The sequence below is a fragment of the Roseovarius aestuariivivens genome, assembly GCF_004761875.1.
Lineage (GTDB): Bacteria > Pseudomonadota > Alphaproteobacteria > Rhodobacterales > Rhodobacteraceae > Roseovarius > Roseovarius aestuariivivens.
The window spans coordinates 276,590-331,696 of the sequence record NZ_SJEY01000004.1; the positions used below are offsets into that span (position 1 = coordinate 276,590).

The 55,107-nt window shown below is 63.9% G+C and carries 58 protein-coding genes (2 of these 58 only partly in view); 30 read left to right on the forward strand and 28 right to left on the reverse strand.

The genetic code is table 11. The features are described from left to right. The 5 genes from EZV60_RS08875 to EZV60_RS08895 form a co-directional block, all read right to left on the reverse strand. Positions 1–82 carry the start of an efflux RND transporter permease subunit gene (locus EZV60_RS08875; protein ID WP_135504496.1) on the reverse strand. 3,323 nt of this gene lie to the left of the window's left edge, so only the first 82 of its 3,405 coding nucleotides appear in the window; the start codon lies at positions 80–82; its stop codon lies off the left edge, out of view. Positions 83–85: 3 nt separating this feature from the next. Next, positions 86–1,537 carry an efflux RND transporter periplasmic adaptor subunit gene (locus EZV60_RS08880; RefSeq protein ID WP_135504499.1) on the reverse strand — a complete coding sequence of 484 codons (1,452 nt, stop codon included), beginning with the start codon at positions 1,535–1,537 and terminating at the stop codon, positions 86–88. 96 nt (positions 1,538–1,633) lie between these two features. Beyond that, entirely contained in the window at positions 1,634–2,176 is a 543-nt protein-coding gene (moaB, locus tag EZV60_RS08885) for a molybdenum cofactor biosynthesis protein B (protein WP_135504501.1), read from the reverse strand. Positions 2,177–2,195: 19 nt separating this feature from the next. Then, positions 2,196–2,798, reverse strand: coding sequence for a metallophosphoesterase family protein (locus tag EZV60_RS08890; RefSeq protein ID WP_135504503.1), 603 nt, complete (start codon positions 2,796–2,798; stop codon positions 2,196–2,198). After that, on the reverse strand, positions 2,795–3,577 hold the full coding sequence (locus EZV60_RS08895) for a uracil-DNA glycosylase (RefSeq protein WP_135504506.1): 783 nt from the start codon (positions 3,575–3,577) through the stop codon (positions 2,795–2,797). The genes EZV60_RS08890 and EZV60_RS08895 overlap by 4 nt, the downstream gene beginning before the upstream one ends. Before the next feature lie 333 nt (positions 3,578–3,910). Between EZV60_RS08895 and EZV60_RS08900 the strand changes: the two genes are divergently transcribed. Genes EZV60_RS08900 through plsY form a run of 5 tightly spaced genes read left to right on the forward strand, consistent with a single transcriptional unit; the run spans position 3,911 to position 7,721 of the window. Next, positions 3,911–4,861: an aspartate carbamoyltransferase catalytic subunit gene (locus EZV60_RS08900; RefSeq protein ID WP_135504508.1), complete on the forward strand. Its 951-nt coding sequence runs from the start codon at positions 3,911–3,913 to the stop codon at positions 4,859–4,861. Continuing rightward, complete coding sequence (locus EZV60_RS08905; RefSeq protein ID WP_135504510.1) at positions 4,858–5,397, forward strand: hypothetical protein; 540 nt, start codon at positions 4,858–4,860, stop codon at positions 5,395–5,397. Before EZV60_RS08900 ends, EZV60_RS08905 begins: the two co-directional genes overlap by 4 nt. Continuing rightward, a complete protein-coding gene (locus tag EZV60_RS08910; protein WP_135504513.1) occupies positions 5,394–5,840 on the forward strand; it encodes a hypothetical protein in 447 nt (148 codons plus the stop codon). The genes EZV60_RS08905 and EZV60_RS08910 overlap by 4 nt, the downstream gene beginning before the upstream one ends. Further along, entirely contained in the window at positions 5,837–7,123 is a 1,287-nt protein-coding gene (gene pyrC, locus EZV60_RS08915; RefSeq protein ID WP_135504515.1) for a dihydroorotase, read from the forward strand. The genes EZV60_RS08910 and pyrC overlap by 4 nt, the downstream gene beginning before the upstream one ends. Then, positions 7,116–7,721: a glycerol-3-phosphate 1-O-acyltransferase PlsY gene (gene plsY, locus EZV60_RS08920; protein ID WP_135504517.1), complete on the forward strand. Its 606-nt coding sequence runs from the start codon at positions 7,116–7,118 to the stop codon at positions 7,719–7,721. Before pyrC ends, plsY begins: the two co-directional genes overlap by 8 nt. Before the next feature lie 16 nt (positions 7,722–7,737). On the opposite strand, the gene EZV60_RS08925 is transcribed toward plsY, so the two are convergent. The 4 genes from EZV60_RS08925 to EZV60_RS08940 all read right to left on the reverse strand — a co-directional run bounded on the left by EZV60_RS08925 (position 7,738) and on the right by EZV60_RS08940 (position 11,950). Next, positions 7,738–9,141: a hypothetical protein gene (locus tag EZV60_RS08925; RefSeq protein ID WP_135504519.1), complete on the reverse strand. Its 1,404-nt coding sequence runs from the start codon at positions 9,139–9,141 to the stop codon at positions 7,738–7,740. 133 nt (positions 9,142–9,274) lie between these two features. After that, entirely contained in the window at positions 9,275–10,645 is a 1,371-nt protein-coding gene (locus tag EZV60_RS08930) for a glutamate--cysteine ligase (protein ID WP_135504522.1), read from the reverse strand. Positions 10,646–10,709: 64 nt separating this feature from the next. Continuing rightward, positions 10,710–11,222, reverse strand: coding sequence for a hypothetical protein (locus EZV60_RS08935; protein WP_135504524.1), 513 nt, complete (start codon positions 11,220–11,222; stop codon positions 10,710–10,712). Further along, the gene (locus EZV60_RS08940; protein WP_135504527.1) at positions 11,219–11,950 is read right to left on the reverse strand and encodes a 16S rRNA (uracil(1498)-N(3))-methyltransferase; all 732 of its coding nucleotides are present in this window, start codon (positions 11,948–11,950) and stop codon (positions 11,219–11,221) included. The genes EZV60_RS08935 and EZV60_RS08940 overlap by 4 nt, the downstream gene beginning before the upstream one ends. 11 nt (positions 11,951–11,961) lie before the next feature. On the opposite strand from EZV60_RS08940, the gene ubiA reads away from it, so the two are divergent. The 3 genes from ubiA to EZV60_RS08955 are packed head-to-tail and all read left to right on the forward strand — an operon-like array spanning position 11,962 to position 15,227. Next, positions 11,962–12,927: a 4-hydroxybenzoate octaprenyltransferase gene (gene ubiA / locus EZV60_RS08945; RefSeq protein WP_135504529.1), complete on the forward strand. Its 966-nt coding sequence runs from the start codon at positions 11,962–11,964 to the stop codon at positions 12,925–12,927. 58 nt (positions 12,928–12,985) lie between these two features. Then, positions 12,986–14,917, forward strand: a complete 1,932-nt coding sequence (locus EZV60_RS08950; protein ID WP_135504532.1) for an OmpA family protein — start codon at positions 12,986–12,988, stop codon at positions 14,915–14,917. Next, positions 14,904–15,227: a hypothetical protein gene (locus EZV60_RS08955; RefSeq protein ID WP_135504535.1), complete on the forward strand. Its 324-nt coding sequence runs from the start codon at positions 14,904–14,906 to the stop codon at positions 15,225–15,227. Before EZV60_RS08950 ends, EZV60_RS08955 begins: the two co-directional genes overlap by 14 nt. 21 nt (positions 15,228–15,248) lie before the next feature. Here the strand turns inward: EZV60_RS08955 and cuyB are convergent, their stop codons facing one another. From cuyB to EZV60_RS08970, 3 genes are all read right to left on the reverse strand, one after another. Further along, positions 15,249–15,929 carry a cysteate racemase gene (gene cuyB / locus EZV60_RS08960; RefSeq protein ID WP_135504539.1) on the reverse strand — a complete coding sequence of 227 codons (681 nt, stop codon included), beginning with the start codon at positions 15,927–15,929 and terminating at the stop codon, positions 15,249–15,251. Further along, the gene (gene cuyA / locus EZV60_RS08965) at positions 15,926–16,930 is read right to left on the reverse strand and encodes a D-cysteate sulfo-lyase (protein ID WP_135504542.1); all 1,005 of its coding nucleotides are present in this window, start codon (positions 16,928–16,930) and stop codon (positions 15,926–15,928) included. Before cuyA ends, cuyB begins: the two co-directional genes overlap by 4 nt. 159 nt (positions 16,931–17,089) lie before the next feature. Continuing rightward, complete coding sequence (locus tag EZV60_RS08970; protein WP_135504544.1) at positions 17,090–17,521, reverse strand: low molecular weight protein-tyrosine-phosphatase; 432 nt, start codon at positions 17,519–17,521, stop codon at positions 17,090–17,092. A gap of 186 nt (positions 17,522–17,707) precedes the next feature. On the opposite strand from EZV60_RS08970, the gene EZV60_RS08975 reads away from it, so the two are divergent. The 4 genes from EZV60_RS08975 (at position 17,708) to gndA (ending at position 22,296) form a co-directional block, all read left to right on the forward strand. Then, the gene (locus EZV60_RS08975) at positions 17,708–18,400 is read left to right on the forward strand and encodes an NAD-dependent deacylase (protein ID WP_135504545.1); all 693 of its coding nucleotides are present in this window, start codon (positions 17,708–17,710) and stop codon (positions 18,398–18,400) included. Positions 18,401–18,625: 225 nt separating this feature from the next. Beyond that, a complete protein-coding gene (locus tag EZV60_RS08980) occupies positions 18,626–19,819 on the forward strand; it encodes an aspartate aminotransferase family protein (protein ID WP_135504548.1) in 1,194 nt (397 codons plus the stop codon). Positions 19,820–19,893: 74 nt separating this feature from the next. Then, positions 19,894–20,820 (forward strand): ornithine carbamoyltransferase, encoded by a 927-nt coding sequence (gene argF, locus EZV60_RS08985; RefSeq protein ID WP_135504553.1) that lies wholly within the window; start codon positions 19,894–19,896, stop codon positions 20,818–20,820. 75 nt (positions 20,821–20,895) lie between these two features. Continuing rightward, entirely contained in the window at positions 20,896–22,296 is a 1,401-nt protein-coding gene (gene gndA, locus EZV60_RS08990) for an NADP-dependent phosphogluconate dehydrogenase (RefSeq protein WP_135504557.1), read from the forward strand. 88 nt (positions 22,297–22,384) lie between these two features. Here the strand turns inward: gndA and hrpB are convergent, their stop codons facing one another. Beyond that, entirely contained in the window at positions 22,385–24,835 is a 2,451-nt protein-coding gene (hrpB, locus tag EZV60_RS08995) for an ATP-dependent helicase HrpB (protein WP_135504561.1), read from the reverse strand. 121 nt (positions 24,836–24,956) lie between these two features. On the opposite strand from hrpB, the gene meaB reads away from it, so the two are divergent. Then, entirely contained in the window at positions 24,957–25,937 is a 981-nt protein-coding gene (gene meaB, locus EZV60_RS09000) for a methylmalonyl Co-A mutase-associated GTPase MeaB (protein ID WP_135504565.1), read from the forward strand. Between the two features lie 141 nt (positions 25,938–26,078). Here meaB and EZV60_RS09005 read toward each other — a convergent pair whose 3' ends face one another. Further along, positions 26,079–27,014, reverse strand: coding sequence for a LysR substrate-binding domain-containing protein (locus EZV60_RS09005; RefSeq protein ID WP_135504568.1), 936 nt, complete (start codon positions 27,012–27,014; stop codon positions 26,079–26,081). A 99-nt stretch (positions 27,015–27,113) separates the two neighbouring features. On the opposite strand from EZV60_RS09005, the gene EZV60_RS09010 reads away from it, so the two are divergent. Continuing rightward, on the forward strand, positions 27,114–28,091 hold the full coding sequence (locus EZV60_RS09010) for a sterol desaturase family protein (protein ID WP_135504572.1): 978 nt from the start codon (positions 27,114–27,116) through the stop codon (positions 28,089–28,091). 407 nt (positions 28,092–28,498) lie between these two features. Here the strand turns inward: EZV60_RS09010 and EZV60_RS09015 are convergent, their stop codons facing one another. Then, complete coding sequence (locus EZV60_RS09015) at positions 28,499–29,419, reverse strand: manganese-dependent inorganic pyrophosphatase (protein ID WP_135504576.1); 921 nt, start codon at positions 29,417–29,419, stop codon at positions 28,499–28,501. Positions 29,420–29,514: 95 nt separating this feature from the next. On the opposite strand from EZV60_RS09015, the gene EZV60_RS09020 reads away from it, so the two are divergent. Then, positions 29,515–30,177: a DUF2161 domain-containing phosphodiesterase gene (locus EZV60_RS09020; protein WP_135504581.1), complete on the forward strand. Its 663-nt coding sequence runs from the start codon at positions 29,515–29,517 to the stop codon at positions 30,175–30,177. Positions 30,178–30,208: 31 nt separating this feature from the next. Here EZV60_RS09020 and EZV60_RS09025 read toward each other — a convergent pair whose 3' ends face one another. Beyond that, positions 30,209–31,210 (reverse strand): TraB/GumN family protein, encoded by a 1,002-nt coding sequence (locus tag EZV60_RS09025; RefSeq protein ID WP_135504584.1) that lies wholly within the window; start codon positions 31,208–31,210, stop codon positions 30,209–30,211. 224 nt (positions 31,211–31,434) lie between these two features. Here EZV60_RS09025 and groES point away from each other — a divergent pair, with 224 nt between their 5' ends. Together groES and groL are read left to right on the forward strand one after the other, a co-directional pair. After that, positions 31,435–31,746 carry a co-chaperone GroES gene (groES, locus tag EZV60_RS09030; protein WP_135504586.1) on the forward strand — a complete coding sequence of 104 codons (312 nt, stop codon included), beginning with the start codon at positions 31,435–31,437 and terminating at the stop codon, positions 31,744–31,746. Positions 31,747–31,804: 58 nt separating this feature from the next. Next, positions 31,805–33,448 (forward strand): chaperonin GroEL, encoded by a 1,644-nt coding sequence (groL, locus tag EZV60_RS09035; RefSeq protein ID WP_135504588.1) that lies wholly within the window; start codon positions 31,805–31,807, stop codon positions 33,446–33,448. A 133-nt stretch (positions 33,449–33,581) separates the two neighbouring features. Here the strand turns inward: groL and EZV60_RS09040 are convergent, their stop codons facing one another. Next, positions 33,582–34,205 carry a hypothetical protein gene (locus tag EZV60_RS09040; protein WP_135504590.1) on the reverse strand — a complete coding sequence of 208 codons (624 nt, stop codon included), beginning with the start codon at positions 34,203–34,205 and terminating at the stop codon, positions 33,582–33,584. A 112-nt stretch (positions 34,206–34,317) separates the two neighbouring features. Continuing rightward, on the reverse strand, positions 34,318–34,809 hold the full coding sequence (locus tag EZV60_RS09045) for a flavin reductase family protein (RefSeq protein ID WP_135504592.1): 492 nt from the start codon (positions 34,807–34,809) through the stop codon (positions 34,318–34,320). 238 nt (positions 34,810–35,047) lie between these two features. Between EZV60_RS09045 and EZV60_RS09050 the strand changes: the two genes are divergently transcribed. Continuing rightward, the gene (locus tag EZV60_RS09050; RefSeq protein WP_135504594.1) at positions 35,048–35,950 is read left to right on the forward strand and encodes a glycosyltransferase family 10 domain-containing protein; all 903 of its coding nucleotides are present in this window, start codon (positions 35,048–35,050) and stop codon (positions 35,948–35,950) included. On the opposite strand, the gene EZV60_RS09055 is transcribed toward EZV60_RS09050, so the two are convergent. The 4 genes from EZV60_RS09055 to trxB form a co-directional block, all read right to left on the reverse strand. Further along, complete coding sequence (locus EZV60_RS09055; RefSeq protein ID WP_135504596.1) at positions 35,923–36,591, reverse strand: hypothetical protein; 669 nt, start codon at positions 36,589–36,591, stop codon at positions 35,923–35,925. The genes EZV60_RS09050 and EZV60_RS09055 overlap by 28 nt on opposite strands. 139 nt (positions 36,592–36,730) lie before the next feature. Further along, positions 36,731–37,117, reverse strand: coding sequence for a lysozyme inhibitor LprI family protein (locus tag EZV60_RS09060; RefSeq protein ID WP_245306254.1), 387 nt, complete (start codon positions 37,115–37,117; stop codon positions 36,731–36,733). A gap of 217 nt (positions 37,118–37,334) precedes the next feature. Continuing rightward, entirely contained in the window at positions 37,335–39,410 is a 2,076-nt protein-coding gene (locus tag EZV60_RS09065; RefSeq protein ID WP_135504598.1) for a bifunctional sulfate adenylyltransferase/adenylylsulfate kinase, read from the reverse strand. Positions 39,411–39,635: 225 nt separating this feature from the next. Next, positions 39,636–40,631, reverse strand: coding sequence for a thioredoxin-disulfide reductase (gene trxB, locus EZV60_RS09070; protein WP_135504600.1), 996 nt, complete (start codon positions 40,629–40,631; stop codon positions 39,636–39,638). A 155-nt stretch (positions 40,632–40,786) separates the two neighbouring features. Between trxB and EZV60_RS09075 the strand changes: the two genes are divergently transcribed. Beyond that, entirely contained in the window at positions 40,787–41,140 is a 354-nt protein-coding gene (locus EZV60_RS09075) for a hypothetical protein (protein ID WP_135504602.1), read from the forward strand. Positions 41,141–41,211: 71 nt separating this feature from the next. Here EZV60_RS09075 and EZV60_RS09080 read toward each other — a convergent pair whose 3' ends face one another. Then, positions 41,212–42,009, reverse strand: a complete 798-nt coding sequence (locus EZV60_RS09080; RefSeq protein ID WP_135504605.1) for a VWA domain-containing protein — start codon at positions 42,007–42,009, stop codon at positions 41,212–41,214. A gap of 321 nt (positions 42,010–42,330) precedes the next feature. Between EZV60_RS09080 and EZV60_RS09085 the strand changes: the two genes are divergently transcribed. After that, positions 42,331–42,831: an Lrp/AsnC family transcriptional regulator gene (locus tag EZV60_RS09085; protein WP_135504609.1), complete on the forward strand. Its 501-nt coding sequence runs from the start codon at positions 42,331–42,333 to the stop codon at positions 42,829–42,831. A gap of 15 nt (positions 42,832–42,846) precedes the next feature. Here the strand turns inward: EZV60_RS09085 and EZV60_RS09090 are convergent, their stop codons facing one another. The 5 genes from EZV60_RS09090 to lgt form a co-directional block, all read right to left on the reverse strand. Then, positions 42,847–43,623, reverse strand: coding sequence for a Hint domain-containing protein (locus tag EZV60_RS09090; protein WP_135504613.1), 777 nt, complete (start codon positions 43,621–43,623; stop codon positions 42,847–42,849). A gap of 296 nt (positions 43,624–43,919) precedes the next feature. Continuing rightward, a complete protein-coding gene (locus EZV60_RS19450; RefSeq protein ID WP_280952575.1) occupies positions 43,920–44,048 on the reverse strand; it encodes a hypothetical protein in 129 nt (42 codons plus the stop codon). A gap of 288 nt (positions 44,049–44,336) precedes the next feature. Further along, a complete protein-coding gene (gene pgeF, locus EZV60_RS09095) occupies positions 44,337–45,092 on the reverse strand; it encodes a peptidoglycan editing factor PgeF (protein WP_135504616.1) in 756 nt (251 codons plus the stop codon). Next, complete coding sequence (locus EZV60_RS09100; protein ID WP_135504620.1) at positions 45,089–46,156, reverse strand: class I SAM-dependent methyltransferase; 1,068 nt, start codon at positions 46,154–46,156, stop codon at positions 45,089–45,091. Before EZV60_RS09100 ends, pgeF begins: the two co-directional genes overlap by 4 nt. Next, complete coding sequence (gene lgt / locus EZV60_RS09105) at positions 46,153–47,043, reverse strand: prolipoprotein diacylglyceryl transferase (RefSeq protein WP_135504622.1); 891 nt, start codon at positions 47,041–47,043, stop codon at positions 46,153–46,155. Before lgt ends, EZV60_RS09100 begins: the two co-directional genes overlap by 4 nt. A 97-nt stretch (positions 47,044–47,140) precedes the next feature. Here lgt and EZV60_RS09110 point away from each other — a divergent pair, with 97 nt between their 5' ends. The 10 genes from EZV60_RS09110 to aroA all read left to right on the forward strand — a co-directional run. After that, positions 47,141–47,386 (forward strand): accessory factor UbiK family protein, encoded by a 246-nt coding sequence (locus EZV60_RS09110; protein ID WP_135504624.1) that lies wholly within the window; start codon positions 47,141–47,143, stop codon positions 47,384–47,386. A 210-nt stretch (positions 47,387–47,596) separates the two neighbouring features. Beyond that, positions 47,597–48,118, forward strand: coding sequence for a hypothetical protein (locus EZV60_RS09115; protein ID WP_135504628.1), 522 nt, complete (start codon positions 47,597–47,599; stop codon positions 48,116–48,118). 130 nt (positions 48,119–48,248) lie between these two features. Next, entirely contained in the window at positions 48,249–49,271 is a 1,023-nt protein-coding gene (locus EZV60_RS09120; RefSeq protein WP_135504632.1) for an alpha/beta fold hydrolase, read from the forward strand. Between the two features lie 215 nt (positions 49,272–49,486). Further along, positions 49,487–49,987, forward strand: a complete 501-nt coding sequence (locus EZV60_RS09125) for a type III secretion system chaperone family protein (protein WP_135504636.1) — start codon at positions 49,487–49,489, stop codon at positions 49,985–49,987. Between the two features lie 100 nt (positions 49,988–50,087). Further along, positions 50,088–50,903 (forward strand): pyrroline-5-carboxylate reductase, encoded by an 816-nt coding sequence (proC, locus tag EZV60_RS09130; RefSeq protein WP_135504640.1) that lies wholly within the window; start codon positions 50,088–50,090, stop codon positions 50,901–50,903. After that, positions 50,896–51,237: a tRNA-binding protein gene (locus EZV60_RS09135; protein ID WP_135504645.1), complete on the forward strand. Its 342-nt coding sequence runs from the start codon at positions 50,896–50,898 to the stop codon at positions 51,235–51,237. The genes proC and EZV60_RS09135 overlap by 8 nt, the downstream gene beginning before the upstream one ends. Then, positions 51,237–52,187 carry a 2-hydroxyacid dehydrogenase gene (locus tag EZV60_RS09140; protein ID WP_135504650.1) on the forward strand — a complete coding sequence of 317 codons (951 nt, stop codon included), beginning with the start codon at positions 51,237–51,239 and terminating at the stop codon, positions 52,185–52,187. The genes EZV60_RS09135 and EZV60_RS09140 overlap by 1 nt, the downstream gene beginning before the upstream one ends. Before the next feature lie 78 nt (positions 52,188–52,265). Next, on the forward strand, positions 52,266–53,387 hold the full coding sequence (locus EZV60_RS09145) for a beta-ketoacyl-ACP synthase III (protein WP_135504654.1): 1,122 nt from the start codon (positions 52,266–52,268) through the stop codon (positions 53,385–53,387). Positions 53,388–53,464: 77 nt separating this feature from the next. After that, positions 53,465–53,923, forward strand: coding sequence for a hypothetical protein (locus EZV60_RS09150; RefSeq protein ID WP_135504656.1), 459 nt, complete (start codon positions 53,465–53,467; stop codon positions 53,921–53,923). 90 nt (positions 53,924–54,013) lie between these two features. Further along, positions 54,014–55,107 carry the 5' portion of a 3-phosphoshikimate 1-carboxyvinyltransferase gene (aroA, locus tag EZV60_RS09155; RefSeq protein ID WP_135504658.1) on the forward strand. 253 nt of this gene lie beyond the right edge of the window, so 1,094 of the gene's 1,347 nt are visible here — the first part of the coding sequence; its start codon is at positions 54,014–54,016; the stop codon falls past the right edge of the window.

The following is a 55,107-nucleotide window of genomic DNA, read 5'->3' on the forward strand; positions in this document are numbered from 1 at the left end:
CCATCAACAGGTTCGCCGCTGTGGGGTGACGGGTGAAGTACGAGATCACGCCACTGGCGCGCCCGGGCAGGTCGCGCACCATGGCCTAGCCGCCCATCCGGCGTTCCAGCCGCTCGACGGTCTGGACCGGCACACGCGGCGCGTCCAGTTCACCCAGCAGGCGCGCGCGCATCGCTTCGGGCATGTCGCTGGTCTCGACGAACCGGCGCAGGCGGTCGCGGCGCTCTGCGCTTAGCTCGATCAGGTCGGCCGCCGCCTCCTGCGTGCTGCTGCCGCGCAGGGGGCGTACCTTGATGCCAGGCCCCAGAAGCGGGCTGCGTTCGGCCACGATTTCGGCGCCCGACAGGTCCGCGCCACGCACGAGAATATCGTTGCCCTGCCGCCGGACCAGCGTGACAGGCAGCGAACGAAGCCGATCCTCGCCGGTCAGCGCCAGAACGCTACCATCGGCGCCAAGCGCCGTCGCGGGCAGCCGCACGACATCGTCGACCGCCGGTTCGGTGACCTCGACGGTCACGAAGTCGCCGGGTTTGAAACCTTGGGCGTCGTCCAATTGCGCAAAGAGCAAACGCCCGGTTTCGCCGTCCCCGACCGACGCGCTGTCGCGGGTAATGCGCCCCGTGGTCTCGATCTTTTCGCCATAGACGTCGAGGCTGACGCGAACCGGCGCGCGGGTGATTTCTCCCTCGGCGTCGAGAAGCCGGGCGTATTGTGCGGTGGAGATGCGGAAGGCCACGTCAAGCGCGCCCGGGTCCACCAGATCGGCAAGTTTTTCGTTGGCTGAAACAAAGCGGCCTTCGACCACGGTCACGTCGCGCAGCGTGCCGGTGAATTCGGCGGTGATCTGGGTATCTTCCAGCCGTTTGCGGGCCTCCGCGAAGGCCGTGCGCGCCCGTGCCAGCCGGGTAGCCGCCTGCGCGACACGGGCCTCGGCCGTGGCCTCGGCCTGCCTGCGTGACACGACCGCCTGATTGGCCTGCGCCGCGGCCAGTTCGGCGGCCTCCACGGCGGCGGCGGTCCCGACGCCGCGCTCTTCGAGGTCCAGCTGCCGGGTAAAAGCACGTTGGCGCAGGTCTGCCTGCACTTCGGCGGCTCCAAGATCCTCGCCCGCAAGATCTAGCGCGCGCCGCGCCTCGCGTTCCTCGTCACGCGCGTCTGTCAGATCGCTTTCCGCGCGGTCCAGCGCAAAACGCGCTTCCGCCGGGTCGATCCGCGCCAGAAGCTGTCCGCGCCGCACCCGCCCGCCATTTTCGAAATCCGGCGCCAGTTCGACAATGGTGCCGCCGGTGCGCGCGCGAACCTCCAAAGTTCGGCGGCTCTCGACGCTGCCATAGGCGGTCAGGATCGGGATCTCGGTACCCGGTCGCGCTTCGACGAGATTGACGGCGAAGACACGTTCTCGGCGTTCCGGTATGGACGGCGCGTCGTTCATCCGCGCCTGCACCGCCGAATAGACAAGCTGACCGGCATAAGCCAGAAGGCCCAGTGTCAGCGACACCAGGAACAGACCGGTCAGACTGAGACGCAGAAAACGCATGCGCACACCATTTCGACACAAGGGGCCGCGCGCGGCCTTTCTTGCGGAAAGATAAGCGATTTCGCGGGCTTTGCGAGGATTGAACGCGAGCGGCGTCTATTTCCGTCGCTGGTGTTCATCAAGACGCGGCAGGATCTCGACGAAATTGCAGGGCCGGTGGCGGTAATCAAGCTGCCATTTCAGGATCTCGTCCCAGGCATCCTTGCAGGCGCCGGGGCTGCCGGGCAGCGCGAACAGATAGGTGCCGCCCGCCACGCCGCCGGTGGCGCGCGACTGCACGGCAGACGTGCCTATTTTTTGCATCGACACCATGGTGAAGACCGTCCCGAAGGCGTCGATCTCTTTTTCATAGACGTCGCGATGGGCCTCGACGGTCACATCGCGGCCCGTAAGGCCCGTCCCGCCGGTGGAAATCACCACGTCGACCTCTGGGTTTTCGATCCATTCGCGCAACTGTTCCGCGATTTGGTCGCGCTCGTCGCGCACGATCATGCGATCGGCCAGCGTGTGGCCGGCGTCCTCGATGCGCTGGGCAAGCGTGTCGCCGGAACGGTCCTCGCTGGCGTCGCGCGAGTCCGACACTGTCAGAAGTGCGATACGCACCGGGATGAAGTCCTTGCTTTCGTCGATACGGGACATGGCGTGCCTTGTCTTTCGTTCAGTCCGGGCTGATGTCGAACCAGTTGGGGGTCGGCCCGAGATTTACAACATGCGTCCGGCCGATCCGGCCCGACCGCCCCCAGCTATCGTGGATGTGACCGCAGAGCGCCAGTTTGGGCTGCACGCGGGCGATGGCGTCTCGGATTGCGGTGGACCCTACGGAAAGCCCGTCCGAGGTCTCGTCCGCGATCCCTTTGGGCGGTGAATGAAGCACCATGATCCGGGCCGTCTCGCACGGGGCAAGAAGCGCCTCGGCCTGTTCTTCGGTCAGATCACAGGACCAGTCGCCGAAGGGCGTGGTCGGCACGCCATAGCCCAGTCCGAAGATACGAACGCCTGCCACCGTCGCAGCTTCGCCGTGCAGAACCGTCATGTTCGGATTGGCTGCCGCACGCAGCTCGTACGCGCTTTCCGCATTTCCGGGCACCACGACCATCGGCGCGGTGATCTCGGCCAGCATCTCCATCGCTTGTGCCAGCCCCTTGCGATGGTTGCAGAAATCGCCCGCGCCGATCACAAGATCGGCGTCGGCGGAGGCCGCCACCAGATCGGCGGCAAGGGCCCGCGCCATATGCAGATCGGAAAAGGCCAGGATCTTCACGCCGTGCCCTCTAGCCGCGCCTGAAGCTCCAGCAGATCGGCCCAGGTTTCACGCTTGGCCGCCGGAGTGCGCAATAGATGGGCCGGGTGCAGCATCGGCAAGCAGGGCTTGCCATAGGCTTCGGTCCATTGTCCGCGCAGCCGGGTAATGCCCTGCTTGCCCAGCCCAGCGTCGCAGCTGATATTGCCCATCAGCACGACGATCTCCGGCTCGGCAAGGTCCACGTGGCGCTGCACGAAGGGCCGCATCATCGCGATTTCCTGCGCGTTCGGATTGCGGTTCTGCGGCGGGCGCCAGGGCACCACATTGGTGATATAGACCGCCTGCGCGATCTCTTCCGCCGCACGGTTGAGACCGATGGCGGCCAGCATCCGGTCAAGAAGCTGTCCCGCCGGACCGACGAAGGGCTTGGCTTGCAGATCTTCCTCGCGCCCCGGGGCCTCGCCGATGATCATCACGCGTGCGCCGGGCCGGCCATCGGCGAAGACAAGATTGCGCGCGCCGCGCTTGAGCGGGCAGTGGTCATAGGCCGCAAGGGCGGGCTTCAGATCATCGAGAGTACCGGCCGCAGAGGCCGCAGCACGCGCCTCGCCCACCGGATCGGCCCGTGGTTCCGCAACGGGGGTCGCAGGCGCCGCGGCGGGGCGGGCAGGTTCCGCCAGCTTTTTCGGGGCTTCGAACCGGTTGACCGGCACGTCACCGATCGCCTCGGTCGCGCCAAGCTCGATCTGCCAGTCCAGCAGGGCTTTGTAGGTCTGATAATCTTCAGCCGATTCCATGCGGCGCAGCCTATCGCGCGGACGGGGCAGGGGAAACATCCTGATTGACGCGGCGCGATGCGGCCTGGCTCCGCAACGCGGCGAGCAAGCTCGAGGATCTGGCCCACACGTTGCAGATGCCGAAGGCCGCCTGACCTGTCGACCCTGACGCCACGCCAAAACGACGCAGAAGCCGGTTGGCCTCTGCGTTTTTCTCTTTTCTGCGCAAGATCTGACATCCGCCGGTACGACCGGTCGGGCGTCGGGGGTTTCCCGCGCGGCGACAAGGCCTTTGCTTGCTCCCATGCGCCCCCCTTTCTATAAGCAGGCAGGTGTCAGGTATGGAGCGCCAGCATGAGCTTTTCACAATCCCATCTGCTGGGGATAGAGCCCCTCGCGCCGGCTGACATCACCACCATCCTCGACCTTGCCGATCAGTATGTGGCGCTCAACCGGCGCGACGTGAAACATGCCGACGCGCTGGCGGGTCTCACGCAGATCAACATGTTCTTCGAAAACTCCACCCGCACGCAGGCCAGTTTCGAACTGGCAGGCAAGCGTCTGGGCGCGGACGTGATGAACATGTCGATGCAGGCCAGCTCGGTGAAGAAGGGCGAGACGCTGATCGACACGGCGCTGACGCTCAACGCGATGCATCCCGATCTTCTGGTGGTGCGCCATCCGCATTCGGGCGCGGTGGACCTGCTGGCGCAAAAGGTGAACTGCGCCGTGCTGAACGCCGGCGACGGGCGTCATGAACACCCCACTCAGGCGCTTCTGGATGCCCTCACGATCCGGCGCGCCAAGGGCCGGCTTCACCGTCTCAGCATCGCGATCTGCGGGGATATCGCGCATTCCCGTGTGGCGCGCTCCAATATCATCCTTCTGGGCAAGATGGAAAACCGCGTGCGGCTAGTCGGCCCGCCGACGCTGATGCCGGCGGGCATCGCCGATTTCGGCGTCGAGGTTTTCGAAGACATGGAAGAGGGGCTGCGCGACGTCGACGTGGTTATGATGCTACGGCTGCAGCGTGAGCGCATGGATGGCGGGTTCATTCCATCCGAGCGGGAATACTATTTCCGCTACGGGCTTGACGCGGACAAGCTGAGCTACGCCAGTCCCGACGCGATCGTGATGCATCCCGGCCCGATGAACCGCGGCGTCGAGATCGACGGCGAGATCGCCGACGACATCAACCGGTCGGTTATCCAGGAGCAGGTGGAAATGGGCGTCGCCGTGCGCATGGCGGCGATGGATCTTCTGGCGCGCAACTTGCGGGCCAGGTCAAAGGAGGTCATGGCATGAGCGACCGGATCGAGATCAGCGCGACAGAGGCCGGCGTGGTACGCGTCTTCGATGTGGATCTTAGCCCGCAGGACCTGACGGACTTCAACCGGCGCAACGGAAGCTGGCCCCTGCGCGAGGCGCTGGACGCCGAGATGCTCGACGCCGATCATGTCGACCTGATCCGGATCGACGATCTCGAAGGGGTCGGTCTCGCCGGTTATCTCGAAGACGGGATGGGCGTCTCCGCCGAGGATATCGCCGAAAGCCGCGCCGCGCTCGACCGGTTGACCGGCACGGTTCTGGTGGTGGGTTCGCGCGCTTTTGGCGGCACAGCGCAAGTGCTGCGCCCGCGCGCGCCGCTGCACCTCGTGGCGACCTTCACCGAGGAAAGGGCGCCGGTGAGCTTCGATGCCCTGCCCGATGAAAGTGCGCAGCGCCCTCCGGACGCAAAGAAAAAGCCCCCCTCGGACGCGGCCATGTCGGGCCGCGTGGCGATGATCGCGCTCTTGGTGCTCTTCGCGCTGACGGCGGTCGTCGTCTGGGTGGCCTCATGACCGAGCTGTCGATGACGCCCACGACTCCGCTGGCCGACGGCGAACGCGTGGTCGCCTCCTTCGGGTCCGATCGCGCGACCTATTGGCGGGACCATGCGTGGCTGGCGGTTGCGGCCATGGCGCTTGGCATGGCCATCCTCTGGGCTCTTGGAAACCCGCATGTCTGGACGGGGGCCGTGGGCGGGTTGGCCGCTGTCGCCGTGCGGGCGGGCTACCTTGCCTCGGACGAGGCGGCGGCGCGCTGGGACATGACCGATCGCAGGCTGCTGGGGCCCGGCGTCCGCGCCGTGCCCCTGTCCGAGATCGCGACCGTCCGCACGCTGGGATCCGCCGTGCAGGTCGTGACGCATAGCGGCGACAAGCATCTGCTGAAGTACCAACCCGACAAGGAGGCCACAGCGGCACGGATCCGGGCGGCCAGTGGCATGGGACAGACGGCATGACCAGAACACTCTTCACCGATGCCCGTCTGATCGACCCGGATGCGGATACCGAGACGCGCGGCTGGCTTCTCGTCGAAAACGGCCGGATCGCGGCTATCGGGGGCGGGGCCGACATGCCCCAGACGGACGCGCGCATTGACTGCGCGGGCAAATGCCTGGCGCCTGGCCTTGTCGATCTGGGCGTCAAGGTTTGCGAGCCTGGCGAACGGCACAAGGAAAGCTACCGCTCTGCCGGGCGGGCCGCGGCGGCAGGCGGAGTCACGACGATGATCACCCGCCCCGACACGCTTCCGGCCATCGACAGCCCCGAGGCGTTGGAATTCGTGTCGCGCCGCGCCAACGCAGCGGCCGAGGTGAACGTCCTGCCGATGGCGGCCCTCACCAAGGGCCGTGACGGGCGCGAGATGACCGAGATCGGCTTTTTGATGGACGCGGGCGCTGTGGCCTTCACCGATTGCGACCACGTGGTCCGCGACACCAAGGTGCTGGCCCGGGCGCTCAGCTACGCTCGTGGACTCGGTGCGCTGGTCATCGGCCATATTCAGGAACCGGTGCTGAGCGCGGGGGCCGCCGCCACCTCGGGCAAGTTCGCCTCGCTTTACGGGCTGCCCGCGGTGTCGCCCATGGCCGAGCGGATGGGCCTCGACCGCGATATCGCGCTGATCGAGATGACGGGCGTGCGCTATCACGTCGACCAGGTGACGACCGCGCGCGCCCTGCCTGCCTTGCGCCGGGCGCGCGACAACGGGCTGGACCTCAGCGCCGGCACGTCTATCCATCACCTGACCCTGAATGAATTCGACGTGGGCGGCTATCGCACCTTCTTCAAGGTCAAGCCGCCCCTTCGCGCCGAGGATGACCGCATGGCGGTGGTCGAGGCCGTGCGCAACGGGCTGATCGATACGATCAGTTCGATGCACACGCCACAGGACGAGGAATCCAAACGCCTGCCCTTCGAGGAGGCCGCCAGCGGCGCGGTGGGGCTGGAAACGCTGCTGCCCGCCGCCCTGCGGCTCTACCATTCGGGCGATCTCAGCCTGCCGGTGCTCTTCCGGGCGTTGTCGCGCAATCCCGCGCGCCGGCTTGGCCTACCATGCGGGCGGCTCTCGGCGGGCGCGCCCGCGGATCTGGTGCTCTTCGATCCGGACACGCCCTTTGTCCTCGACCGTTGGACCTTGCAGTCGAAATCGAAGAATACACCGTTTGACGGACAGCGGATGCAGGGTAAGGTCTTGGCAACCTATGTCGCCGGACAAGCGGTCTTCGAGAGTATAAATGCCTGATATTCAATCGTCTTTTGCGCTGCTCGCGTTCTGGGGGATCGTCGGATACCTGTTGGGCTCGATCCCGTTCGGCATGATTGTTGCGCGCCTTCTCGGCCTTGGCAATCTGCGCAACATCGGCTCCGGCAATATCGGTGCGACCAATGTGTTGCGCACGGGCAACAAGCTCGCGGCGCTGGCGACCCTGCTTCTGGACGGCGCCAAGGGCACCGTGGCGGTGATCCTTGCCCGCGCGGCCACCGGCGACGACGCAGCACAGCTTGCCGGGCTCATGGCCTTCGTCGGGCATTGCTTCCCGATCTGGCTGAGCTTTCGGGGCGGCAAGGGCGTGGCAACCTTCCTCGGCGTGATGCTTGGTCTTGCATGGCCCGTGGGCGTGGCCTGCTGCCTGACCTGGCTCGCTTCTGCCGCGGTCACTCGGATCTCGTCGATGGCGGCGATCTATGCGGCCGCGCTGTCGACCATCTGGGTTATCTTTCTCGGTTACTCGGAACTCTTCGTCATGGGTGTCGTCCTGACCCTGCTGGTCTTCTTCCGCCATGCCGCGAATATCCGCCGCCTGCGGACTGGCACCGAGCCTAAGATCGGCCAAAGCTGACTGCCCGCCACCGGGCTCAGGTCATGCGGGTTTCGGGCAAACGATCCTCGGTTTCGGCCTCGGCCTCGCGCTTGATCAGCGGCAAAAGCCCGAACACCCCCTTGAGCGCGCCCATCACGGCGGGCCCGTAAGGCACAAGTTTGGCTGCCGCGTCGGCCAGCTTCGACGCCCCATCGATCACCGCAGCGACCTTCTCGATTTTCTTGGCGATGTCTTTTTCCTCTTTCGCCTTCTCGGCCTCCTGCTTGAGCTTTTGGGCCTCATCGCTCTGCGGCATCTGGCCTAGCAGCTGGATCACCTGATCCATGCCGCTGTTCTGCATGGTCACACTGGCCTCGTTGTTGATCTGGATCTCGGCGGCAATCTCATTGACGTTCTGAATCGACACGTTCATGTGCTGACGGGCGAAGGCCTTGATGATCTCGTCGCGTTTCCGGTCCATCTCCTTGAGCTGTTCCTCAAGGTCCGCACGGGTCTTCATCGCCATCTCCAGGCGCGAGCTCAGCGATTGCAGCGCCTGGAAATGCCGGATGCTCTGGCTGATCGCGGCGCCTGTATTCACCACCGACTCGCGCAGCATGTCGTTGCCCGGCATATCCGCGGGGATGATCGGGGCGATGTGTTCGAAGGCCAGCATCGATTGCGTCAGGTTCGTGATCGCGCCGTCATAATCGTCCTCGGCGGCGGCGATTTCCGCCTGCACCCGCAGCCGCGCCGCGCCGGCATAGGCGTGCATCACGGAAATGATCGCCTGCTGCGAGCTGTCCATGCCGTCGACTGCGCTGAACTCGTCCAGCAGCGTGTCCATGCGTTCGAAAAACAGCCGGGCCTGCAAAAGCTTGTTGCCCAACGTCGCGTTCTGGACATGCGACATCGCACCGATCATGAAATATCCGCTGACCAGCGCAAAGGCGGTCTGGCGCATGTAATGCTCGGTCTCGGGCGCGGTCTTCGACAGAATCGACCGGATCTCCGGCAGGTAGGTCTCGACCGCGAGGACCTTGAGACTGGATTCACCGAAAGACCCGCGCATGACGGCCTCGACCGCTTCCATCACGAGTTTCTGGATGCGCGCGATCAGGTCGAGCTTTCGGTATTCGCGAAAGATCGGGTTCTCGTCCAGACCTTCGCGCCAGTTCACAACATTGACCACCTCGGCCATCTGCTGGAACGTGGCCGCCGCATCGGAATACCGCCGCTGCATCGCCAGATGGCCGGCTTCGGCGGATTTCTCGAACGCTTTGGCGAAAAACATCCCCAGCGCCTCGGCCTCGCTGTATTCGTCGAGATTGTCGAAACTTCGCTGCGACAGGATCCGGATGGCGGCCTCGTAACAGGTCTCATAGTCGTGCCGCGCATGGCTTTCAAACAGCGTCACGATCAAATCTTCGGCGGGTGTGACTGCGCCTTCGGACGTCATGGCAGGCTCCGCAATACATCAAATGAAATGCGGTTATGTTACGCGAGGACGGGGATCAAATCAACTTTCGCGCAGGTCGACGGGCGCGTTTGCCCGCAATGGCTGCGCTGCCTGATCCAGGACGCAGGCGGCGTCAGTAACTGTATTCCGCATAGATCCGGGACAGATCGCCCTGCCAGTCGCCGTGATAGCGCTCCAGCAACTCGTCGGCGGGCGTCTTGCCGCTGTCGATGCTTTCGCGCAGCGCGTTCAGGAAATGCGTCTCGTCCGGCACCATGCCGCCCGCGCCGGGGCGCGCCCGGGCCTTCAGCCCCGCCTCAGAGAGGTCAAGAACCTGCTGCGCCAACTCCTGCATGTGGATCCCGTCGACCCGCGCCTGCAGCGCGTCCTCGCTGGCCGCGACGCGCAACGCCTCGCGAGTGGCAGCATCCCAGTCCTTGACCAGATCCCACGCCGCGTCGAGCGAGCTCTGGTCATAAAGCAGCCCGACCCAGAAGGCGGGCAACGCGCAAAGCCGCCGCCACGGGCCGCCATCGGCACCGCGCATCTCCATGAATTTCTTGATCCGCGCCTCGGGGAAGATCGTGGTCAGGTGATCGGCCCAGTCCGACAGCGTCGGGGTTTCACCGGGCAGGGCAGGCAGTTTGCCGTCCAGGAAATCGCGGAAAGACTGGCCAAGCGCGTCCACGTATTTGCCGTCGCGATAGACGAAATACATCGGCACATCGAGCGCGTAGTCCACCCATGCCTCGAAACCAAAGCCGTCCTCGAAGACGAAGGGCAGCATGCCGGTGCGGTCTGAATCCAGATCGCGCCAGACCCGGCTACGCCAGGATTTATGGCCGTTGGGCTTGCCCTCGAAGAACGGAGAGTTGGCGAAAAGCGCCGTCGCCACCGGCTGCAGCGCCAGCGCGACGCGCAGCTTCTGGACCATGTCGGCCTCGGACCCGAAATCGAGGTTCACCTGCACGGTGCAGGTGCGGTACATCATCGTCTTGCCCATGGTGCCGACGCGATCCATGTAGTCGGTCATCAGCTTGTAGCGTCCCTTGGGCATCACCGGCATGTCCTCGTGCCGCCATTCGGGCGCGGCGCCCAGGCCGATGAACCCGACGCCGATCTTGTCGGCCACGTCCTTCACCTCGCGCAGATGTTCGTTCACCTCGTCGCAGGTCGCGTGGATCGTCTCAAGCGGCGCGCCCGACAGTTCGAGCTGCCCGCCCGGCTCCAGGCTGACATTGGCCCCGTCCTTGATCAGCCCGATCAGCTTTCCGGCCTCTTCCACCGGCGCCCATCCGTGCCGGTCACGCAGCCCTTCCAGCATCGCCAGCACGCTGCGCTCGCCCTCATAGGGGATCGGGCGATGGGTGTCCTTGCAATAGCCGAACTTCTCGTGCTCGGTTCCGATGCGCCATGCGTCCTTCGGCTTGCAGCCCGCTTCCAGGTATTCGGCCAGCTGGGCCCGGTTCTCGATCGGGCCGCCGCCTGATTGTGGGATGGACATGGCGCCTCTCCTGCTGTGCCGCGTAAACAATGGTCGCCAGAAGTGGCGTCAATCGGCAGGGCTGTCAATGCAGCCTGTTTGGTACGTGTTCCCAAACCGTCACGGGCTGACCGCCATGTGTCTGCATCGCCGACAAAAGCCGTCCCGTGCGCAGCCCCGGCAGCGTGGCGAACGTATCGAAAAGCTGGTCCGCCCCCTCGGCGGTCAGCGGGATCAGCAGCGGCGGCTGTCCGGGCTGGTAAAGCGCCCAGTGCGCCGGCTGGCCCGACGGGTCAAGATGCAGGGCGGTCAGCTCGCTCAGATCGACCGATCCGCCGGTCAAGGGGCCAAAATAGGTGACGCGGCCCTCGTCGACCTGCACGACACCGGGTCCGCCGCTGCCGGAACGAAAGCGCGCCCGCTGCACGCCGATCGCAACAAGAGCGGCCCCCGCAAGCCCCAGCGCGCCACCGACCCAGGCAAGGATGCCGCCGGGGCCAAGCATCCACCAAAGCGCCACGCCAAGACAGCAAGCGCCGGCAATCACCTCGCGGTACTGGCGCAGGGCCTGCATGGCCTCGGGCCGCACGAAACTCATGTCCAATCCCCCAGCGCCTGCTGCCAGAGCGTCATTGCGGCCACGGTAGCAGTGTCGGCGCGCAGGATGCGCGGGCCAAGACTGACGGCATGGGCGAAGGGCAGGGCGCGCAACCGCGCGCGTTCCTGGTCAGAAAACCCGCCTTCGGGTCCGATGAGAATGGCCCAGGGCTTGCCCCGGCCTGTGCTGTCCGCAAGGGCAGACGCGGGACCGGCCAGCGCCTCGTCGCAGAACATCAGCTGCCGGTCCTGCGGCCAGTCGGACAGCACATGGTCGAGCTTTTGAAGCTCCGCGACCCCGGGCACATAGGTGCCGCCGCATTGCTCTGCGGCCTCGACGGCATGGGCCTGCAGCCGGTCCTGCCGGATGCGCTCGGCATTGGTGAAATCGGTCTGCACCGGCAAGATGCGCGCGGCCCCCATCTCGGCGGCTTTCTCGACGATGAAATCCGTGCGCGCCTTCTTGATCGGCGCGAACATCAGCCAAAGGTCCGGCGGGTCGCGCTGCGGCGCGGTCTGCCCGTCGACTTCAAGAAGACCGCCACGCTTCGACGCCTCCGCGACGCGCGCGCGCCATTCCCCGTCGCGCCCGTTGAAAAGCAGCACCGCATCGCCCACGCCCTGCCGCATCACCCCGAAAAGGTAATGCGCCTGATCCCGGCTCAGGGGAACCGTTTGCCCTTGGCCGAGAGGGTGCTCTACATAGAGCCTGATCTTCGCAGCTTTCATGAGGGCACCATATGACCGGCGAAAACCAGACGCCAGAGGCCACCGGAGAGGTGATCGACGCGGTCACGGGCAACTGGGTCGACCGCTATGCCCCCGCGCCGTGGCGGCCCTATCTGCGCCTGAGTCGCGCCGACCGGCCAATTGGGACATGGCTTTTGCTGCTACCCTGCTGGTGGGGTCTGCTGCTGTCGATGCTACATGACGGGCGGGCCGGCTGGCACGATCTGTGGATCTTCACGGGCTGCGCAATCGGCGCATTCCTGATGCGCGGCGCGGGCTGCACATGGAACGACATCACCGACCGGCATATCGACGGCTCGGTCTGGCGCACAGCGTCGCGGCCCATTCCCTCGGGACAGGTCACCGCGAAACAGGCCTTTGCGTGGCTTGTCGCACAGGCGCTCGTGGCATTCTGCATCCTGCTGACCTTCAACATCGCCGCCATCGGCCTTGGTATCCTGTCGCTTCTGCCGGTCGCGATCTATCCTTTTGCCAAGCGCTTCACTTGGTGGCCGCAGGTTTTTCTCGGCCTGGCGTTCAACTGGGGCGCGCTTCTGGCCTGGACCGCGCATAGCGGGCGGCTCGAATGGCCGGCGGTGGCGCTTTACGTCACCGGCATCTTCTGGACGCTCTTTTATGACACGATCTATGCCCATCAGGATGCCGAGGACGATGCGCTGATCGGGGTGAAATCCACCGCACGTCTCTTCGGTGATCGCTCGCCCGCCTGGCTTCAGGGATTCCTCGTCGTCGCGGTGACACTGATGGCCGTGGCGGTGATCCTGGCCGCGGGCGATGCCGCCACGCCCTCGCTGCTGGTGGCGCTGGCGGGGCCTTGGGCCTTCGGCTGGCACCTGCAGTCACAGCTGCGCCGGCTCGACATGGACGACAACAACCGCCTGCTGCGGCTCTTCCGGTCGAACCGCGATGCGGGGCTTTTGCCCCTGCCGTTTTTCGCCATAGCGCTATTGCTTTGATTGCACTCTCGCGGGGCTGGGCCTAAAGAGGTCGGACGAAACAACGGTCTGCCGATCCATGCGCCTCTCTTCCATTTTCGCGATTGCCGGCACCTTTCTGGTCGCCTTTATCCTGTGCCTCTTTGCGGCGGGCTTCGCGGTCGGGGTGATCGAGGAAAGCTCGCGAAACGCCGTGCGCGACACGCTCGACGAGGCCGGCATGACCTGGACAGAGGTGGACGCCGACGGGCTGCAGGTCTTTCTTGCCGGTACCGCGCCGTCCGAGGCGACGCGGTTCAAAGCCCTCTCTATCGCCGGCACCGTGGTCGAATCGGCGCGGGTGATCGACCAGATGCTGATCGAAGACAGTGCCGATATCGCGCCGCCGCGCTTCTCGGTCGAGATCCTGCGTAACGACAGCGGTCTGTCCCTGATCGGGCTCATCCCCGCCTCGACCGACCGCGAGGCGCTGCTTGACGATGTCAGAAAGGTCGCCGGCGACGAGACGGTGACCGACCTGCTGGAAACCGCCGACTATCCCGAACCGGAAACCTGGGAAGACGCGCTCGACTATGCGGTGGACACGCTCGATCTCTTGCCGCGCGCCAAGATCTCGGTCGACGCCATGCGGGTCGAGATCGTCGCGATGGCCGACAGCGATCAAGACAAGTCCAACCTCGAAACTCAGCTTGCCCGCAGGCTGCCCGACGACGTGCGCCTCGCACTCGACATCTCCGCGCCGCGCCCGGTGCGCACCCCCTTCACCCTGCGCTATCTGCTGGAGGATGGCGCGGGCCGCTTTGACGCATGCTCGGCCGACACCGAAGAGGCGCGCGACCGGATCCTGAGCGCAGCGGGCCGCGCTGGGCTCGCCGACAAGGCGAAATGCACGCTCGCGCTCGGCGTGCCGTCGCCTGAATGGGCCACGGCGGCTGAAATGGCCATTGACGCGCTGGCGCGGCTCGGCGGCGGCGCGGTCACCTTCTCGGATGCCGACATTACGCTCATTGCAGCGCAGGGAACCGCACAGGACCGGTTCGATGACGTGGTCGGGGGGCTCGAAACCAACCTGCCAGAGGTCTTCGCGCTTAACGCCGTGCTGCCCCGGCCCGCCACGGACGAACCCGCCACCGTGCCGGAATTCGTTGCCACCCTCTCGCCCGAGGGGCTGGTGCTTTTGCGCGGTCGCCTCGACAGCGCGCGCACCCGCGTGACCGTCGACAGTTTCGCGCGGGCCCGGTTTTCGTCGGATGCGGTCAACATGACCGCGCGCGTGGCCGAGGATCTGCCCAAGGGCTGGACCACCCGCGTGCTCGCCGGGATAGAGGCGCTGGCCTTCCTGTCGAACGGGGCCGTCACCGTGACCCCGGACGAAATCGCCGTGACAGGCAATACCGGCAAGCCCGAGGCGTCGGCCGACATTGCCGCGCTTTTCGCCCGCAAGATCGGGGAAACCGCGCAATTCGATATCGACGTGACCTATCGCGAGGCGCTCGATCCGGTGGCGAGCCTGCCCACGCCCGAGGAATGCGAACAGAAAATCGCCGAGGTCCAGAGCACCCGCAAGATCACCTTCGAGCCGGGCGAGACCACGATCGACGCAAGCGGCGCCGAGATCATGGACGACATCGCCGAGATCCTGAAGCAATGCGGCGAGATCCGGATGGAGATCGGCGGCCACACCGACAGCCAGGGCCGCGAGGTCATGAACCAGCAACTAAGCCAGGCGCGGGCGCAATCCATCCTTAACGAATTGCGCGCCCGCCGCGTGCTGACCTCGGCAATCACCGCCAAGGGCTATGGCGAAAGCCGGCCCATCGCCGACAACGGCACCGAGGACGGCCGCGAGGCCAACCGGCGCATCGAATTCAAGGTGATCCGCCCCGAACCCATCGCCGAAGAGCAAACAACGCTTGAAGCCCTCGAGGCAGAGGCGCAAAAAGAAGACCCGGCAGGCGACAACGCCGAAGCCGGGACAGAGGAAGAAGACACCGGCGATGAACAGAACTGAATTTATTATCGCGACGGCCATCGTCCTGTTCGTGGCGTTCTGCATGGGCTGGTTCGCCAATTGGCTGGTGCATCGCTTTACCCGCGTGTCGCAATCCGACGTGGGCGAACTTGAACGCATGGCGCAGGAACTGCACGAGGCCGAAGAAACCCGCGACCAGGCGATCACCTATCTGCAGCAGCGCGAGGCGGAGCTGACCAATCAGCTCAGCCAGACCGAGGCCGAGCTTTCCGCCACGATGGACGGCCTGCGCGAAGCGCGCCAGGAGGCCGAGCATCTGCGCAATGAGCTGGAGCAGGCGCGGGGCTAAGCCGCGCAAAGCTCACCCGGGTCAGCCGGTCGAAAAGGCCACGATCTTTCTCACGAGGCAATCCAGGCTGTCGGTGACCGGCGCGGCGTCCGGCAGGTTCTCGGTCATCAGCGAGAGCTCGGTGCAGGCCACAAGCAGATGATCCGCGCCTTGGGAGAGAAGCGCGTCGGCTTCGTCGCGCAGAGCGCCGTGCAAACCGTCCAGAGGCTTGCCCGCCTTCACCGCGCGGATCACCGACAACAGCCCGGCTTCTTTCGTGGCCCAGACAGGTGTGAGCCCGTGCCGCTCGAAGGCGGCGTCGAACACGCCCACCTTGCGTGTGGCCGGCGAGGCAAGCATGCCGATTGTCCTGGCCCCCGACTCGGCCAGATGCGCCGCCGTCAGGTCGATCATGTTGAAGAAGGGCAGCGTCGTCGCATGCGCCACCGCCATCGCGTAGTGATGCGCGGTGTTGCAGGGCATGGCCAGCGCCTGTGCGCCCGCGCGCTCCAGATCCTGCGCCATGGACATCAGCACCGGCATCGGGTCGGTGCCCGTCCCGTCGATCAGCGCCGCAATGCGCGAGGGCACCTGGGGGTTCTGGTGCACGATCAGCGGCACGTGATCCGCGTCGTCTTTGGCCGGCACCGCCGACAAAACCTTTTGCATCAGCAGGATGGTGGCCTCTGGCCCCATCCCGCCCAAGACGCCGACTGATTTCATTTAGGCACGTCGAAGCAATGGCTGTAGCCGGTCAGGCCGATGGCGCCGCCCGTATGCAGGAAGACGACCTTGTCGTTTTTCTTGAAATGTCCTTTGCGGATCAGGTCGATCAGACCCGCCGCGCCTTTCGCGGAATAGACCGGATCAAGCAGGATCGCCTCGTAACGCGCGAAAATGTCGATCGCCTCCAGCGTGTCATCGGCGGGCATGCCATAGCCGGGGCCGACATAGTCGGTGTTCGCGACCACGTCCTCGCGCGCGACCACGCCGGGGCAGCCCAGCTTCTCGGCGGTCTTGACGGCAAGGTTGTAGACGTTCTCCTCCTGCTTGGGCTTGGGTGCGCGCACCCCGATCCCCAGAAGCGGGATCTGCGCGTTCATCGTTTTCAGGCCGGTGATCAGGCCCGCCTGCGTGCCCGCGCTGCCTGTGGCATGCACGATGTGATCCACATCGAGGCCCATGGTGACGAACTGGCTCAGCATCTCCAGAGCGCAGTTGACATATCCCAGCGCGCCCGTCGCGTTCGAGCCGCCGCCGGGAATGGTGTAGACGTTCTTGCCCTCGGCCCGGAATTTGTCGGCCACCGCCTCCATCTCGGCATTCATGTCGAGATCCGGTCCGCGATGCTCCATCGTGGCACCGTGCAGGTGGTCGAGCAGAACGTTACCGTTGTACTTGTAGTTGTCATAGTTATAGCCGGTGCGGTCCTCCAGAAGGATGTGACACGCCATGCCCAGCCTGGCCGCGGCGGCGGCCGTCTGGCGGGCATGGTTCGACTGGGTCGCGCCCTGCGTCATGACCATCTCGGCGCCCTGCGCCTGGGCCTCGGCCATCAGGAATTCAAGCTTGCGGGTCTTGTTGCCCCCCGTCGACAACCCCGTGCAATCATCCCGCTTGATCCAGATCTCCGGGCCGCCGAGATAATCCGACAAGCGCGGCAGCGGTTCCAGCGGGGTGGGCAGATGAGCGAGGCGCACGCGGGGAAATTTTGCGAGGTTCATGTTCTTGTCCTTTGAAATCCGACGTCAGTTTCACCCTCTGCGACGGTTTGTCCAGCCGAATATCGGGTCTACTGCCGCTCCGTCCGAATACCCGAACAACCGTTTCGCTTAGCCTGCAAGGCCCGCGACGGCCCGGCGGCTTCTAGGCGGGCCGGGCCGTCAGAGGGTGCGGCGCAGACCCTCGGCGGCAGCCTCGATCAGGTCAAGCGCACCGTCGAAATCGCGGGTGTAATAGGGGTCCGGCACGTGGTCCATGCCGCGCTCCGGCGCGTAGTCGGTGAAAAGCCGGACAGGTGTGGCGTTGCCCGCAGGGCGCTGCGCCTCGATATCCGCCCGGTTGCTGTCGTCCATGGCGAGGATTAGATCGAAACGCGCGAAATCCGCCGCCCCGAATTGCCGCGCGCGCAGGTCGTCCATCTCGTAGCCCCGGGCGCGGGCCGCGGCCTGCATCGCGCCATAGGGCGGCTCGCCCACGTACCAGCCGCCGGTGCCCGCGCTGTCGGTTTCAACGCCCGGCGCGATCCGCCGGAACACCGCCTCGGCCGCCGGCGAGCGGCAGATATTTCCCAGACAAACGAACAGGATCTTCATACGCGCCACCGCTCCTTTCTTGACCCGCCCCCGTGATAGGCCAGCCCGCCCGCGAAGGAAAGCGTGCCACAGTGCACTTGCCCCACAGGCCCGCGCCCGCTTGCGCGTGCCGCGACTTTCCCGGTCGTCACGCCGCCCTGCACGGGGTAGACTGACCGCAACACGCAGCTTGCCCGAAAGGACAGCATGACCAGTATCGTGATCCTCACCGGCGCAGGCATTTCCGCCGAAAGCGGGCTCGGCACGTTTCGCGACGAAGGCGGGCTCTGGGCCCAGCACCGGATCGAGGATGTCGCCACGCCCGACGCCTTCGATCGCGATCCCGCGCGCGTGCATGCTTTCTACAACGCCCGCCGTGCGCAGGCCGCCGAGGCGCGCCCCAACCCCGCGCACCTCGCGCTGGCGCGGCTCGAGGCCAAGTGGCCCGGCGACGTGCTCGTGATCACGCAGAATGTCGACGGCCTGCACGAAGCCGCCGGAAGCAACAATGTCCTGCACATGCACGGCGAACTGAGCGGCGCGCTGTGCCACGCCTGCGATCACCGCTGGCCCGCGCCCCTTGTCATGGATGCGCAAGACGCCTGCCCGGCCTGCGGCGCCCGCGCCACGCGGCCCGACGTGGTTTGGTTCGGCGAAATCCCCTATCACATGGACCGTATCGATCCCGCGCTCAGCAGCGCCGATATCTTCGTGGCAATCGGCACCTCGGGCAATGTCTTCCCGGCGGCGGCCTACGGTCAGCATGCCAGGCGGATGGGCGCCCACACGATCGAGTTCAATACCGAAATCTCGTCGGCCAGCCGCGATTTCGCGGATCACCGCCGCGGCCGGGCCAGCGAGACCGTTCCGGCCTGGGTCGACGAACTTCTCGCGACCTGACCTTTGGTACGCGGGCGTGAAGTTTTGCCTTCACAAGCGCGTCCGGCGCTTGTAAAGGACACGTCCATGACAAACCGCCCTGCATATTCCTTGGCCCGACGCCGTCGCACCCACGTCTGACGCCCCCCGTTTGTCCGGCGCAGACCGCGCCACTTAACCCCTTCTTTGATTGACGAACGCCCGCCCATACGGCACTCAAAGGGCTTACCTGCATAGGAAACCGCCATGATCGCTTCCGTTCTGCCCACCTACGCGCGCGCGCCGCTGTCTTTCGTCAAGGGCGAAGGCAGCTGGCTGATCGAGGCCGACGGGCGCCGATTTCTCGATCTCGGCGCGGGCATCGCGGTGAACGCTTTGGGTCACGCGCATCCGGCGCTGGTGGCGGCGCTGACCGAGCAGGCGGGCCTGCTCTGGCACACGTCCAACCTTTACCACATCCCCAAACAGGAAGAACTCGCCGACAAGCTGGTTGCAGCCACCTTTGCCGATACGGTCTTTTTCACCAATTCCGGTACGGAATCCTGCGAACTGGCGGTGAAGATGGCGCGCAAGCATTTCTACGATGCGGGCCAGCCCGAGCGCACAGAGATCATCGCCTTTGAGGGGTCGTTCCACGGCCGGTCTTCGGCGGGGATCGCGGCGGCGGGCTCCGAGAAGATGACCAAGGGGTTCGGGCCACTCCTGCCCGGGTTCGCCCATGTGCCGTTCGGCGATCACGACGCGCTTCACGCCGCGATCAACGACAGGACGGCGGCCATACTGATCGAACCCGTGCAGGGCGAGGGCGGTATCCGCCCCGTACCCGACCAGTGCCTGCGGGGCCTTCGCGCACTTTGCGACGAAAAGGGCATCCTGCTTATCTACGACGAGGTGCAGTGCGGCATGGGTCGCACCGGCAGACTTTTCGCTTACGAGTGGGCGGGCGCGGCTCCCGATATCATGATGGTGGCCAAGGGCATCGGCGGGGGCTTTCCGCTGGGCGCGGTTCTGGCCACCGAACGCGCAGCCTCGGGCATGACCGCCGGCACGCATGGTTCGACCTATGGCGGCAACCCGCTGGGCTGTGCCGTGGGCTCTGCGGTGATGGATATGATGACCGCGCCCGATTTTCTGCCCGAGGTTTCCCGCAAGGCCGGTCTCTTGCGCCAGAAGCTCGAGGGCCTCGTCGCCGCGCATCCCGATATCTTCGAGGACGTGCGCGGTTCCGGCCTCATGCTCGGGCTGAGGTGCCGCACGGCCAACACCGATGTGGTCGCCGCCAATTACGACGCGCTGCTGTGCACCGTGCCGGCAGGCGACAACGTGGTGCGTCTCTTGCCCCCGCTGACCATCACGGATGAGGAGATCGACATGGCCGCAGCCCGGCTCGACGCCGCCGCAAGCGCCCTTGAAAACAGGCCCGAGGCCGTTCGCGCCTGATCCTTCTTCTTGGCGGAATTACTCCGGGCGGGGGCAGCGCCCCACGCCCGACAGACACCAGAAAGCCCGAACAGATGAACCATTTTCTCGACATTCACAAAACCGACCAGTCCGCCTTGCGGGGTATCATCGATCAGGCGCGCGCCATGAAGGACGCGCGCAAAGGGTGTCCGCGCGGCACGCCCGACGCCGACCAGCCGCTGGCGGGCCACATGGTCGCGCTCATCTTTGAAAAGCCCTCGACCCGGACGCGCGTCAGCTTCGATGTGGGCGTGCGGCAGATGGGCGGGCAAACGATGGTCCTGTCGGGCACCGACATGCAGCTCGGTCACGGCGAAACCATCGCCGACACCGCCCGCGTGCTGTCGCGCTATGTCGACCTGATCATGATCCGCACCTTCGATGAGGCGGTGCTGACCGAAATGGCGGAGTATGCCGACGTGCCGGTCATCAACGGGCTCACCGACCGCACCCACCCCTGCCAGATCATGGCCGATGTGCTAACCTTCGAGGAACATCGCGGGCCCATCAAGGGCAAGAAGGTCGTCTGGTCCGGCGACGGCAACAACGTTTGCTCGTCCTTCCTGCATGCCGCTGGGCAATTCGGCTTCGATCTCACCTTCACAGGCCCGGCGCAGCTCGATCCCGAGGCGGAATTCGTGGGCTTCGCCCGCAACAAAGGGTCCCGCGTCACCATCGAACGCGATCCGGTCAATGCGGTCGAGGGCGCCGACCTCGTGGTGACCGACACCTGGGTGTCGATGCATGACAGCCAGTCCAGCAAGGAACGACGGCACAATCTGCTGCGCGGCTATCAGGTCAACGAAGAACTGATGTCTCATGCGAAGCCCGACGCGCTCTTCATGCATTGCCTGCCCGCGCATCGCGAGGACGAGGCGACGAGCGCCGTGATGGATGGCCCGCACTCGGTCATTTTCGACGAAGCCGAGAACCGCCTGCACGCGCAAAAGGCGATCATGCGCTGGTGCCTGGACAAATAGCACAGCAGCGGCGCTTGCACCGGGCCGCGTTTGCCGTACGCTCTTTCCGGTAAGGACACCGGGAAAGGCGGCGCCATGGCACAGGCACGGATCGGCCTTTATGGGCTTGGCACCATGGGCAGCGCGCTGGCGCTCAATCTGGCCGAACAGGGCATCCCGGTCGCGATCGGTAATCGTGAGACCGACGGGATCGGCGCCGTCCTCGACAAGGCCGGGCCGCTGGCCGCGCATCTGCACCCGCACGAGACGCTGGACGGGCTGGTGGCGGGGCTGAAAGTGCCGCGGCTGCTCTTGCTGATGATCCCGTCCGACGCGCCCGTCGACGAGATGATCGCGGCGCTCCTGCCCCGGCTTGCGCCGGAAGATACGCTGATCGACGGCGGCAATGCCGATTTCCACGACACGCGCCGCCGCGCCGCCCTGCTCTCGGGGCATGGCCTGCACTATGTCGGGCTGGGCATTTCGGGTGGCGAGGCGGGCGCCCGGCACGGGCCGTCGATGATGTTCGGCGGCTCTATCGAAAGCTGGGATCGCCTCCGCGACATCCTGATGACCATCGCCGCTCGGTACGAAGGCGATCCCTGCGTCGACCGCATGGGCCCCGACGGTACGGGGCATTTCGTCAAGACGGTGCATAATGGTATCGAATATGCCGAGATGCAGGTGCTGGCCGAGATCTACGGGCTTTTGCATTACGGCGCGGTCTGGCCTGCCGCCGAGATCGGCAAGCTGTTCGAGACATGGGCCAACGGCCCGTTGCGCTCCTACCTGCTGGAGATCACGGCGCGGCTTCTGCAGCATCACGATCCCGAAACCGGGCACCCGATGGTCGATGTGATCACCGACAGCGCGGGCCAGAAAGGCACCGGGCGCTGGAGCGTGATCGAGGCGCTGCGGCTGGGTCAGTCGCTCAGCACGGTCGAGGCCGCGGTAGCCGCGCGCAACTGGTCGGCGGAAAAGGACACCCGTCAGGCCGTGCAGGCGGCCCTTGGCGGGGCGCGGGATCTTCTGGAGATTGACGCGCCCACGTTGTCCGAGGCGATGCTGGCCGCGCGGATCCTGGGCCACGCGCAGGGCTTTCGCCTTCTGCGCACAGCCTCCGAAGCATATGACTGGGGTCTCGATCTTGCGCGCATCGCCGAGATCTGGCGGGCGGGCTGCATCATCCGCTCGGACCTGCTGAGCGAGATCGCGACCGCGTTCCGCGCGGAGCCTCCGGGCGGCGAGCTTATTCTCGCCCCCCAGATCGTGCCGGTCCTGCAGCGTAGCGTGCCGGCGCTGCGCCAGGTGGTCAGCGCGGCGGTGGCGGCGGGTCACGCAGTGCCGGTCCTAAGTGCGGCGCTGCAATGGCACGACACGATGCGGCAGGGTTTCGGCACCGCCAATATCCTGCAGGCGCAGCGCGACATGTTCGGCCGCCACGGCTTTGCCCGGCTGGGCCGCGAGGGTGTGTTTCACGGACCCTGGTGGGACTGAGCGCGCGTCGCCTACGTCCGGCGGCGCAGCAGGGGTGCGTACGGCGAGAGGAATTCAGCCAGGACGAGGCCGGGCGCGACCTGCGGCCTTAGCCGCGATCCGTGCGCCTTTTGGCGCGCAGGGTCGGGTCCGCCACTGTCGGGTCCTCGGGCCAGGGATGTTTCGGGTAACGCCCGCGCATGTCCTTGCGCACATCCGCATAAGAGCTTTGCCAGAAGCCGGGCAGATCCATCGTGGTCTGCACCGGGCGACCCGCGGGCGACAGAAGGGTCACGCGCAACGGCTGGCCCGCGACGGTGGGATGGGTGGTCTGGCCGAACATTTCCTGCAGCCGCAGCGCGATCTCGGGGGTCTCTCCGCCGTAATCGATGGCAATCTCGCGCCCAAGCGGCGTGGTGAAGCGCCCCGGAACCGCGCGATCGAGTCGCTGCATCCGGTCCCAGTCCAGCATTGCGCGCAGCGCAGGCAGCAGGTCGAACCGCTTCCAGTCCTGCGCGGTCTTCACGCCTGCAAGGAACGGCAGAAGCCAGTCCTCCAACGTGTCCAGAAGTGCCGCCTCCGATAGGTCGGGAAAGCTGTCGTCCTGCTCTCGCATAAGCGCCACGCGCGCGGCAAAGCGGCGGGCGGGCGGGCTCCAGTTCAGACCGATTTCGCGGATCCCGTCCAGCATCGCGCGCGCGACGGCCTCTTCCGGGGTGTCCTTCCAGTGCCGGTCATCGAGAACGAGCGCGCCAAACATCTCTTGTTGGCGCGCGGCGACCTGCTTTTGCCGCTTGTCCCAGCGGCAGCTTTCGCACCAGTGGATCTGACTTGCGAAAAGGCCGCGCAATTCGGCCTCCGAGATCTCGATGGCCTGGCGGATCCGTGCCTCGCGCGGGTCCCCGTCAAGATCGGTGGCCACGATCAGACGCGCCCCGGCCAGCGGGTCATCGTCGGGTAGGCGTGCGCCCTTGCCGCCCGACATCACATAGCGCGGCGCGTCGCCCTTGCGGCGCAGCCCGATGCGGTCGGGATAGGCGAGCGCGGCCATTTCCGCGTCGCTCATCGCCTCGGCGCGGCCGGGTCCGGCTTGTGCGGCAAGGCGCTTGGCCTCGGTCCGGATCCGGGCAAGCACACCGTCTTTCGCCCCGTGCAGTGACCGCTCCCCGGTCCGGCGCAGCGCACTCAGGCGCAGCGACAGGTCCACGGGCGCGGCCCGCGGCAGCGGATCCCGGTCGGCCAATAGCGCGGCCAGAAGCGCGGCGTCGGAGCCCGCGACGCCCAGCATATGCGCCAGTCTCGGATGCAATGGCAGCGCCGCCAGCGTGCGGCCATGTTCCGTGATGTGCCCCGCGTCGTCGAGCGCGCCCAGCAATCGCAACAGCGCCTGCGCCTCGGCAAAGCTTCTGGGATTGGGCTGGGTCAGGAACGGCATGTCGCCGGGCGCCGCCCCCCAAAGCGCCAGGTCAAGTGCCAGTCCTGCCAGATCCGCCGCTTCGATTTCCGCTGGCGGATAGGCGGGCAGGGCGCCCTCTTCGCCCTTGCTCCAGAGGCGGTAACAGACCCCTTCGGCGACACGCCCGGCGCGCCCGGCGCGCTGGGCGGCCTCGGCGCGGGTCACGGGCTCTGTCACCAGCCGGGACATGCCGCTGCCGGGATCGAACCGCGCCCGCCGTGCGCGCCCGCCATCCACCACCACGCGAATATCTTCGATGGTGAGAGAGGTTTCTGCGATCGACGTGGCCAGCACGATCTTGCGGCCCGAAGCGACAGGGGCGATGGCGGCGCGTTGGGCCTTGATGTCCATCGCGCCGAAGAGCGGTCGCAGCACACAGTCCGGCGGCACGCGATCCTTCAGAAGGGCTTCGACGCGGCGGATCTCGCCTTCGCCGGGCAGGAAGACCAGAATGCTGCCGTCCTGCGCCTGCGCGCCCTTGATGACCAGATCCGCAAGCGCCGCGTCCCAACGGGCGGATTTCGGCACGGGGTGGTCGAGATGCCGGATCTCGACCGGAAAGGCGCGGCCTTCGGAGGTCACGACCGGCGCGCCCATCAGCTCGGCCACCGGCCCGGCATCAAGCGTTGCGGACATCGCCAGAAGCTGCAGGTCTTCGCGCAGCGCCCCCGCGATCTCAAGGCAAAGCGCCAAGCCCAGATCGGCGTTCAGCGACCGTTCGTGGAATTCGTCGAAAATGACCGCGCCGATGCCCCTCAACTCCGGGTCGCGCTGGATCCGCCGGGTCAGGATGCCTTCGGTCACCACCTCGATCCGGGTGGCGTCACTGGTTTTGGCCTCGCCGCGCACGGCATAACCGACGGTGCGGCCCACCGGCTCTCCCAACGTGTCGGCCATGCGCTCGGCGGCGGCGCGCGCGGCAAGGCGGCGCGGCTCGAGCATCACGATACGCCCCTCGGTAAGTTCCGCCTGCAAAAGGGCCAGCGGCACGACCGTGGTCTTGCCGGCGCCCGGCGGGGCCTGCACCACCGCGCGCCCCGTCTCGCGCAGCGCGCTCAGAAGGTCGGGCAGGATATCCCGGATAGGCAGGTCGGTGTCGGACATGGCGCGAATATCGGCCAAAGCGCGCCGGGTTTCCAGCGCCGCGCGATGCTGGACATTGCCCGCCCGACTGGGGCAAAACCCGCAAGGTAAACGCATGCCCGCCGCGAGAGAGGCCCGCCCCATGACCGATACGCAAGAGCTGGCCCGCAAGGTGCGCGACGGCGACCGCCGCGCGCTGGCGCGCGCGATCACGCTGGTGGAAAGCGGGCGCGCCGACCATCGCGCCGCCGCGCTCGACGTGCTCGAACAGCTCAACACGACCGATCGGCAAGCCATACGCATCGGGCTTTCGGGCACGCCCGGCGTTGGCAAGTCGACCTTTATCGAGGCCTTCGGCATGATGCTGACCCGGCAGGGGCTGCGTGTGGCGGTGCTGGCGGTCGATCCCAGTTCGACGCGCTCGGGCGGGTCGATCCTCGGTGACAAAACGCGGATGGAGATGCTGAGCCGCGAGCCCAACGCCTTCATCCGGCCCTCGCCCAGCCAAAGCCACCTGGGCGGCGTGGCCCGGCGCACCCGAGAGGCCGTGCGCCTTTGCGAAGCGGCGGGATTCGACGTGGTGCTGATCGAAACTGTGGGCGTCGGGCAGTCCGAAACCGTGGTGGCGGAAATGTCGGATCTGTTCATTCTGCTGCTGGCCCCGGCGGGCGGGGACGAATTGCAGGGGGTCAAGCGCGGCATCATGGAAATGGCCGACATGATCCTCATCAACAAGGCCGACGGCGATCTCAAGGCGGCGGCGACGCGCACCTGTTCGGATTATTCCGGCGCGCTCAGGCTTTTGCGTAAACGCCCGCAGGATCCCGAGGGTTTTCCCAAGGCGATGATGGTCTCCGCCCTGCAGGAAGAGGGCCTGCAGGCCGCGTGGGACGAGATGACCGCGCTGACCGAGTGGCGCCGGGCCGAGGGGCATTTCGATGCCCGCCGCGCGGCGCAGGCGCGCTACTGGTTCAACGAAGAGGTCAAGCGCGGCCTGCTGGCCAAGCTCGAAACGCCCTCGGCCAAAGAGGCGATGGCCCGCGCCGCCGAGGCGGTGGCCGCCGGCGAGGTCACGCCGACCGTGGCCGCGCGCGATGTGCTGGATTCTCTGACCGGCGACTGATCCGTAGACGGCGCGTCTCATGCCCTGTGCGTTTGAAGAATTATCGGGACAGTCCAAGACGCCGCGCAGTCCAAGACGCCGGTCCCGGTGCATGCCTTTTGGGCTGAAATGCAGGTCAGACCGGTTCGCCGCTATGACCTTTTAAAACATATGTTCGGAAAGGGTCACGCAGTGGTCTTTGCCCTCTTTCGCAAAGTATGCTGAACAGGATCGAACGAATTCCTGCACGATCCGCCTTGGTCTGGCACGGTCATACCCGACAGCAAGGGTCAGCGGTTGCAACACATCTTGGATCGGAAGACACACCAGTTCGAAGCCGCTGTAAGAAACCTCCGTATCAGGGCGCATGTTCAGAACAGCACAGCCCTTTCCCTTACTCACCAGACTTCTGACCATCTCGGTTGAGTTGGCATAGGCCGCGATGCTGATGTCAGATGCAAAATCCTTGAACAGCTTTTGATAGTAAGACGCCACGACAGGTCTTTCGAGGACCACAAGGCGTTCTCGTGCAATCTCGGCCAGACTGACGCTTTGGCGACGCGCCAATGGATGCAGTTTCGGAACCAGACAGTAGGGTGGGGCTTCGATTAGCACATCAAACTCGATGGATGCTTTGGCCCCCTCGCTGACGAACAAGATCACGTCGAAGTCTCCGTTCAACAGCCCGTCCTGCGCCGCATCGTTGTCGCATTCCTGAAGATGAAGCACGGCCTCGCTGTTCTCGGGCAGGAAATCCGAGAAGATCTTCGGAAGAAACGCAGGCGCGACAGGCGCATAGTAGCCAAGACGTAAAACCCCATCGAGAGACTGTTTGAGCTCCGTCCCTTCCGCGAGAATGGAGCGGTAATCTTCCAGCAAAAGCTCGAATTTCTGCGCGATCAAGCGCCCGTTTGCGTTCGCCGTGATCCCGCGAGAGCGTTGCCGATTGACCAGCGTCAGTTCAAAGGCCGCCTCAACTTGATCAATCGCTGCAGACACTGCCGAGGCGGCGATATTCAGACGTTCCGCCGCGTTCGCGATACTCCCAAGCGATACAGCCGTATTGAAATAATACATGGATTTCAAAGATATGGTCATTTTACATCTGAAATTCCGACTTAGATCATCACTTTATTCTGTTTGTGACAGGAAGCCTTGGGTGTCAATCTGCAACCGTCACACTCGGGGAGCCGCGCGATGTCCGAAGAACAACTGAAAGGGTGGAACCATCTGCCGGATGTTCCTTTGAAGACGTCACCATTTTTCACTTGGCCGCCTAACCCGGTCGAGATGGTAAAATGGTTCTGGAATTCGTGGTTTCTTATCACCGAAAAGCTGATCATCGTCGGCATTGCTTTTGCCTGCTACATCTGGTTCCAGCCCCCGTTGGACGCCACGCAAACATTCGAATTCGGCTGGATTGCGCAGATGTACGCCCGCAACATCGTGCTGACATTGCTGGTCGCAGGCTCTCTGCACTTGTGGTTCTACACGTACTCGGCCCAGGGCAAGAAACTAAAGTTCGATCCCCGGCCTCTTATGGTTCAGGGCCGGCAATTCACGTTGGGGGGACAGGTTCGGGACAACATGTTCTGGACGTTGGGCACCGGCGTTCTGATCTGGACAGCGTTCGAGGTGAGCCTGTTCTGGGCGCTGGCCAACGGCCATATGCGCCTGATAACTTTTGAGGCAAACCCGTTCTGGTTCGTGGCGATCTTCTTTCTGATACCGATCTGGGAAAGCTTTTATTTCTACGTCATTCACCGGGCTCTTCACATCCCGTTTCTCTACAAACACGTGCACTCATTGCATCACCGGAACATCAACGTCGGACCTTGGTCGGGTATGTCGATGCACCCGGTCGAGCAGTTGATCTTCCTCAGCTCGGTTTTCGTACATCTGATCATCGGGGCGCACCCCGTGCATATTCTCTTTCATCTCCAGTATTATTTCCTGACCGCAATCACGACGCATACCGGGTTCCAAGGGATTTTGGTCGGTGACAAAAACCGTCTCGCTCTGGGGACATTCCACCACCAGATGCACCACCGCTACTTCGAGTGTAACTACGGCAGTCTCGAGATCCCTTGGGACAAATGGTTTGGCTCATTCCACGACGGGACTGTCTCCGCGAACGAGAAAATGCAGGAACGGCGTAAGAAGATCATGGGCTGATGCGCAATTCTCTCGCCGTGATGCGCCAACGTGCCCCAAACCCACCCGGACCGGCGAGGATCGAACGGTTGGCAAGACCCAGGATCAAGCAAAGGCGGTTTAGCAAAGGGCGCAGGACGTCCAGCAGGCAGGTACACTCGCAGTCGAGAGTCGAGGTATCACAGCCAATCTCGCTGCCGGGATCAACAAGCGCACGAAACGGATCTGCGCTTGCGAAATCGGACCAGCCGCTTCTTCAGCCCACCCGGCACTCGAAAAGACAACGCCCTCGCAGGTTACTGCAAGGGCGTTGGCATATTGGTGCGAAACCGAAACTATGCCTCCACGCTGGGCGGTCGACTGATCCGGTTCAAGCCATAAGAGTTGGACCGCCCCCGCGATGTTTCCACCGATGCGTGGCGCGGGTCTCAGACCGCCAGATTCGGGATGATCTGCTTCTTGCGGCTCATCACCCCGGGCAGCACCACCGTGTCGCCCTCGGGCGCCGCGCCAAAGCTCTTTTCGGCTACCGTCTTCACAAGGTCGTTCGGCACCAGAAGCGTGGCTTCTTCCTTCAGGATGTCGACCACGAAAAGCAGCACCTGATCGACCCCGTCCTCCTCTGCGACGGTCGTCATGCTCTCCATCAGGCTGTCCTTTCGGTTCAGCACCATCTCCGGCGCGGTCGTTTCCAGCACCGAGACACGGAACTTGGTGTCGCCGACGCCGTATTCCTTGCTGTCCATGCGCAGCAGTTCGGCGTCGGAATAGGCGCTCACATCCGACTTCGCGGCGAACATCTCGGCGGCGTAATCCGACACGTCAAGGCCAAGCTGGTCGGCCAGTTGCTCGGCCACGGCGCGGTCATGCGGGGTTGTGGTCGGCGACCGGAATTCAAGCGTATCGCTGAGAATGCAGGTCAGCGCGGCACCCTTCATCGCCTCGGGCAGCTTGGCGGTATCCTCGCCCATCAGGTCCAGGATGATCGTCGCCGTACAGGCCAGCGGTCGCACGGTGATGTCGATCGGGCCTTTGGTTTCCAGCCCGCCCACCAGCTTGTGATGGTCGATGATTGCCTGCACATCGGCACCGTTGATATTGGCCGGCAGTTCGGCGGGGTTGTTCGTGTCGACCACGACACAGGCCTGGCCGTCCTCGACATCCGAGATGATCCGAGGTTTCGGCAGGTTCCAGCGTTCCAGCATGAACGCCGCCTCGGTGTTGGGCTCGCCCAGCAGAACCGCCTCGGCGGCGCTGCCTTTCACCTCGTTCAGGTACCAGGCCCACAGGATGGGCGAACCGGTGGAGTCGGTGTCGGGGGCTTTATGGCCGAAAACAAGCGTTGTCATATCCGTGTGATCCTCTGATCGGCGTGAATTTTGCGCGCCTTATAGGCGGCTCCGACGGGCTTGTCACCCACCGCGCCTGCGGCCAATCTGCCTTCATGGGAAAAGACGCCGAAACCCTGCTCTACGCGCCCGTCAAATCCTGGCTGGAAAGCTGCGGCTACGCGGTCAAGGCCGAAATCGGCCCGGCCGACGTGGTCGGTCTGCGCCCCGGCGCCGTGCCCGTGGTGGTGGAGCTGAAATCGGGCTTCTCCCTCACGCTGCTACAACAGGCCGTGGCGCGCCAGGCCCTGAGTGATCAGGTCTACGTCGCCGTGCCGCGCTGGAAGGGCCGGCCGGGCTGGCGGGCCTTCAAGGGCAATATCGGGCTCTGCCGGCGTCTCGGTCTGGGCGTGCTCAGCGTGCGGTTGGACGATGGCTTTGTACAATGCCACTGCGATCCGGCGCCTTTCCGTCCGCGTAAGGCGCCCAAGAAACGAGACCGGCTGCTCGCGGAATTCGCCGCGCGGCGGGGCGACCCGAATACGGGCGGCACGCGCGGCCCGATCGAAACGGCGTATAAGCAGGACGCCATGACCTGCGCGCGCTTTCTGCTGTCGGGTCCGGCCAAAGGGGCCGACGTGGCGCGCGCCACGGGGGTCGCGCGGGCCACCCGGATCATGGCCGATAATCACTCGGGCTGGTTCTTCCGGGTCGCGCGGGGGCTTTATGACCTGAGCGAACTGGGCCGGGAGACCTTTTCGCAAGCAGATCCCCGGTAATGCCTTCATCCGGCGGAAATTACCTGAGGGGTCAGGGCGACAGCGCCAGCCGTTCCAGCGTGAACCCCTCATTCTCGAGTAGCCGCAGCATGCCGATCTCGTCGGGCAAGTGACCCGCGCCAAAGGCCAGGAACACGCGCTCGCCCGGCGCCGTATCCGCCATCAGCCGTTCCACCCAGCCACGATTGCGCGCTTCGAGGAAGACATCGCTCATCGCCGCGAAATCCTCTTCCGCATCCGGTCCGCCATATTTCAGCGACAAAAGCCGCGAGAACTCCCAGATCAGGGCTACTTCCTCGCGCAGATACCGCTCGCGGATGGTATAGGACAGGTCGTCCGTTTCTCCAGGCCAGGCGAGGGTGAGGCGGATCATGTCAAGCTGATCTTCCATCGGCAGGCTGTCCAGAAGTCCCATCAGATCGCGGAAATCTTCCAGCGATCGGCTCGGCGTGCCATGGGCGGCGGCGCTTTGCCCGATCAGCGTGTCGATGCCCTCCGCCGCAAGCGCGCCCGAGGTCATTTCGCACGGGCCCATGCCCAGCATCATCGTGGCGTAAAGCGGCTTGAATTTCGCGGCCATGAAGGGCGGGATGCCGCGCGCTTCCATCGCCTCGGCGAAGGCGGCCCAGTCCTGTTCGCCCAGCATATCGATCAGCGTGGGCCCCTCGGTCAGAAAGATCATCGACGGGTCGCGGCCCATGTCGCTTTGCATCTGGGCCTGATCGGCATTCGAGATTTCCAGATAGACCTTGTCGGCTTCCGCGATCAAAGGCTCCAGTCGCGCGAGATGTGCGTCGGTGTCACGGTGGTGGAAATGATAGGTGCCGAATATATCAATCACCGTGTCGCCCCGCCGCGCGCGCCACAACAGACCTTCGGCGTGGACCACGTCCGCGACCGCCGCTTGCAGGCGCTCCGCGTCCGCTTCAGGCAGGGCCGCGATCAGGTCCGTGCCGCCGCAGTCGGGGTCCTGCGCCAGCGCGCCGCCCGCCAGCCCGAGCGTCAACAGCAGCGAGGTAAGAAGACGGCGCATGGGCACTCTCTTTCGGGGAAGGGTTATCCGGACGCGGCGCAGGCTAGCGCCGCGTTCGTGCCGCCGCAATCGGCCCGGTGAAATTTTCCGCATCCAGATGTTGACAGCTTCGTGATCGCTCCTTAGCTATGCGCCGTTAGCACTCGACTCTCGTGAGTGCTAACGGGACCGTGCCGCGTTCCGGGCGGTCTCAGGAGGAAACTTTGAGCCAAGGAGCCAAAGACATGGCATTCAAACCGCTGCATGACCGCGTGCTTGTACGTCGCGTGGAAAGCGAAGAAAAAACCGCTGGCGGGCTGATCATCCCCGACAGCGCCAAGGAAAAGCCCAGCGAAGGTGAAGTCGTTGCCTGCGGGGACGGCGCTCGCAAGGACAGCGGAGAGCTGATCGAAATGGCCGTGAAGGCCGGCGACCGCATTCTGTTCGGCAAGTGGTCGGGCACCGAGGTCACGGTGAACGGCGAAGAGCTGCTGATCATGAAGGAAAGCGACATCCTGGGCATCATCGAGAACGACAAGGCCGCGAAAGCCGCCTGAACGCCTCGTGTGATCCAGTAATCATCCGCAATTTTCCAAGACATCAGGAGCAACTGAAATGTCTGCTAAAGACGTGAAATTCAACACCGACGCCCGCAACAAGATGCTCAAAGGCGTCAACATCCTGGCCGACGCGGTCAAGGTGACCCTCGGCCCCAAGGGCCGCAACGTGGTTCTCGACAAATCCTTCGGCTCGCCCCGCATCACCAAGGACGGTGTGTCGGTCGCCAAGGAAATCGAACTGGAAGACAAGTTCGAGAACATGGGCGCGCAGATGGTGAAAGAAGTCGCCAGCCGCACCAATGACGAGGCCGGCGACGGCACCACCACCGCCACCGTGCTGGCTCAGGCCATCGTGAAAGAAGGCATGAAGGCCGTGGCCGCGGGCATGAACCCGATGGACCTCAAGCGCGGTATCGACCTCGCCACGATCAAGGTCGTCGAGTCGATCAAGAACGCCGCCCGTCCGGTCGAGGACAGCGCCGAGGTGGCCCAGGTCGGCACCATTTCCGCCAACGGTGAAGCCGAGATCGGCCAGCAGATCGCAGACGCGATGCAGAAGGTCGGCAACGAGGGCGTGATCACCGTCGAAGAGAACAAAGGCCTCGTGACCGAGACCGACGTCGTCGAGGGCATGCAGTTCGACCGTGGCTACCTCAGCCCCTACTTTGTCACCAACGCCGACAAGATGACGACCGAGCTTGATGATTGCATGATCCTGCTGCACGAGAAGAAGCTCTCGTCGCTGCAGCCGATGGTCCCGCTGCTCGAGTCCGTGATCCAGAGCCAGAAGCCGCTGCTGATCATCGCGGAAGACGTCGAAGGCGAAGCGCTGGCGACCCTCGTGGTCAACAAGCTGCGCGGCGGCCTCAAGATCGCAGCCGTCAAGGCACCGGGCTTCGGCGACCGCCGCAAGGCCATGCTGCAGGACATCGCGATCCTGACCGGCGGCCAGGTGATCTCGGAAGATCTGGGCATGAAGCTCGAGAACGTGACCATGGACATGCTTGGCCAGGCCAAGAAGGTTCAGATCACTAAGGACGAAACCACCATCGTCGACGGCGCTGGCGAAAAGTCCGAAATCGAAGCACGTGTCAGCCAGATCCGTCAGCAGATCGAAGACACCACGTCGGATTACGACCGTGAGAAGCTGCAAGAGCGTGTTGCCAAGCTGGCCGGCGGCGTTGCCGTCATCCGCGTCGGCGGCATGACCGAAACCGAGGTGAAAGAGCGTAAGGACCGCGTCGATGACGCGCTGAACGCCACCCGCGCTGCGGTTCAGGAAGGCATCGTTGTCGGTGGCGGGGTCGCCCTCGTGCAGGGCGCCAAGGCACTGGAAGGTCTGGAAGGCGCAAACACCGACCAGAACAACGGCATCGCCATCGTGCGCCGCGCGCTCGAGGCACCGCTGCGCCAGATTGCCGAGAACGCCGGCGTCGACGGCTCGGTCGTTGCGGGCAAGATCCGTGAATCGAACGATCCGAAGTTCGGCTTCAACGCCCAGACCGAAGAGTACGGTGACATGTTCGCCTATGGCGTCATCGACCCCGCAAAGGTCGTGCGCACCGCGCTCGAGGATGCCGCGTCGATCGCCGGCCTGCTCATCACCACCGAAGCGATGGTCGCTGACCGTCCGCAGAAGGAAGGTGCAGGCGCAGGTGGCGGCATGCCCGACATGGGCGGCATGGGCGGCATGATGTAAGGTTTCGCATCCGCGAAACCGATCGCCCGGCAGGCCTTCGATTCAGATCGGCGGCCTCCCGGGTTCCGCACCGCAAACAAACAGGGCCGTCCCATCGGGGCGGCCCTTTTTCGCGCGCAGTGCGCTGGTGTGGTCAGGCCGAAAACAGCTTGCGCTTGGGCGGGGGCCGGTCGCGCAGCCGCAGCGACGGCTTCGGCGCGGCGTCACGCTGCGCTGTCTTCATGACCGCGCAAAGCTGCTGATGCACGGTCTCGATCTCGTCGGTAATTCCGGTCAGGGCAATCGCGGGAGAGGACGAACCGGTCACCCGCACCAAAAGCGTCGCCAGCCCGCCGGGCATCGCCGGACGGTTAAGAAAGACGCTTTCGATTTCGCCGAGATTGATCTGTCGGGCGACACGGGCCTGATCGTTGATGTTGATCTTGGTGAGTGACAGCGTGCCCTCCTGCAGGTCAAGGCTCATCTGCCGCCGGAACCCGCGCGTGCCATACGCGAACACCGCCAGACCGCCTGCCGCCATGATCGACCCCAAAGCGCCATGCGACACCAACGTGCCGGCGCTTTCATGCGCGGGTACGAGAAACCATAGCAGGATCGCGGCGGCCACCATCAATACCCCGGCGGCCCGCAGGCTCATTTCCGTCACCGCCTCGACCTTGAAGCGGTCGAAACGTTCACGGGCCGTCAAACCCGTGGCCGTGGGGCGCAAGGATACGGTGCGCCATTGCGTTGGTCCCGCTTTTTGCAGACATGCCATTGTTCCGGCTCCTGTCAGGTGCGTTCGTAAAGATCGCTAAAGACGAATCCGGGCATAACTTTGGCGCGTGTGGCGCGGGAAAAAGGCTGATCGGGTCCGATTCTGTGCGCCGCTAGGCCTGATCTTTCGGACGCACGATGTGGAACGTGCCGCTCATATAGGTCAGCGGCTTTTCCCCGGCATCCGAGATCCCCACAACGTTGCCGATGCAGATCGCGTGGCTGCCATGCACATGGCGGTGCGTGAGGCTGCATGTGAACGCGGTGGCACGCGGCAGCAGCGGACCGAACTCGGTGTTGGTCACCGTGATCCCGGCAAACCGGTCGGGCGTTTCGGCATCGAAGATCCCCGCAAAGCGGCGCGCGACGTCGACCGCGTCCTCCGGCAGGATATTGACGGCAAAGGCGCCGTTGGCCTCGACCGCGCGCGCAATGCTGCTGTCGGCCTTCAGGCACACCAGCACCGAGGGCGGATCCGCCGACAGCGAGGTGAAGGCGCTCACCGTGGCGCCGGCCTTGCCGGCCGGGCCATCCGTCGTGACCACAGTCACCGTGGCGGCGACCTGGCGCATGGCCGTGATGAAGGCGTCGCGGACCGTCTTCATGGCACCGCCGTCCGCGATGGCATGGCCAAAAAGAAAAGGCCCTGTGACTGGGTCAATGCGATCTGTCTCCCGAATGTGCACGGACCGGACTTCGCGGTACCGCCGGCGCGTGATCGGTATATAGCGGCAGGCACGTCACCGGCAATGGGGCAGGGGCGCGATTGTGCCGCCGCGATCCGGCATTGCCCCCTGCCGGCATTCCTCCTAAGCAAGGAACACCCTCAATCCGAAGACCACTATGCCCGCAGATCCCTCCCCGGCCATCGCCATCATGCCGCACCACGTCAAGCCGCGTCTGCGTCCCGGGCGGGTGGCGCTCGATGCGCTGGTCTGGCCGCGCGGGCGTCCGGCCCGCCTGCAGGGTGCGCACAAGACGCTGCGCGATCTTACGCCTGACGATCATCTCGTCGTCTTTACCACCGACGCGCTGCATCTTCGCCCCTGGACCGGAACACCGGCCAAGCTTTCGGTGATGGTGCTGGAGCCGCGCGCGATCCATGGCCGCCACATGGCGCTTCTGCGTCTCACGCATCGCCGGTTTCACCGCGTGCTGACATCCAATCCCGGGCTGCTCTCGGCCCTGCCCAACGGTATTCTCTTTCCTCTGGGCTGCACCTGGGTGGGGGACTGGACCGCGCTCGACCTGACCAAGACGCGCGCCTGTTCGCTCATCGCCTCGGCCAAGCGCAGCCTCGAAGGCCATGCGCTGCGCCACGACACCGCTGCGCATATCGCCGATCACGGGCTCGATGTCGACGTCATGGGCGGCGGCTACAAGCCGTTCGCGCTCAAGTCCGACGGTCTTGCGCCCTACCGCTTTTCCGTGGTGATCGAGAACGTGCGCGAGCCGAATTATTTCACCGAGAAACTGATCGATGCCGTGCTGTGCCGCACCGTGCCGATCTACTGGGGCTGTCCCAATCTGGGCGAGTTCATGGACACCTCGGGAATGGTGCTCTGCGAGGATGGGGCGGCGATCCGTGCCGCGCTGAACGACCTCTCGCCCGAACGCTACCAAAGCCTTTTGCCCGGTCTTGCCCGCGCGGTGCCGCAGGCGGCGTCCTATGCCGATATCTTCGCGCGCGCAGCCGACGCAATTCTTGGCCCGCCGGGTCAGGACCGCGCCGGCCAGACCCCGTAACGGTCGTGCAGGACTAAGGCGCAGGCCCGGTTCTGTGCGTCGCGCGGTCCGGCCTGCAGCGCGTGCGCGTCGTCATAGGCGGGTACCATGCCGCGCCGCGCCGCAGGGGCCTTGCTGACGGCGATACCCTGACGGGCAAACTGACCCGATAGCCAGATATCGTCGACCGGCCAGGCGGCGTCCGGCGGGTTGCACTCCGCCCCGGCGAGCCAGCGGGGCGCGACCGAGACACCGGCAAAGCCCTGCGCCACGTCGCACCCTGTGCCCACACGACCGATCCGGTCGATGTCCCACGTCTGACCGCTGGTGGCGGAGCCGGCGTCGCCGGAAAGAAGTGCTGCCGCCCAATGGCGCGGGTGGATCCAGTCATCGTCGCAATATAGAAGCCGCATGCCGGAGCCGCGCAGGTGGCGCGCGGCGACAAGCGCTTTGGTCGCCGGGCCGAAATCCGTCTCGGACCACAGGACTGACACCCCAGACGGGAAGGTGGGCAGGTTGCCCATCCTGCGATATCGGCGATAGCGCCGAGGCAGGCACAGAAAAATGGCGGCTGGCGCGGGCTCCTGTGCGCGCAGGCTTTCAAGGACCGGGCCAAGACGCGCAAGGCGGGGCGGAATGGAGGTGAGGGAAATCGCGTACATGCGGGAGAGTCCAGCGAGCCTGCTATCCGGTGCCGATCATCCGGCCTGCGGTCAAAGACGCGCGTCGCGCAACCGCTTTCGGCGGATCATGTCGCCTCCAGTCCGGGCAACTGTCCCGAGACCGTCAGTTGCAAGCACGTCACCGGACGTAGCGCATCAAGTCTTCTGCGCGGTCCCGGCCCAGCTCGATCCTGCAGGTGTTGATCCCGATACCTGTCCCCGAACCACCCCCGAACGTCGTCCCGACATACTCGCAATGCGCATCCCGATAGGCCGACCACGCCGTCTGCCCGGCCTGCAGCGCCGGGACAGAAACGGGCCTGCCCGTCACCTCATCCAGCTCTTCGGCAGAGCTCATCGCAAAGCCAAGATAGATCTCGACCGTTGCGTCGACGCGGTCCAGCGTGTCGGCGACACAGTCGCCGATTTCGATCTGGCTGCCGCCGCCGCATTCCGTTGCCGGATCGGACAGGACAAGGCCGGGCAGGCCGACAAACAGAACGAAAGATGCGATCAGGCGTTTCACGACCGGGCTCCTTATGGCTTGAAATCCTTGAATCAATAGCGGCCAGCATACCGAAGATCTGACCGCCTGAACAGTCTTCGGTCGCCACCTGGCTTGCGGTTCGCACCCACCTGCGGGTTCAGGCGCTTTCGGGCGGGGTTCCTCCTGACCGACAAAGGCCGCCCATGAAAAAGGCCGCCCTGGCAAGGGGCGGCCCTCAATCGTTCGTGCTCCGCGATCAGCCCGCGATCAGGCCCATCTGCTCAAGCTTCAGAACCACCTGGTGCGCGCAGTTGTCGACATCGACATTCTCGGTCTCGACGCGCAGTTCAGGGTTCTCCGGCACATCGTAAGGGTCGGAAATCCCGGTGAACTCCTTGATCTTGCCCTCGCGCGCAAGCTTGTAGAGCCCTTTGCGGTCTCGGCGTTCACATTCCTCGATCGAGGTGGCGACATGCACCTCGACGAAGGCGCCGAACTCCTCGATCTCCTCGCGCACCGCGCGGCGGGTCGCCGCATAGGGCGCGATCGGCGCGCAGATGGCGATACCGCCGTTCTTGGTGATTTCCGACGCGACATAGCCGATCCGGCGGATGTTGAGGTCGCGGTGCTCCTTCGAAAAGCCTAGCTCGGAACTGAGGTTCTTGCGCACGATATCGCCGTCAAGCAGCGTCACCGGACGCCCGCCCATCTCCATCAGCTTGACCATCAGCGCGTTGGCGATGGTGGATTTGCCCGAGCCGGAGAAACCGGTGAAGAACACGGTAAAACCCTGCTTGGCCCGCGGCGGGCGCGTCCGGCGCAATTCTGTCACCACCTCGGGAAACGAGAACCACTCCGGAATCTCCAGACCTTCCTGCAGGCGGCGACGCAGCTCGGTGCCCGAGATGTTGAGGATCGTGACATTGTCCTTGTCCTCGATCTCGTCCATCGGCTCGTATTGCGCGCGTTCCTGCACATAGACCATGTGTTTGAAATCGACCATCTCGATGCCGATCTCCTCTTCGTGCTCGCGGAACAGATCCTGGGCATCGTAGGGCCCATAGAAATCCTCGCCCGCCGAGTTCTTGCCGGGGCCCGCATGGTCGCGGCCGACGATGAAATGCGTGCAGCCGTGATTGCGGCGGATCAGCCCGTGCCAGACCGCCTCGCGCGGGCCGGCCATGCGCATCGCCAGGTTCAAGAGGCTCATCGTGGTCGTCGATTGCGGATACTTGTCCAGCACTGCCTCGTAGCAGCGCACGCGGGTAAAGTGATCGACATCCCCCGGCTTGGTCATGCCGACGACGGGATGGATCAGAAGGTTGGCCTGCGCTTCCTTGGCGGCGCGAAAGGTCAGTTCCTGATGTGCGCGGTGTAGCGGGTTGCGGGTCTGGAAGGCCACGACCTTGCGCCAGCCCATCTTGCGGAAGAACGCGCGCAATTCGTTGGGCGTGTCGCGGCGGCCGCGGAAATCGTAATGCACCGGCTGCTGGATGCCGGTAACCGGCCCGCCAAGATAGACCTTGCCGGCAGTATTGTGCAGGTAGTTTACCGCCGGATGCGCGCTGTCATCGGCGCCAAAGACCTTCTCGGCCTCACGCGCCTTGTCGGGCGTCCAGCGGTCGGTGACGGTCATGGTGGCCAGGATCACGCCTTCCTGGTCGCGCAGCGCGATGTCCTGGCCCAGCTCGATCGAGTCGGCGAAGGCCTCGCTGACATCAAGGGTAATCGGCATCGGCCAGAGCGAGCCGTCGGCCAGCCGCATCTTCTCCACGACGCTGTCGTAGTCGGCTTCGCTCATAAAGCCCTTGAGCGGGTAGAAGCCGCCGTTCATCAGAAGTTCGAGATCGCAGATCTGGCGCAGGGTCAGGTCCCAACTCGTCAGGTCCGCCGCCTCGACTTTCATTTTCTGGGAAGACTCGTAAGAGACATATAGCTCAGGGATCGGGGCAAGATTGTTTTGCACGAGTTTGGTCCTGTTTTTAAAGGGATTGAATCCACTGGTGGTGCCGGTCAGCTCTGCGTGCAGAGCGTCGTACTCGGCGAATTTCCGGGCAAGGAACTGGTCGGTGAGGCGCATCTTTTCCGCCGCGCCGCGCGGGGTAAGCGCATAAGCGAAGCGCTGGCGCCGGTCCGGCCCCTCGCGGTCGCCGATACGCACGAACCCCGCATCGACCGCGCGCCGCAACAGCGCGTTGACCCGGCCAAGCGAAACCCCCATCGCGGACGCGATGAAGCGTTGCGATGCGTCGGGCGCCTGGTCGAGCTGGCGAAGCAGCCGGAAAAGCTGATCTTCGTCCTCGCCGCGCGGGAAGGGTGCAGTCACGGTCATGGGCGACTCAGTATGCGTTCACGCGTGAACAAATCACATAAATCCTTTTGCCGCGAAACCCCAAAACCCGGTGATCCTGGCAGACCGGGCGGCCTGTGGCGTGAACATCACGCTTTTGCGGCGAAAATTTCCGTGGTTCGCTGGTCGGCGGGGTGGCTGCCGCACGAAAAACGGCGCCGCAAAGGGCGCCGCTGGTCTGCTTCGTCCGGCCCGGGGGGCTGCAGGTCACTCTCCGGCGATGGCCTCATCGTGGCGCACCGGCTCAGGCGTCTCAGAGATCGCCCCGTGCTCGGCCAGGAACCTTTCGGCATCGAGCGCGGCCATGCAGCCCATCCCGGCGCTGGTCACGGCCTGCCGGTAGATGTGATCGGTCAGATCGCCGGCGGCAAAAAGCCCGGGGATCGAGGTGCGGGTGCTCCCCGCCTCGACCTTGACGTAATCGCCGTGATGCATCTCCACCTTGCCTTTCACCAGCTCGCTGGCCGGCGCGTGGCCGATGGCGATGAAGACGCCCTTGCATGGGATCTCCTGCGTCTCGCCCGACTTGGTGTGCTTGACGCGCACGCCGGTCACGCCTTTCGGGTTGTCCTCGCCCAGCACCTCATCGAGCTCGTGAAACCACAGCGTTTCGATCTTGGGATTGTTGAACAGGCGATCTTGCAGGATACGCTCCGCGCGCAGTTCGTCGCGGCGGTGGATAAGCGTCACTTTCGACGCGAAATTGGTCAGGAAAAGTGCCTCTTCCACGGCGGTGTTGCCGCCGCCGACCACGACGATCTCCTCGCCGCGATAAAAGAACCCGTCGCAGGTCGCGCAGGCTGAAACGCCAAAGCCCTTGAACGCCTCCTCGCTGTCCAGGCCAAGCCACTTGGCCCGGGCCCCGGTCGCCAGGATCACCGCATCGGCGGTATAGGTCGTGCCGCTGTCGCCCGTGGCCACGAAGGGCCGCGCGTCGGTGTCAAGCGCGGTGATGATGTCGCCGATGATCTCACAGCCCATCGCCTTGGCATGTGCTTCCATCCGCACCATCAGGTCGGGCCCTTGCACCTCGGTGTCGCCGGGCCAGTTCTCGACCTCGGTCGTGGTGGTCAGCTGCCCGCCGGGTTCGATCCCCTGCACGAGGATCGGCGATAGCATCGCGCGGCTGGCATAGACCCCGGCGGTATATCCGGCGGGGCCGGACCCGATGATAAGACATTTTGTGTGGCGAGTTTCTGTCATTGGCTATCCTCCGATCCAGAACGGATCCCGCATATAGCGTGAGTGCGCATCGGGCAAGACCCCCGCAAGCCAGACCCGACCCGGCAGGATATCTCCACATTACGTCTGATTTCTGCTAGTCTTACGACGATAAAAGTGAATTCAAGGTGAAAGTTATGTTTGCAACACGTTTATGGACGGCCATAGCCTGTGTCGCATGGGCCACAGCGCCGGCGCTGGCCGACGAAGACTACGCCCCGGTTTGTGAACTGAAAGGCACAAATGGCATGGTCACGATGCTGCTCTGCCCCGAGGGTTTGCAGCCCGAGACGCTGGCGCAGGAAGGCAAGGCGGCCTGCGATGGGCGCAAGCCCTGCGGCGCATGGGTCTGGACAGACGCCAGCGCGATCCCCGAAGAGGCGCCCGACGCGCATGACAAGCTGCCTAAGGCAAGCGTACAACAGGCTTTGGCAATCTGGATGAATGAGGCCGAGCAACTGATCTCGCTCGCAAAAGAAACGTCGGAGTAGTCCGGAAAAAGAACGGCCCGCCAATTTCGATGGCAGGCCGATCCTGATTCTATCGCCTCAGAGGTTATGCGTCACGCAGCGCGCTTTTGCTTGCGTAGGCGCAATGCACCGAAGAAGCCGAGGCCTGTCAGAACCAGAGGCAGTCCGGCCGGCAGCGGGATCGGGTTCGCGATCCGCTGGACTTTTTTGCTGATCGCCTGATCATAGGCGGAACCAAAACCGCTTACCTCTAGAACGAAGGCGTTGCTTAGCGGGTTCGTGATGAGGTTTTCATCTTGGATGATCGGTTGAAGGCCGGTGCCGGCCGTGTCGAAAGCAAGCTCTGACAAGAAATTGCTGTTCGGCGCACCACCGAAGTTTTCGACGGCTTCGAAGCTCAGCGAGTCCCAGCCGTCACCGCGAACACCGTTCAATATCGTTTGCAGGCCGCTCAAGGAGGTTGTGCCAGAAGTGGGTTCGCCGTCGGTCATCATGTTAATGATACCAGCACTGCCTGTCGATGATCCCAGAAGACCGAAGGCGCAAGAGTAACAGGTATTGCCGCTAGAGTAGGCGTCATCGCGAATGTCATCGCCCAACGCTGTCTTGATATCTGCAGACGAAGAGTTGGGCCCGATTGAAGCTGATGCGACAACAGCTGCACCGCTCGAAAAGGAGATCACCTTCACGTTGTAGGTGTCCGGATTGTTTGCAAGCGACGCTTCGAGCGCGTCTGCCAGTGAGTCCATAGCAGCAGTGTAATCGCTTGAAGCAACGCTTCCTGACTCATCCATCAGGAACGCTAAATCAAAAGTCGCAGCGTTCGCGCCTACCGCGCTTAGTGCCATGATAGAGGCGATCGCGGTTGCCTTGGTTATATGTTTGAACATTTTTGTCCCCCCAATCGTTAAGAATGGTTGCGAAATTGACAGGAGATATCTGTAAGACGATCTCCAACTTGAAATTACCAAGGGCGAACAATCACTCGTCCACAAATCCAGAAGACGCAAAGCTGCGCCCTAAGCATGATGAAACATAACACGGAAATGCCGTAAAGTTAACCTTATTTCTCCACTTTCTCCCGAACTCGGTGTCTTTGCAATGCAGGGCAGAGCAATCCTCAGAATTATATTTCGTATTATTGAAATATTATTGCGCAGGATCGGGCGGCTGATATAATTTTCGGAAATTGTCCCGTATTGGAGCGAATCATGCCGAATCCCCGCCTTGATGACATTGATCGCAGGATCCTGGCCGAGCTTCAGGCGGATGGGCGGATGACCAATGTCGAACTGGCGCGCCGGGTCGGCATTTCCGCGCCCCCCTGCCTGCGCCGTGTACGCACGCTCGAGGAACAGGGCTATATTCGTGGCTATCATGCCGATGTGGACCCGCGCGAGCTTGGCTTCGAGGTGCAGGTCTTCGCCATGGTCGGTCTGCAAAGCCAGGCCGAGGCCGACCTTTCGGCCTTCGAAACCCGCTGCCGCAACTGGCCGCTCGTGCGCGAATGCCACATGCTCAACGGCGAAGTGGATTTCATCCTCAAATGCGTGGCCCCCGATCTGTCGACCTTCCAGCGGTTTCTGACCGGCGAACTGACCGCCGCCGATAATGTGGCGTCGGTCAAAACATCGCTGGTGATCCGCGGCGCCAAGGATGAACCGGGCGTTCCCTTCGACATTCTCGAAGAGCGGCTGAGCAAAAGCGCCTGAGGCGCGCACCCACGTTCAGATAATCGGAAGATCGAGCCGCGGCACCGCGGTCGTTCCGAAATCGGCCGGTGTCTCGATGTGCGGGAACAGCGACAGGAAAAGCGTCAGCAGGTTCGGTCCGAGGTGACGCTCGAAGCCCATCCCGGGGTGAAAGCTTTCCGTCTCGATCCCGGCGGCCCGGATCACCGCGTGCCGGCGCAGCGCGATGTGATAAACCGTGACCGGGCGTGGCGGCGCGATCTCGACCACGTTGACGCCATCGGCCAGATCGCGCGCCGGAACCAGCATTCGTTCGCGGCCCAGGCCAAGATCGTGCCCGCGCGGCCGCGTCAGGATCCGCGCCCCGGGACCGACCAGCAGATTGGCCTCCGGTTTGCCAAGGCCAAAGGCGTCGGGCATGATCCGCGTCAGACGGCAGGCCACTTGGTCAACCCCAAGCGCCTGCGGAACAAGCGTCATCGACCCGATCCAGAGAACTTTCATCGGGCCGCGCGTTTCGGTCGACACGCTCATACCGGGATCGAGATCCTGCACGGCGATCTGACCGCGTGGCGTCGTAATCAATGTGCCGTGGCAAAAGGCGGAGAAAGCGGCTTCGAAGAACGGTGCGGCGGGTCCGATCTGCTCGGTCCAGTCCGGGGTGCCGTCCTTACGCAGAAACGCGATCTGGAATTTTCGCATCGCCCGATGCGCGCGCCCGGCGAACTGCGCGTCGACCGGTACGATCTTCGCATGTGTCTCCTGATCCGGGTCAGCCGCCTGTCTGTCGGCGGCCAGGGAGAGGGGGGCCATGTCACATCACCTGTTTGCGCTCACCATGGCCGCGCCGGCCCCCACCGACGACGACAGCGCAATGATGTCGGATTTCAAACTGTCACGATGTCAGCTAGCCATGGCGCCGGAAAGCCGTCAAATTCATGTACAATTTGTATAAACGGGGGGAACAATATTGTACAATTTGTACAAATTGTTCCTCGCGGCCTCTCAACTTCGCCACATTCTCTCACCGCTCATCTCGAATCAACAAGGCCGCCCCGACGGGACGGCCTTTGTCATAATTCTGGTCCAGGTTTGCCCGGCTGAACGGCTCAGGCTGTTTTCAGAACGGCCCTGACCGGCGCGACGCGTGCAGCATAACGCACGCCGCGGTGAAAGGGCAGGGCCGGCATGTCCGACTTGCTCGTTTCGATCACCGATTTCATCCAACGCTTCTTCATGATGATTCCTTTCGTTTTCTTGTCTGCCTCAGCCGCGTGTCGCGGTGTTCTTGTTGTTTCTGAGGTCAGTATCGCGCTGGTTTGGGGCCAAGATTTGGCGACTGTATAAAAACTTTCATGAAGTTTCGAAATTTTCCGGCGCGAATGGGCTCCACGCTGTGGAATCTCGTAACATCCTGAAAAAATGCAATATTATTCGGCTTTCAGCAACAGTTACGCGAAGCGGTCCGGGATTGTTTCAGGAATTGGGGCAATCTCGTGATCGGGATTGCCCAGTTCGTGCCGCAATCAGAGCCGGATGACGGAAATCAGCCGTCCATAATCCGCCTCGCCCGCGTGCGTGGTGCGACGGTATGAATAGAATCGCTCGGGGTCCGCGTAGGTGCAGTGCCGTGTCCAGCCCGCCTCGCCCACGCCTGCCCGCCGCAGCCGGTGCACGCCATAGCCCGGCAGATCGAAGTGATACTTGCCGTTCTCACCATTGACGAAGAACCGGTGGTTCTCCGGATCGTCGTCCAGAAACCGTTCCAGGAATTCCTGCCCGACCTCATAGGCGCTCTGACTGATCGATGGCCCGATCACCGCCCGGACCCGTCCCGCCTCGGCGCCGAGCCGTTCCATCGCCGCGACCGTCGCTTCGAGCACCCCATCAAGCGCGCCGCGCCAGCCCGCATGCGCCGCGCCGATCACCCCGGCCTCGGCGTCTGCGAAGAGCACGGGCTGGCAATCTGCCGTCAGCACGGCAAGCGCCAAGCCCGGTGTCGCGGTCACCATGCCGTCGGCCTTGGCCTTACCGTCTTTTGGGCCCTCAACGATTTCCACGTCGGATGAATGGACCTGGTGCACGGTCACCAAAGCATCCGGTGCGACATCCATCGCTTTGGCCACGCGGCCGCGATTGATCGACACGATTTCTGCCAGATCCGAGGATCCCTTGCCGCAATTCAACCCGGAGAAGACCCCAGAGGATGCCCCGCCCCTTCGGGTGAAAAAACCGTGGCGAAGCGGCGCAAGTCGGTTGTCGGTCAGGATTTCTAGCGTCATGGATCGAGCCCCGGCGGCGGCGCGGCGCCCTCGGGATAAAGCGCCATTGCCTTGAAGAGCGTCCCCATTTCACCCGGCGCGGTCAAGCGTCGATGTGCGGCCACATGCGCATCGAGCTTGGTCCCGGACAGATGCTGTGCAAGCGCCTGCGCCCGGGTCGTGATACCAAGCCGTTCGAGAAAGATGCCCTGAGGCGTCACCTTGCTGTGATGACAGCCTTCGGGTACCGCGCGGGCCAAAGCCTCAAAGTCTACATGCGCCGTCAGGTCAGCCTCGCCCGGCGCCTCGAGAAACGGCACGGGTGCCTGCGCACGCACGGCCTGAAGCGTGTCGCCGAGCGAGCGCCAGTCGCCGTAGTCTATGACGATGGCCGTGCCGCCCCGTGTCGCGATGCGGGTGCCGAGCGCCTCGATCACCGCGGGGGCGGTCGGGCATAGCTCAACCGCGTCGCCATCTTTTGTGTCCGCAAGTCGGTGCGCCAGGGCGGGGACAGACTTCACATCCTCCAGACCCGCCACAAGCGCGCCCCGACGCTCTCCCACAACACGTTCGCGCCAACCTTCGTCTGCCCGGATAAGTTGGCGGATAGGCAGCGCATCGAAAAACTCGTTCGCTACGGCAAATGTCGGCAGATCGGGCAGGTCGTCGACCCGCTCCAGCCACGTGGCGCGGTCTTCGCCCAGTTCCGCTGCTTGGCGAGCACGCAGCACGGGCGAGGCCTCCACGAGGTAGAGCGTCAGCGCTTCGTGAAAGCCCGGGACACCCTTCGCGGCACGCAGGAGATCGGTCATAAGCGTGCCGCGCCCCGGCCCCAGTTCCACCAGGGCGAAGGGGCTGGGTCGTCCTTGATCCATCCACGCCTGCGCAAGGCAAAGGCCCAGAAGCTCGCCGAACATCTGGCTGATTTCGGGGGCCGTTATGAAATCGCCACCGGCGCCCAGAGGGTCGCGTGTCATGTAATAGCCGTACTGTGGATGCATCAGGCAGGCACCCATGAAGGCGTCCATGCGCATCGGGCCGCTGGCGCGGATCTGCGCGGCGAGGATATCGGAAAGCGCGGTCATGCCGCGCGTCTTCGCGCCCGAACGATCATGTAGACTCCGAAGGCGATCATCGGCAGGCAAAGGATCTGCCCCATGGTCAGGCCCCAGCCGTTCACGTGCCATGCAAGGCCGAGAGGATTGCCGGGGCTGACGAACTGCGCATCCGGTTGCCGCACGAATTCCACCGCGAACCGGGCAAGCCCGTAGCCGGTAAAAAAGAGTCCGGTGATCAAACCTACACGCGCCAGGGCTCGGCGACGAAAAGCCAGATAAATCAGGACACCCCCGAGAATAAGCCCTTCCAGAAGCGCCTCATAGAGTTGCGAGGGGTGGCGCGCGCAAAAGCCCGCGACCTGACCGGCGCAGTCCTGCGCCGCCGCGCCCGGAAAGATCACACCCCACGGCAGATCGGTGGGCCGACCCCAAAGCTCGCCGTTGATGAAATTGGCGACCCGGCCAAGGAAAAGCCCGACCGGCGTCGCCATGCAAAGCACATCGGCCACCGAGAGCCACGCGATACCCTGCCGCCACGACCACAGCACACAGGCCGTGATCACGCCCAAAAGACCGCCGTGAAAGGACATACCTCCCTGCCAGACCATCAGGATCTCGCCCGGATTAGCAAGGTAATAGCCAGGTTGGTAGAAAAGCACGAACCCCAACCGCCCGCCGAGCACGACACCAAGGATGACCCAGGTGGCCAGATCCTCGACCTGGTCGGGGTGCATCACAGGCGTGTTCCCGGCCCAGATAGCCGGACGTCGCGTGGCCATCACCACAAGCCGCCAGCCAATGATGATACCGACGATATATGAAAGCGCATACCACCGAAGGGCGAACTCCGCCCCGAAGATCGAGATCGAGAAAAGCTCGGGGGAAATGTCGGGAAATCGGATCGCTGCCTGCATGTCTGCCTCTTGCCCGTGGCCTCGGGGCAAGTCAACCTTGCCCGCACGCACCGTGATCTCCATATAAGATACAGAAACGCAACGCCGGAGCGACACCATGCAGACCAGAAACAAAGTGCTCGACGATCTGAGCCAGCTGATGACCAACGCGATGGGCGTGGCGCAGGGCGCCAAGTCCGAGGCCGAGACGGCGATGAAGTCGATGATTGACCGTTGGCTGGCCGAGCGCGATTTCGTGACCCGCGAGGAATTCGACGCCGTGCGCGCCATGGCGCAGAAGGCGCGCGAGGAAAACGAAGCCTTGAAGGCACGGCTCGATGCGCTGGAAAAGGGCGCCGAGTAACGCGCGCTGGGCCTTTCAGGTCCATCTGACGTGGCGGCAGGCGGCGGGATGCCGCGCAGGCCCAACCGCGACATCGGCGGGCTGCCGCTGACCCCACAGGGCGGGCGGCTGTGATGGGATCCTTCAGGAACGTCTGCCGCACTCCCCGCATTCCTCTTTGACATTCACGCGGGCAGAAGTGGCCCGCAAGACGACGAAGGAGGACTCTTCATGAAACCGACATTCACATCCGCGATTGCCCTGGCCGCAATGCTGTCCGTGCCCGCCGTGGGCATGGCCGCGAGCGACACGAAGACCGAGGCCGACGCCGAGGCAAGCGTTTCCACCCAGGCCGGCGACGTCGCGGAAGAGGTCGGCGATACGGTTTACGCCATCGGCGAAAGCACGACCGATGCCGCGCAGGCCGGCGTCGATGCCGTGGGCGGCGTGGCCGAGGATGCTTATGATGCCGCAAGCGACATCTCGGCAGAGCTCGACGCCGCGCTGACCGGCGACGCGGAAGTCTACAGCAAGGACGGCGAGCTACTCGGGACCTATACCGGCACGGATTCCAGCGGTTCGCTGGCCATTATCGACCTCGACGGCGAGATGGAAGGCGCAGACGACAAAGCCGTGGAGCGCGCCGGTGTTCGGATGGACAACCTGATGGTTGGCGAAAACGGCGTGACCGTCGACATGACGAAAGCTCAGTTCGCAAACGCGCTGAAAACCGGCAAGAAATCCAAAGGCTAATATTGCCTGAATTTTGACCGAATGAAGATCATGGCCGTCCTGCGGGGCGGCCATTTTCGTTGGCGCTTTGTCTGCGCGCGTGGTCTGCTAGCCCTGGCATTGACAGGAACCGCGCCGGGAGGGCCATCAGATGACATCGCCCGATTACGAGATTTTCGAGTTTGCCGATTTTGCGCTCCAACGCGGTATGACACTCCCTACAGCGCGGATCGCCTACAAGACCTACGGGATTCTGGCCAAGGATCGCTCCAACGTGATCCTCTACCCCACCTCCTATGGCGCGCAGCATTACGACACCGAGTGGCTGATCGGGCCGGGCCGTGTCCTTGATCCCGAGCGCTATTTTATCGTGATCCCGAATATGTTGGGCAATGGGTTGTCGACCTCGCCATCGAATATCGGCTCGCCATTCGGGCCAGAGCGCTGTCCGGACTTCACGCATTGGGACAATGTGCACGCGCAGAAGCGCCTTCTCGAGGAAATGTTCGGCGTCGGGCATCTGGCCTTGATCTACGGTTGGTCCATGGGTGCGCAGCAGGCTCTGCACTGGGGCGCACTTTTTCCAGACAGGGTGGCGCGGATCTGTGCGGTTTGCGGGACGGCGCGGACCTCGGTGCACAATGCCGTCTTCTTGCAGGGGCTGCGCGCCGCCCTGCAAACGGATGCGGCGTGGGACGGCTTGCGGTTCACCCGTCATCCGGTGCGTGGATTGCGCGCCTTCGGACGGATCTACGCGGGCTGGGCCATGTCACAGGCGTTCTACCGTCAACGTCTTTATGAACAGGCAGGCTATGCCTCGCTCGAGGATTTCCTCGTGCGGTTTTGGGAGGCGCTCTATATCCGCCGCGATCCGCATGACCTTTTGTCCAGTATCGCCACTTGGATCGCCTCGGATATCTCGGACAATTTCGTGTTCAACGGCGATCTCGATGCGGCTCTCGGGGCGATCAAGGCCCGCACGATCATGATGCCGTCGCGGACTGATCTCTATTTCCGCGCCACAGATGCAGAGGCGGAAGCGGCGCGGATGCCGAACGCCACGTTCCGTCTTCTGGATTCCGATTGGGGGCATCGTGCCGGCAATCCCACATGGCACGCCCCGGATGAGACGGCCTTGCGGGAGGCAGTCAGGGATCTTTTGGCCACGGACTAACTCCACTTGCGCGACGCGGGTCTTCGCCCAAAGCTTGATATGATTTTCATGTCATCCACAACTTCTTGCGGTTATCCCCAAGAAATAGCTTTACAGGTTGCGCCATTGCCCGCACCATATCTGGTAGGGACAGAGGGATAAGCCCCCTGATCTTAGAGCAGGCACCGAGCGCTGGGGTGCTGCCAACCCCGCGCTACAACAAAAGAGGTGGCGCTATGGCACTTTCCGAGCAGTTTCTGAGTGAAGACCTTCACCCCATCGACATTGTCGAGCATCTGGCCGAGCACCACGACTGGGATTTTGACCGGATCGGCGATGACCAGATCGCCATGGCGGTCGAGGGGCAGTGGCGCACCTATTCCATCACGCTGGCTTGGTCGGGCTATGACGAAACACTGCGCATGGTCTGCACTTTCGAGATGGAGCCGCCTGAGGAAAAGCTTCCTCGGCTTTACCATCTCTTGAACGACGTCAACGATCAGTGCTGGGCCGGGGCGTTTACCTACTGGGCCGAGCAGAAGCTGATGGTCTATCGCTACGGTCTGGTGATGCCGGGCACACAGGGCGTCAGCCCCGAGCAGGTCGACACTCTGATCAATGCCGCTGTACTGAGCGCAGAGCGGTACTACCCGGCGTTTCAACTGGTCGTTTGGGGCGATCGGGCACCGGAAGAGGCCATCAAGGTGGCCATCTCCGAGGCTTACGGGCGCGCCTGAGCGCCTTTTCGCAAAGCACCGGGGCCGGGGCCGTTGCACCCCCCGGCTCGCGCGCGTATCACTCCGCCTAAAGGTGATTTGAAGCGGCAGGAGTGATCCCATGGATATGGACGATGTAGCGCAGGACGGCCTTGTTTTGCTGGGCTGCGGCAAGATGGGGTCTGCCATGCTTGCGGGTTGGCTCAAGCGCGAATTGCCCGCGAAAGCCGTGTGGGTGATCGACCCGAAACCTTCTGACTGGCTGCAGAACACAGGTGTCCGGATCAACGAGGATCTGCCGGAAGACCCTGCAATTGTGCTTATTGCCGTCAAGCCGCAGATGATGGGCGACGCGCTGCCTACGATTAAGGCGATGGGCAATGGCAAGACGCTGTTCGTCTCGATCGCGGCTGGCACGCCGATCGCGGCCTTCGAGAAAGCCTTGGGTGAGAAAAGCCCGATCGTGCGTGCCATGCCCAACACGCCCGCCGCCGTCGGCCGGGGGATCACGGCGATCATCGGAAACGATCACACGACCGGTGATCAGCTCGACCTTTCGGAGAGGCTGTTGAAGGCCGTTGGACAGGTTGTCCGGCTGGAAAGCGAAGGCCAGATGGACGCCGTTACGGCCGTGTCAGGCTCCGGTCCGGCGTACGTCTTTCACATGATCGAATGCATGGCCGCGGCCGGTGAAGCGCAGGGTTTGTCGCCCGCATTGGCGTTGCAGCTTGCTCAGGCCACGGTGGCCGGGGCAGGGGCCTTGGCTGAAGAGGCCGACGAGGATCCATCGCAGTTGCGCGTCAACGTGACGAGCCCGAATGGAACCACCCAGGCTGGGCTTGAAGTCCTGATGGATGAGGACAAGGGCCTGCCGCCACTTATACGCGCGACTGTAAAGGCTGCTGCCGACAGGTCGCGGGAGTTGCGCGATGACTGACCAGATCGGGATCGACGATTTCCTTAAGGTCGATATCCGCGTGGGCAAGGTGTTGCGCGCCGAGCCGTTCCCCGAGGCGCGCAAGCCCGCAATAAAGCTTTGGATCGATTTCGGACCCGAGCTGGGCGAGAAGAAGACTTCGGCCCAGATCACCAAGCATTACACGCCCGAAGACCTTCCGGGACGGCACGTGATCGCCGTCACCAATTTTCCCGCGCGCCAGATCGGGCCGTTCATGTCCGAGGTCCTGGTGCTAGGGTTGTCGGACGAGAACGGCGATATCGTGTTGCTTGTGCCTGACAAGGACGTGCCGCTCGGCGAACGGATGCACTAATGCGGATCTACTTTACACGGCCCCTGCCCGAAAGCGTGGCGGACATGGCGCGCGCGCATTTCGACGTGGAAATGCGGACCGAGAATACGCCGCTGAAGATAGGCCAGATGCGGGCGGCGCTTAACCTCTATGACGGCGTGCTGATGATGTTCGGCGATACGTTCTCTGCCGAGGTCTTTCGAGACGCGCAGAACCCGCGCTGCAAGGTGCTGGCCAATTATGGCGCCGGGATCAACCATATCGACGTGGCCGCCGCGCGCTCGGCGGGTGTGATGGTCACGAACGTGCCGGGTGCCGTGACCGATGCCACCGCCGATATCGGCATGACGCTGATCCTGATGAGCGCGCGGCGCGCCGGTGAGGGTGAGCGGATGGTGCGTGCCGGCAAGTGGCCCGGATGGAACCCGACGCAGCTTCTGGGCCTGCACGTGACCGGCAAGACGGTGGGTATTGTCGGCATGGGCCGGATCGGACAGGCCGTCGCAAGACGCTGCCATTACGGCTTCGGGATGGATGTGATCTATACTGCCCGCAGTGACAAGGACGCGGGTTATCCGGCGCGCCGGGTCGACCTACCGGACTTGCTGCGGAACGCGGATTTCGTCATCGTCGCTGTTCCGGCCAGCCCCGAGACCCGGCACATGATCGGGGCAGACGAGCTTTCGCTGATGCAGAAGCACGCGCACCTGATCAACGTGGCGCGGGGCGACATTGTGGATGAGGCTGCACTGATCCGTGTACTGCAAGAGAACAAGATCGGCGGGGCTGGCCTTGATGTTTACGAGAACGAACCGGACGTACCGAACGCTCTTAAGGCGTTGGAGAACGTGACGCTTCTACCGCATATGGGCACGTCGACCCTAGAGGTGCGCGAGACCATGGGCCGGGTCGCGGTGGAAAATCTGCGCGCCGCTCTGGCGGGAGAGGACCCGCCGAACCTCGTCAACTGAGCCGGTTTCCGCACAAGGTCGGGCTTGACGCCGGCATTGCGCTGCGATGTTGTGGCCGGAACCCCGAGGAGGAGTTGCATGATCACACCGGCCATCACAGGCACGGGCGTTTTCACGCCTGAGCAGGTCATCACCAATGACGAGCTTGTCGCTGCGTTCAACGCCTATGCCGAGCGGTTCAATGCCGAGAATGCTGAGGCAATCGCGGCGGGCGAGGTCGAGGCCAAGGCGCCGTCGTCGTCGGAGTTTATCGTGAACGCTTCGGGGATCGAGCAGCGGTACGTGATGGACAAGACCGGTGTGCTGGATCCCGAGATCATGCATCCGATCCTGCGGGAACGCAGCAATGATGAGCCGGGGATCATGGCCGAGATCGCGCTCGAGGCCTGTGACAAGGCGCTGGCGCAGGCGGGGCGGGACCCATCCGAGGTCGATCTGATCATATGTGCGGCATCGAACCATGAACGGCCCTATCCGGCGGTCGCGATCGAGATCCAGAAGCTTTTGGGGGCCGGCGGCTTTGCGTTCGATATGAACGTGGCCTGTTCCTCGGCCACTTTCGGCATTCAGGCTGCTGCCGACATGATAAGGTCAGGCTCCGCGCGCTGTGCTATCGTGGTCAGCCCCGAGATCTGTTCGGGCCACTTGGAATGGCGGGACCGGGATTGCCACTTTATCTTCGGCGACGTGTGTACCGCAGTGCTCCTAGAGCCAGCCGATGCCGCGAAAGGCGCGCATTTCATCGTGCGGTCCACTCGTTGCGCCACGCAGTTTTCCAACAACATCCGCAACAACAACGGCTACCTGCGTCGCACCCGTGAGAGCAACATGGAAGACCGGCGCGATATGCTTTTCGTGCAAGAAGGGCGTAAAGTGTTCAAGGAGGTTCTGCCGCTTGTCTCGGCGCATATCAGCGCACATCTTGAGGTGGAGAGTGTGGGCTCAGAGGCGCTCAAACGCCTTTGGCTGCATCAGGCAAACAAGGCGATGAATGATTTTATCGGGCGGAAGGTGATGGGGCGGACGCCGACACCCGAAGAACAGCCCAACATCCTGCAGGATTATGCCAACACGTCCTCGGCAGGCTCGATTATTGCCTTTTCCAAGTTTTCCAGCGATCTGACCGCCGGCGATCTGGGACTGATCTGTTCTTTTGGCGCTGGTTATTCGGTCGGGTCGGTGTTGGTTGAAAAGGGCTGACCGGTCGGTGCAGCAAATCATTGCCTAAAGTATAGGTTTTCCGCATAAAGCGCCGAGCAAAAAAGGGTGCCAATGCGATGTCGAAAGCCGGTAGCTATCTCAAGAAACACACGGAGGCCCTCGTTAAGGACGTGGGCATCGAACCCGCTTGCGAACTGACCGGCAAATCCAAAGCGACCTTGGGCCGCTATTATTCCGACCATGAAGAACATGGCGACAGGTTTATGCCCGTGGATGCCGTCGCTGCGCTGGAGGCTGCGGCGTCCTATCCGCATGTGACCGCCGCTCTCGCGGAACTCAACGGAATTTCGCTTGAATTCGACGAGCGCCGCTCAAACACTGGCGGATCGGGGGGCGTGAACAGCGACGTGATCGCGCTGAGCCAGCGGTTCGCTATGTTGATGGCCGAATACCACCAATCCATCGAGGACGGTGTCATTACCGTCAACGAAGCCAAGCGTCTTCTGAAAGAGACGACCACGCTGCAGCAGGTCTTGATCGATATGAAACTGCACCTGGAAGAAGAGACAGGCTGAGTGCCACGTCGTCCGCCGATGGACGCGCTTGCGCAGAGGCGCTATGAGCGGCCAGACTTACGCGCAAATACGTCCCGAAAGGTTTCCGCAATGTCCGGTCACGGCACTCCGATCCCAATGCAGGCGCATTTTTCTCGTGGTCTTTCCGGTCGCGCGGACGTGCCTGGCGACAAGTCGATCTCGCACCGCTCGCTGATCCTCGGTGCGCTTTGCGTTGGCGAAACTCGGATCACTGGCCTTCTGGAAGGCGAGGATGTGCTCGATACCGCGAAGGCGATGCGCGCCATGGGGGCGGAGGTGATGCGCGACGAGGGTGGGACGTGGCACGTATATGGTGTCGGCGTGGGCGGTTTTGCGGAGCCTGATCAAGTGATCGACTGCGGCAATTCGGGCACCGGCGTGCGGTTGATCATGGGGGCGATGGCCAGCTCGCCCATCACAGCGACCTTCACCGGTGATGCCAGTCTTAACAAGCGACCAATGGCACGTGTGACTGATCCGCTTGCGCTATTCGGCGCGCAGACGGTGGGGCGGTCTGGCGGACGGCTGCCGATGACCATTGTCGGAGCCGTCGATCCGGTGCCGGTTCACTACACGGTTCCGGTTCCCTCTGCACAGGTGAAATCCGCCGTTTTGCTGGCAGGCCTCAATGCCCCCGGCCAGACCGTGGTGATCGAACAGGAGGCCACGCGCGATCACACCGAGCGGATGTTGGCTGGGTTCGGTGCGCAAATTACGACAGAGACCACCGGTGAGGGCCGGGTCATCACCCTGACCGGCCAGCCCGAACTACGGCCGCAGATCATCACGGTGCCCCGCGATCCATCAAGCGCCGCCTTCCCGGTTTGTGCCGCGCTGATCACCGAAGGCTCCGACGTGCTGGTGCCCAGCATCGGCCTCAATCCGACGCGGGCCGGGCTGTTCACCACGCTGCGTGAAATGGGGGCGGACCTGACATATGAGAACGAGCGCGAGGAAGGCGGCGAGCCGGTCGCCGATCTGCGCGCACGCTTTTCGCCCGACATGCAGGGAATCGAGGTGCCGCCAGAGCGCGCCGCGAGCATGATCGACGAATATCCAGTGCTGTCCGTGGTCGCCGCATGTGCCAGCGGTGCGACCGTCATGCGCGGTGTCAAGGAGTTGCGTGTGAAGGAGTCTGACCGCATTGATGCCATGGCGACCGG

Coding starts and splice junctions, on each gene's coding strand:
- EZV60_RS09085 (WP_135504609.1), top strand. CDS start 42,331: ATGCCGAATCCCCGCCTTGATGACATTGATCGCAGGATCCTGGCCGAG.
- EZV60_RS09080 (WP_135504605.1), bottom strand. CDS start 42,009: ATGTTCAAACATATAACCAAGGCAACCGCGATCGCCTCTATCATGGCA.
- plsY (WP_135504517.1), top strand. CDS start 7,116: ATGCCTGATATTCAATCGTCTTTTGCGCTGCTCGCGTTCTGGGGGATC.
- EZV60_RS09120 (WP_135504632.1), top strand. CDS start 48,249: ATGACATCGCCCGATTACGAGATTTTCGAGTTTGCCGATTTTGCGCTC.
- EZV60_RS09040 (WP_135504590.1), bottom strand. CDS start 34,205: ATGGCATGTCTGCAAAAAGCGGGACCAACGCAATGGCGCACCGTATCC.
- EZV60_RS09135 (WP_135504645.1), top strand. CDS start 50,896: ATGACTGACCAGATCGGGATCGACGATTTCCTTAAGGTCGATATCCGC.
- EZV60_RS09150 (WP_135504656.1), top strand. CDS start 53,465: ATGTCGAAAGCCGGTAGCTATCTCAAGAAACACACGGAGGCCCTCGTT.
- EZV60_RS08910 (WP_135504513.1), top strand. CDS start 5,394: ATGACCGAGCTGTCGATGACGCCCACGACTCCGCTGGCCGACGGCGAA.
- EZV60_RS08935 (WP_135504524.1), bottom strand. CDS start 11,222: ATGAGTTTCGTGCGGCCCGAGGCCATGCAGGCCCTGCGCCAGTACCGC.
- EZV60_RS09140 (WP_135504650.1), top strand. CDS start 51,237: ATGCGGATCTACTTTACACGGCCCCTGCCCGAAAGCGTGGCGGACATG.
- EZV60_RS09010 (WP_135504572.1), top strand. CDS start 27,114: ATGTCCGAAGAACAACTGAAAGGGTGGAACCATCTGCCGGATGTTCCT.
- pyrC (WP_135504515.1), top strand. CDS start 5,837: ATGACCAGAACACTCTTCACCGATGCCCGTCTGATCGACCCGGATGCG.
- pgeF (WP_135504616.1), bottom strand. CDS start 45,092: ATGACGCTAGAAATCCTGACCGACAACCGACTTGCGCCGCTTCGCCAC.
- EZV60_RS08955 (WP_135504535.1), top strand. CDS start 14,904: ATGAACAGAACTGAATTTATTATCGCGACGGCCATCGTCCTGTTCGTG.
- trxB (WP_135504600.1), bottom strand. CDS start 40,631: ATGACAGAAACTCGCCACACAAAATGTCTTATCATCGGGTCCGGCCCC.
- hrpB (WP_135504561.1), bottom strand. CDS start 24,835: ATGTCCGACACCGACCTGCCTATCCGGGATATCCTGCCCGACCTTCTG.
- argF (WP_135504553.1), top strand. CDS start 19,894: ATGAACCATTTTCTCGACATTCACAAAACCGACCAGTCCGCCTTGCGG.
- EZV60_RS09045 (WP_135504592.1), bottom strand. CDS start 34,809: ATGAAGACGGTCCGCGACGCCTTCATCACGGCCATGCGCCAGGTCGCC.
- EZV60_RS08900 (WP_135504508.1), top strand. CDS start 3,911: ATGAGCTTTTCACAATCCCATCTGCTGGGGATAGAGCCCCTCGCGCCG.
- EZV60_RS09065 (WP_135504598.1), bottom strand. CDS start 39,410: ATGACCGTGACTGCACCCTTCCCGCGCGGCGAGGACGAAGATCAGCTT.
- gndA (WP_135504557.1), top strand. CDS start 20,896: ATGGCACAGGCACGGATCGGCCTTTATGGGCTTGGCACCATGGGCAGC.
- EZV60_RS19450 (WP_280952575.1), bottom strand. CDS start 44,048: ATGAAGAAGCGTTGGATGAAATCGGTGATCGAAACGAGCAAGTCGGAC.
- cuyA (WP_135504542.1), bottom strand. CDS start 16,930: ATGAACCTCGCAAAATTTCCCCGCGTGCGCCTCGCTCATCTGCCCACC.
- EZV60_RS09125 (WP_135504636.1), top strand. CDS start 49,487: ATGGCACTTTCCGAGCAGTTTCTGAGTGAAGACCTTCACCCCATCGAC.
- EZV60_RS09090 (WP_135504613.1), bottom strand. CDS start 43,623: ATGGCCCCCCTCTCCCTGGCCGCCGACAGACAGGCGGCTGACCCGGAT.
- groL (WP_135504588.1), top strand. CDS start 31,805: ATGTCTGCTAAAGACGTGAAATTCAACACCGACGCCCGCAACAAGATG.
- EZV60_RS09005 (WP_135504568.1), bottom strand. CDS start 27,014: ATGACCATATCTTTGAAATCCATGTATTATTTCAATACGGCTGTATCG.
- cuyB (WP_135504539.1), bottom strand. CDS start 15,929: ATGAAATCAGTCGGCGTCTTGGGCGGGATGGGGCCAGAGGCCACCATC.
- EZV60_RS09025 (WP_135504584.1), bottom strand. CDS start 31,210: ATGCGCCGTCTTCTTACCTCGCTGCTGTTGACGCTCGGGCTGGCGGGC.
- EZV60_RS09055 (WP_135504596.1), bottom strand. CDS start 36,591: ATGTACGCGATTTCCCTCACCTCCATTCCGCCCCGCCTTGCGCGTCTT.
- EZV60_RS09015 (WP_135504576.1), bottom strand. CDS start 29,419: ATGACAACGCTTGTTTTCGGCCATAAAGCCCCCGACACCGACTCCACC.
- EZV60_RS09020 (WP_135504581.1), top strand. CDS start 29,515: ATGGGAAAAGACGCCGAAACCCTGCTCTACGCGCCCGTCAAATCCTGG.
- EZV60_RS09075 (WP_135504602.1), top strand. CDS start 40,787: ATGTTTGCAACACGTTTATGGACGGCCATAGCCTGTGTCGCATGGGCC.
- lgt (WP_135504622.1), bottom strand. CDS start 47,043: ATGCAGGCAGCGATCCGATTTCCCGACATTTCCCCCGAGCTTTTCTCG.
- EZV60_RS08880 (WP_135504499.1), bottom strand. CDS start 1,537: ATGCGTTTTCTGCGTCTCAGTCTGACCGGTCTGTTCCTGGTGTCGCTG.
- EZV60_RS09100 (WP_135504620.1), bottom strand. CDS start 46,156: ATGACCGCGCTTTCCGATATCCTCGCCGCGCAGATCCGCGCCAGCGGC.
- EZV60_RS08975 (WP_135504545.1), top strand. CDS start 17,708: ATGACCAGTATCGTGATCCTCACCGGCGCAGGCATTTCCGCCGAAAGC.
- EZV60_RS08925 (WP_135504519.1), bottom strand. CDS start 9,141: ATGACGTCCGAAGGCGCAGTCACACCCGCCGAAGATTTGATCGTGACG.
- proC (WP_135504640.1), top strand. CDS start 50,088: ATGGATATGGACGATGTAGCGCAGGACGGCCTTGTTTTGCTGGGCTGC.
- EZV60_RS08930 (WP_135504522.1), bottom strand. CDS start 10,645: ATGTCCATCCCACAATCAGGCGGCGGCCCGATCGAGAACCGGGCCCAG.
- EZV60_RS08970 (WP_135504544.1), bottom strand. CDS start 17,521: ATGAAGATCCTGTTCGTTTGTCTGGGAAATATCTGCCGCTCGCCGGCG.
- EZV60_RS08980 (WP_135504548.1), top strand. CDS start 18,626: ATGATCGCTTCCGTTCTGCCCACCTACGCGCGCGCGCCGCTGTCTTTC.
- EZV60_RS08895 (WP_135504506.1), bottom strand. CDS start 3,577: ATGGAATCGGCTGAAGATTATCAGACCTACAAAGCCCTGCTGGACTGG.
- meaB (WP_135504565.1), top strand. CDS start 24,957: ATGACCGATACGCAAGAGCTGGCCCGCAAGGTGCGCGACGGCGACCGC.
- EZV60_RS09050 (WP_135504594.1), top strand. CDS start 35,048: ATGCCCGCAGATCCCTCCCCGGCCATCGCCATCATGCCGCACCACGTC.
- EZV60_RS08940 (WP_135504527.1), bottom strand. CDS start 11,950: ATGAAAGCTGCGAAGATCAGGCTCTATGTAGAGCACCCTCTCGGCCAA.
- groES (WP_135504586.1), top strand. CDS start 31,435: ATGGCATTCAAACCGCTGCATGACCGCGTGCTTGTACGTCGCGTGGAA.
- EZV60_RS09115 (WP_135504628.1), top strand. CDS start 47,597: ATGAAACCGACATTCACATCCGCGATTGCCCTGGCCGCAATGCTGTCC.
- EZV60_RS09145 (WP_135504654.1), top strand. CDS start 52,266: ATGATCACACCGGCCATCACAGGCACGGGCGTTTTCACGCCTGAGCAG.
- EZV60_RS08905 (WP_135504510.1), top strand. CDS start 4,858: ATGAGCGACCGGATCGAGATCAGCGCGACAGAGGCCGGCGTGGTACGC.
- moaB (WP_135504501.1), bottom strand. CDS start 2,176: ATGTCCCGTATCGACGAAAGCAAGGACTTCATCCCGGTGCGTATCGCA.
- EZV60_RS09110 (WP_135504624.1), top strand. CDS start 47,141: ATGCAGACCAGAAACAAAGTGCTCGACGATCTGAGCCAGCTGATGACC.
- ubiA (WP_135504529.1), top strand. CDS start 11,962: ATGACCGGCGAAAACCAGACGCCAGAGGCCACCGGAGAGGTGATCGAC.
- EZV60_RS08950 (WP_135504532.1), top strand. CDS start 12,986: ATGCGCCTCTCTTCCATTTTCGCGATTGCCGGCACCTTTCTGGTCGCC.